Source organism: Desulfatiferula olefinivorans, assembly GCF_054657895.1.
The window spans coordinates 1-52,411 of the sequence record NZ_BAAHXV010000031.1 but is presented as its reverse complement, the minus strand read 5'-3'; the positions used below and the strand labels follow the sequence as shown (position 1 = coordinate 52,411).

Here is a 52,411-nt window from a genome sequence, read left to right as displayed (position 1 = left end):
TATTACCGAACCGACGGGATAAGCGTCATCAGGCGGACCGTCGATAACAGCAGCGGCAATCTGAACACCGTGACCCTTGCCGTGGGAGACCCGGCACGGCGTCTGACCTACCATGAGCTGATCCCCGAAGACGACCCCACCCACATGCGGGCCTGCGAAAGTCCCGAGGAAGCGTTTTTCCGGAATTACCAATGGGTTTACACGGAAAAGAAAATGGTCTTGATCATTCCCCAAAGTCTCGATCTTTCGATCCTGGGTTTTGGTTCGGTGTTCATGATTTTGGAAGCCCACGGCTGGTCCGGTCTGGCCAACATGAGAATCTTCGAGGACAATCATGTCTGGGCCAAAAAAGGAACCGACGGGGCGTCCGACATCCCCGGCGATTACCGGGTGGAAGTCAAGGTCGACATGACCGCCCTGGCGTCCGCAGCCGTAAATTCAGCCTCCGTCTACAACAGCACCCTTGGAAAGGGTCACGCCACCCCGGCCATCGTCGGCAAGAACCTTCCGGCCCTTTATCGCCTGGCCTTTCCCGTCAACAACGGCATCGGCGGGATCGATCTGGGCTCCCGGGAATTTGAGGTGGGCGACGCGGCCTGGCAGAACCGGAACGCCGTGGCCCCGATTTTCATCGCCCTGCTCCAGGCCATCGACACACACCGGGTCACCTGGCCGGACTACGACCGGAATTCCCTGAAAAACGGCATTGTCAGTATGACCAACAATCTGGCGCCCCTGCTCAAGCCCCTGATCTACTACAGCGACACGGCCGACGGCACCAATCCGAAACAATGCTGGAAATTGAGGGTCCAGACCGCTCCCAACGGCGAAACCTGGAACGGCGAGCCCTACCTGCGGCCCAGCATCGGGTTCGGCGGCACGGTCCGCTGGGACGGCACCGATGACGAATGGCTCCATTACCAGCCGCGTCAGATGAGGACCCTTTTCAATGTGCTGATCGACAGCGATATGACGGCCCCGCTTTCCGAGGGCAAACGCATGGACGGCATTCTTCCGGTACTGACCGGCACCCGAACCGTGACCAACCTGTTCAAGGTCCTGATGAGCGAGGCCAACGATTCCAACGACCTGTACAGCGCCCTGGAGCAGATCCTGGGGGCCGTGCGGTTCACCGAAGGCCGGATGACCGAAATCAACCGCGCCCCCGCCGCCACAAAACAGGTGCCCTTCCCCGACTGGATGTTCGCCGTGGGCACCGGGGCCGATGACCACGGCTTTTATACCGGTTTTACGGATGTTCGTGATGAAGACATCGTGCTGGATGTGGGGCTGGACCGGCTGATCGGCTTTGAAGGCGACGACGGCTACGGCCTGGTGAACTACGTGGCCGAACAGGAGTTGGAGAACTGGGCGGATTTCCACGACACCATGGACCTGCTTGAAGACCTGCTGCATCCGTCGAGCGACTACAGCCTGGTGGAGTCGTTCATCGGCATGCAGGACGACATCTTCGCCCGCGAGACCCGCTACAGTGAGGCGCAGGTGAAAGGTCTGGTTTACACCCTGGGCAAGCTGTTCACCCGCTACGACACGGACGCCGGGCGCTGGCAGGTTCAGGGCGAAACCGGATTTGACGATCTCTTCACCATCTTCAAAGTCCGTCTGCCCGCCATCCATGACCTGATCAAAGACGATACCGGCGAAAACTACCGCGCGGCCCTTTCCGTCAATGCAGACATGCTCGCCGAAACCAACGCCTGCGGCACCAACGGCATGATCCCCTACCTGCTGGACGCCATGAGCACCAATGAAGGCGCCGAAGGGATTATGAGCGATCTGCACGCCTTCCTGACCGATGACATTGTTACGGAACCGCGCCCCCTCTGGTCGACGCTGGCCAGCCTGCTTCAGGACATGGCCACGGCCGTGGATGCGTCGAAGGACGGACGGCTGATCGAGGAGGTGTTCAGGGATTACGGATTCCAGAACAACGGCCCGTATTGATAGGTGTGGACGCTGTGGACAGAGTGGACGGAGGCCGATTCGTTGCCCGAGGCTTCCGTAAAAACCTGAAACCCGTTTGTCCGCCTTTTCAAAAGGCGGGCCCCCGGCAGGGCCGCCGGAGGCATTTTTTTAAAACGCAAACACTCCGTGTTCATGAAGAATATTGAGCCCGATGGCCAGAAGGACCAGGCCGCCCAGGACTTCGGTCCAGCGGCTCAGGGCGCTCAGGCTGCCCAGCCGGGCGCCCAGGTGCATGCCAAGGGCGGTGAACACCGCCGCCACGATGCCGATAACCAGGGCGGGAAGGACGATGGACACGTTCAGGACCGACAGGGTGAAGCCGATGGCCAGGGCGTCGATGCTGGTGGCCACGGACAGCACGACCAGCTTGACCGACCGGGTGGGGTCTTTGGGGGGCGGGCCGGCGTCATCGTCGCCTGCAAAAGCCTCCACCAGCATCTTTCCCCCCACCAGGGCCAGCAGGCCGAAGGCCACCCAGTGATCGAAGGCTTCGATCCACACCAGCACGTGAATGCCCAGGCTCCAACCGATGACCGGCATCATGGCCTGAAACAGGCCGAAATGCCAGGACAGCCGGAAGGTCTGCCGCAAACTGACTTTTTTGAGCTGAATGCCGCCGGCCACGGCCACCGCAAAGGCATCCATGGCCAGGGCCACGGCCAGGGCCAGAATATTCAAAAAACTCATGATCGTTCCTGATTCCGGTTATTAAAGGCGGGATTATAAAACGAGTGACGGTGATTTGCAATAACGGCGCTCCGCCTCCCCAGGCCCATCGCATGTCCTATTCGTTCACGTGTTGCCTTCCTGCATCGTGAACGTGCTCGTGACCGTAAACGTGAACGGCATGCGCCGGATGTCGATGAGCGGGGCCGTGTGGCAGGCTAAGGCTTTTCTCCGTGTCTCTGTGCCTCTGTGAGCGATTAAACCTTCGAGGGTGTCCTGTGCTCACGCGGTGTACTTCCTGCCCGCACGGATGACGTCTTTAAGTCGACAGGATTGGTCTGAGATCACTCCGCTGAAATTCCCACGACGGCCGTTTTTTGCTTTTCTTCAAGGATATGAACCATACGATTACCCTGTCCACCCCGTCCCCTTTTATTTCGACGTCACCGCCACATCCGGGCCGGTCGTCACGTTGCCCGACCGGTCGTAGGCCGTGATCCGATAAACGTAAGCCGTGCGGGGATTCACGTATTTGTCGAGATACTCGGGCATCTTATGATTGGAGGCGATGGTCCGGAACGTCCCCTGGTCCGGACGCCTGCGCCGGATGGTCATGGCGCTGAAATCCGGGGCTGCGGGGTTCAGGGCGATCCTGATCCCCTCTTCCGTGGCCGTGACGGTCAGACCCTTCAGGGACACGGGGACGCGATCGGCGTGTTTGACCTCAAGGCCGGAGGACAGCTCGGATTCGTTGCCGCCGGTATCCACGGCGCTCAGAAAATACCAGGCCGTTTCACCGGCCGACACCTGATCGGTATAAGTCAGCCCCTCTTTGGGCAGATCCGCCACCTTGACCCGCGTGTTTCCACGGCCCCTGTACAGGCGATACCCCTTGATATCCCGGGTGGGTGAGGCCTGCCATGTCAGAATCACCGCGTTTTTTCCGGAGCTGCCCCCGATCCAGGCCGGAGGCACGGGCGGGGTGACATCGGGGAGGGTGATTTCTATGATGTCTGAAAACGCGCTTCGGTTGGCCAGGTTGTCCTTGGCCAGCACTTTGTAATAAAAGGGCGTTTTGTCGAGAAGGGCGCTCATGGTATCGGTAAAGCGCGGCTCCGTCTGCCCGTCCTTCGTCAGCATGGCCCAGTCCGGTGCGTCCGGCGATGAGGCCCGGTAAACTTCATAGGCTGAAAAATCCGAATCGGTGACAGGCAGCCAGGACAGATGAACCGCCCCTTTTTCCGCCACGGCATTCAGAGATCGTGGGACGGAGGGCGGGGTCCGGTCCCGAAGGACGGCCAGTTGGGGCAGGGACATGACGCTTTCCATGCCGTTTGCATCGACGGCCGTATGGCAGTAAAAGTAATTCACGTCGTATGAGGCGGTCTGATCCATATAGGATGGCGACGTGATCGGAGCTTGATTGAGTTTTTCGTACCGGCCGTTGTAAAGGGATGATCGGTAGACGTTGACCCCGGTGATGCCGCTTGCCGAATCGATGGAAAAGGAGACCCGGATAAAGGGTTCGATGATATCAAGGCCCACCGGCATCTGGGGGGCCGGTCTTAAGGAGGCGTCCCGTATGGCAAAGGCAGCCGCCGACAGGGGCGACTCATCGCCAAAGGAATCGATGCCCGTGACCTTATAATAATAGGCGGTCTTACTTTTTTCCGTGGTGGTGTCCGAATAGAAAAACGGGGGCGTTTCCACCAGGCCGCTGTCTTTTCGGATGGCGTTGACGCTGACCGGTGATGGCGTGATCTTTACAAAGTCCTGATGCTCTGCGGTTCCCCGGTAGACATGGAAGGCGGTGAAGGCGTCGTACCGGGTCCAGCGCAGGGCACATCCCCAGTCGTAACGCCGGGCGGTGACGGTGGGCGGATGAATCTCAGCCGGTTTCATCGTTGACACCGATACGGTTTGTGAGGCCTTTTCCTTGCCGTTTTCATAGGCCCGGAGCACATAGCCATACGTCTTCCCGGCCTGGACAGAGGTGTCTTCGGCCCAGAGGCCAAGGACCCTGGCCACGTCAGGTTTCAGTTCGGCCAGATAAAAGGCCATGCCTTTCTGGTTGTCTTTCTGACTCAGGGCTTCGAGCTTTTCGGTGTCCGTTTTGTAAAGGGACTGGGGATACAACAGCGCGGTGATCAGGGTCGCCGTTTCCTTCGGGTAATCCCCGGCAATCTGTTCGAGGGCCACCTTCCCATAGGTGCCGACGGGTGTTTCCTTGCCGTCTGCGAGCGCAAACAGTGTGTAGGTGTAATGGGTATTCATGTCCGACGGCGCCCAGCGAAACAGAATGCGCGAACCGTCGTATTTGGCCTTGAGCCTTAAGGATACGGCGTGGTCTTTGGCCGTGGCCGGGCTTGAGAACGCCAGCATCGTGACGGCGAGAACAACCGTTGCAAGCCGGGCCGGAAACCGGCGGCGATCGGACATAAACTCTATATATGCAGGTTTTCGTGTCATTCTTTTTTCCCTGGCTCCTTAGTGGTGTGAATTTCCGAGAACGAAATGGGGATCGGTTCGGGTATAACAGATTGTGTCCGTACAATAGGATGCCCCATACCCATAGTACTGACAGCTCTGGCAGGGATATCCTTCCCCGGTGTTCCCTTTCTTCAGAGTGAATTCCCAGGTGTTCAGATTGGTTGCGGCACGGGTTGAAATGGACCCGTTTGCGGCCTGGTAGGACTCCACGGACCAGAGGGACACCGTGGCCGACCCCATGGACTGGTCATTGCCGCGGCCGTTTTCGTTGACAAATCCGATATATTGCTGCGCCTTGTCCGCCGGCATCATGGAGGCGATGGGAAGCCGGATAATATGGTTGAGGCTCTCGGGCTGGCTTAAAATAGCATAGTCTCCCCGGTTGAATGTATAGGTTCCGATGTTTAACCATCGCTGGTTGGTGTAACTGTATATCTCGCCGAAACGGATCTCGAATTTCATATCGAGGGCGTCCCAGTTGAGGGGCTGTTCGGTGTCGAAATAGAACATGATGTCTTCCGGCGCCCCAAAGGCGCTGTAATCCCTGGGCTGAGGATGATTCATCAGCCAGAGCTCGTATTCCCGCAAGAAGGTCGGGCAGGCCAGCATTTCATCAAAATACGGCAGGCTGTTTTCCGGCGGCGGGGCATAGCCGTAATCATAGGTGTATCCGGCCGGATAGCAGTGGGTGCAGGTTCCCCCGTAACCGCATCCGCCCGTAACGCAGGTCTGCTGGGGATGGGCGTGATCCGCACTGTCTTCGTCGTAATAGTGGGCGCTTTCCGGGGGCAGGTCGCCGCCCTGGGCCATGCAGTCGGGGCCGCCCGCGATGAACTCCCGGCGCATGAACCGGGCAAAGAGATCGTCTTTAAACTCCGCCAGCCGCTGCTCATAATCCTCACGGGCCCGTGTGTCTTCCCCGTACAAGGAGTTGATGATCATCACGATGTTGAAGGGGTCGTTGCCTTCACTGGAATTGTCCTGGGCCATGGTGCCGATGATGGTTGAATTGCCGCCCCCGCCGGACTGGGCCGTGACTTCAAATTTATTCTGGTAGACAATGTCTTGATCACCGGGATCTTTGATTTGAATATAATAGGACGACAGCTCTTTGCGTTCATACCTCTCATCAAGGTGATGATACCCTCCGCCGGACAGAGCGGCACCCGAGGTTCCCGTATACGTCGGAGACGGGGCCATGCCCGGAGTGTTCTGGATCAGGCTTCCGGCATTGGCGTTGACCATACCCGAGCCGGTCGTGGTGTTCAGGGCCAGGGGGCTGCCTGTGACGGTAAAGGGATTGACCTCGGTCCCGTTGAGGATAACGGGTTCCCGTTGCTCGCCCGTTTGCCGGTCGATCCATACCGCCACCGGGTTCAGGGGCTGTTGGGGTTTCACGAATTTGACCCATTGCTCGGTGGCCATGATGTCGTCGGTGGTGCCCAGCCCCTGTTTCCATGCGGACGGTGAGACGGCCACGCGTTTCAAAGGATCCAGAACATAATGTTTGTTGGTCAGTGACAGGGCCTGGCCCCCGGCCGGAACCCGGTAGGTGACCCGCACCTCGGTGTCCGGATAAATGACCGAGCTTGCATAATTCGGATAAACCGATTCGATGATTTCCCTGGCCGTGGCAAGATCCGCCGCATCCGCTGTCCTGAAGGTGTTGATGATGGGCGGCTCTTCGTATTCGATCCGGGCGATGACCGTTTTCAGATCCGTGGACGAGAAATCGATTTTTCCGGGCCGGGCCTTGTCGTTCAGTTGAATCAGATGGGCCTGGGCCTTGAGGGTGTACGTATGGTTTCGTTTGAGCTGATCAAAGGACTGGATTTTGATGGTATCCACGTCCAGCACCCCGCCCACGACCCGGGGCAGGCGCGCCCCGTTCGCATCGGTCACGGCCAGGGCGTTGTACACGTTGGCATTGTCATGGATATTGATGTATTTGTAGAGTTTCAAGGGTCCAAAGGTGCTTTGGCCCGGCTCCACGGAATCGACGATGCGCAGAACGTATTTGTTCCCGTTGTCCAGGCGGACCACCTCGTCGATGGGCAGGGAGGTGTTCAGTTCAAATTTGGTGATGCGGGAAATGTCCGATCCGTTGTTTTCCGGTGATAAAAAGCTGATCAGCGGAAAGGAAAGCCGGTCGGATTTGGCTTCTTCGGGTTTTTCCGGAAGCCAGAAGGTCATTTTATAAGTACCCGAGACCCATCCGTCCAGAAAGGAATATTTGAATTTGGCCTTGACCCGGACATAGGTGGGATCGGGGCAGCGGATCTTCATGTCCAGGGATCCGTAGGCGTTGATGATCTCGAATTTTTCCCCGAAAGCCTTGACCCCGGCTTCGATGCCCACCCAGATCTTGCCTTCGGCGTCGATGAAAAAGGGCCGGACACTAGCCATCAGATCCAGGGACGCACCGCCGTAGAGCCTGCCGTAAAAACAGGCAATGGAGTCGCTGACATCGAATTCCTTGCTCACCCCCAGCATCAGGCCCGACGAATCGATCATCACGTAGCCGCTGCCGCTGAAGATATGGTTGATGGCGGACACGGACAGCTTGTTCTCCTTGGTGCCTACATGGATATGCCAGTCATTTTGTGAAAAAAGAATGTCGAACATGCCCGCCACGCTGAACAGTTCCACGGACCCCCGTTTTTCGCTCAAGACGGCTGCGGCGCTCAGATGAAAGAGCATGGGCGAGGCGCCCAGTTCGATCTGGGCGGAAAGTTTCCGGTTGGCCGGGGATTCTTCCCGGGTGCACATCACATAGGAATCCCCCTTGAACAGGATATGGAAATTGGAGGGATCCACCAGCAGTTTGAAATCCCCGTGCCAGGAGAACCCGTTGTCCACGGTGGTGCCGAGCTGGGTGTTGGCCACAAAGGTGAAGTTGGTGTTTGCATCGGGCCGGAAGGAGACGGGGCTCGATGCCGCCTCCCCGGTCACGGCCTTCATGTGATAGGCAAGACCGCCCCCTGCTTTGTAAATGGAAAGGGGCAGGGGGGCAAGAGGAATGGCCGCCGGGAAATTGATATCCACCCGCCAGTAGGAAAAGGCGGTGGTGTCTGTTTTTTCACGGCCGATGGTGATGTCTCCGTCAAAATTGAACGCCTCGGCCACGGCCATGTTCACGGCGGATCGGAACCGTCCGTCGGACCATTCGAGGAGCCCGCCCAGATTGATGCCGGGTTTTTGATAAGCAAGCTCGATGCCTTCGAGGCTGAGACCGGATTTGTTGAGGGTGATATCGGCACCGGCGGTGCACAGATCCGCCAGTTTGATGTTGCCGCCGATCGAAAATTCAAGATCCCGGTCCGAGATGGACAGCCCCACCCGTTTGAGGGCCACCTGGGCCGGACCCAGGTCGAAATTCATATTGTCCAGGCTCTGGGAGATGGAGGCCCCGCCGGTTTCAATCCGGTTTTTGAAGACCTTGACGTTGTCCATGGTAAAGGCGTCGAGGGAGCCCAGGGCATCGTAGGTGATGTCGATGACCGGCTCCAGGTTCAAAAACACCCCGCTGCCCTCCACATAGCCGATGTTCAGGGAATTCAGGGAAATATCGGCAATCCCGTAGGCGTTGACCGTGGGAATGGCCGAGGCGTCCATGCCCAGACGGATATCGCTGATGCCGTCCATGGACAGCCTGCCGGACACGTCAAAGGCCAGGGCAAAGAAGGAATCGACCGTAAGGCCCAGATCGAAAGAGCCGCTTGAGATCATGGAATTCGAAAATTCGATGGACAGGGATTTCAGATTGGCATTGAAGCCGAAACTGGAAAGCGCCATGGCCCCGTTCAGGGTGTTCATGGCAAAGACCCCGGACAGGCCCGAGGTATCGATTTTAAGCCCGCTGCCCGCGATGGTCAGGACCTCGTCATAAAAGGGCAGGTTCAGGCTGGCCGTATCAAAACTGATTGTGGGCAGACTGCCGGACATATCGATTTTTGCGGTCAGCGATTTCAGGGAAAGATCGGTGCCGGGGAGTGTGAGCTCCGGGATGTCCACGGCAAGGGCGTTGTTCACAAAGCGCATGGCCTGGTTTCTCAAGGCATCGGTTTCCGCAAACAGGGTGCCGAAGTCAAGGTAACCGGAAATCCCGGCAAAGGAGACTTTTTCAAGCCCCGGTTTGTCCCAGTTGATGGCGATGCCCAGGGAACTCAGTTTCAGCGCGATCCCCAGGTTGTCGATGATCGGAACATGAAGGGGCGTCTCCCAGGTGGTGGACAGGGTGCTGATGCCGGAAAACCCGTTCAAACCCAGTTTCAGGTTTTTAAAATTGAAATTCGGGACAGAGACCATGGACCCGATGGTGGGGAGATCCATCACCCCGTCCAGGCTGATGCCCTCGGTTGAAAAGCCCAGTTTGGCGATGTCCATGCGGAGAATGTCGTCCACCGACATCGTGAAGTGCTGTTCCAGGGCGATCAGCCCGCCTGAAATCGTCTTTTCCGCTTCGCTGACGGCAAGATTCTGAAAGGATACCAGGGCGTTTAAGGTTTTGGTTTTGGGATCGATCAGCATATCGGGCAGATAGCCGATCGCCTCATCGGAGAGGGCTGTTTCGGTAATCAGATTTCCCGAGCCGGACAGTTTTCCGCCTGACACGGAGGCGTTGGTCAGCAGCTTGAAGGGACCGAAGGTGAACACGCCCGCGACATCGAAGTCAAGGACCCGGACACTGCCGTCGGTGAAAAACTGGGCCGTGACCGTGGCCTCGGCGCTCGCACCGGTTTTGCCGCCGCCGGTAGAACCGCCCGCGCTGCCTTTCACGCCCACCCACAGGCGGTCGCCTTCGGTGCCTGCGCCCCATTGTTCGAGGGCAAGATTCACCCCCTGAATGGACCCGGAGACGGCCGGAGTCAGATCGTGCCAGCCTTTGACGGCATCGGGCAGGGTAATGAAATCCTTGTAGATGCTGACGTTTTCAAGGACGAGCTTCCTGGCCTGGGAGCCGGCCTGACTGACCGTCGTAGTGGCGGTGTCCCGTCCGTTCTGGATCACATTCTGGGCCTGTCCGGCAAGGCTTCCCGGTGTGACGCCCACAGCATCCGTGAACCCTGAAATCGCCGTGTTGGTGATGCGGATATCCGAATCAAACGTAAAATAAAACCCGTCTTCGCCATACCCGGCACTGAGTTTCTTAAGCTCAATGTCGGCAAAGCCGTCAATTGCGGTTTTGAGTGAGGGAAGTTTCGAATCGAGGGAGATGCGCCGGATGCCCTGGTTGCCGAGAACCCCTTGAATCCCCAGGGCAATGCCGCCGAATTTTTCAAGGGTGATATCCGAGGCAAAGGAGGCCTCGACGATGTTTTTGGTGATGGTGAGGGAAAACGTTTTGAGGGCGGCTGGAAAGCCTTCAAAAGACATTTTTTGAGCCAGTTGATCGAGCACAATCTCGGCCTGGGTGCTGATGCCGCTTTTTGAGATGGACAGCGGGGTGGCATCGGGAATGGTGATCGAGAAATCATCAAAACCCGGAATCACAATTTTTCCGGTGATGTCGACACTCACGGCATCCTGGAGTGACAGATAGCCTCCGGGATTTTCGATGAAAAACAGGCCGCCGGGGATTCGGAGCCGGGCCTGCTGAACGGCCTCACCCGCCTGATGCGTCGCCGCACTTCCCCAGGCAAAGAGCTTGTCTTTGACGCCAAGGTCAAAGCGGTTGGAATCAAAGGCCTCCCCGGTTTCCAGGTAGGCATCGAGCCGGGTGATGTTGAAGCTCATATCCGCCGTGCTGAAGGAAAGATCCAATCCTTTGAACACCGCCGTCAGAGTGTAGGGGGCATCAAAAAAGGTATATACCAGCGGGTTTCTCGGTCTGTATGATACCGAGGCACCGAAACCCTCGGAAGACAAGGCCACGTTGGACAGGGCAAACCCTTCGATGCCCGGCATGCCCTTTAAAAACACACGGGCATCGGCCAGGGCGGATTGGGGTGAAAAGGTCAGTTTTGAAAACTGAATGTCCGCCATGTCAAAGGGCAGGGTAAACGCCACCGGGACCTCGATGGAACCGGCCAGTACCGACAGGGTCGAGGGGTTGACCTCAAGATCCGAGAAACGCACATCCAGACTCAATCGACCCTGACTGTCCTTGAGCGCAGCCGGCAGGGAGGGCAGTTCAAAGGTCGACACGATCCGTCCGCTGCCCGATACCGACCCGCCGGACAGGGCTACATCGGTGTACAGCATGAACTCGCCGATGGTAAGGGTGGTATTGGCCTGAAAATCAAGGAGGTTGTACGAGCCGTCCGTATAGAATTTAACACTGGCCGCACCGCTCGACGCCACCGTGCCCGAGGTCGATACCGACCCTTTGATGCCGGCCCACAAGCCTTTGGCATCGGTGCCTATTCCCCATCCATCCGCCGAAAGCTTCAGGGCCTCCAGATTGGCGGTCAAGGGCGTGGCCAGGGTTCGCCATCCGGAGAGATTGTCGGGCAGCCGGATGGAATCTTTGCTTATTGTAAGCTGACGAAACACAAAATCCGCACCGGTGGCTGCGGCGTCTTTCCCTTTGGCCAGGGCTGCGGAGGCCTTGCCTTTTGCGCTTTTCACTGCTGAATCCGCTTTGCCGTGAAGACCGCCCACCGCAGTTGACACGGTGGTTTTTCCGAGGCTTGCATAGTAATCGCGATCTTTTTGAAAAGCCGTGCCGCTTAAATCCTTTCGAAGGGAGGACAGGGCCGGGTTGGTGAGGGTGAGGTCCCCATCGAGGGAGACGGACAGGCCGCCCCGGGCAGAGTAACCGATGGCGGCCGAGGCCAGGGTCAGATCGGCAAACGAGGGAATGGACAGGGTTTTTTTGGCGTCCGTGATATCCGCTTTGATGTTTTCAAGGCCCCGGCCGCCGATGTCCGCCAGAACATTCAGCCGGGCATTGGCCAGGTGTTTGAGGCCCATCTGTCCGGTCAGCCTTCCGGACACCGCGTTGTTTCTGATTTCCAGAGCCAGGCTGTTCACCCCGGCCTCGAAACCTCCCAGGGAAAAGGACTGCTTCAGGTTTCGGACGGCGATGGGTTTGAGGGTGGAGATGCCGCCGTGATCGAGTTTAAGGGCGGTGAGTTTGGCCAGATCGATGGCAAGGGTATTCCCGTCGTACGAGGGGATCGATAGTTTTCCTGTCAGTGTCAGGCCGCTGAAGCCGTTTTCGATGGTCCCGCCGATGTCTTGAACCGTGATCCCCGTGCCGGGGATGGTCAGGGTGGCTGCGGGGTTTCCCGCGACTTTACTGCCCCACTGATAGGCCCCATTGAGAAAGGACACGGCCTGGGATGTCACGTCTCCGAAACTGCCCCCAAAAGACAGGGACAGATCCATGTCCCGAAGGGCTACGGCCATGGCGGCGGTGTCCACATCCAGGGAGATGTGTTTAAGATTCAAGGTGGTCAGATAAGGACCGTTGATCAGGGGAATGCTGACGGGTCGCCGGGGCCGATAGGTCAGGGTGTCCTTGATGCCCGACAACGTGAAACCCAGATTATTGATCGGAATGGCGGGCAGAGAAATATCGCCCGAATAGGTGAGCCGGCCCGAGACGCCGGCACCTGCGGGGGTCAGTTTCAGGGAACGAATGTTCAGGACGGAACGGTTGAGCAATTCCAAATCAAAGGCCACGTCCTTGATGATTTCACCTTCAATGATGCTGACTTTTTTCTTGTCCAGCTTCAAACCGGTGAACGAGACCGGAAGCCCCTGGCCCAGGTCGAGGGTACTTTTACCGGATGGGGATGTGACGGGAACGGTGTATCCGTCAAAATGAGTTTGGGATTTCAGGTCTTCGGGCAGATAGCTGTTCAAAAAGCCCAGGTTGATCACGCCGGTTCCGGAAAGACGGCCGTCTTTCAGCTCGGCCCTGGCGATGAGGGTGAACTGGCCGATGGCCAGTCGGAACAACTCCTCGCCCGGAGCGGGCGCGGGTTTTTCCGGCGCGGCCTGAACCACCCGAACGGCAAAGGCGTATTCCCGTTCGAGTTCGGGTCTGAACCGGACGGTCCAGCTGGCGTGACCGTCGGCTTTCTGCCAGGACCGGCCCCCGTCGAAGGTCACCTCCACGGCCAGGGAATCCACCGGGACCGTCTTTTTCTCCTGCTCGAGCAGGCCCCGGATCACCACCTCGCCATTGACCAGATCTTCGGGATAGAACACGATCTGGTGCTCATCCAGATCCTCGAAGTGACGCCCGTTGACGGTGACGGCATCGATGTAACCCAGGTCCTCGCCGTCGTAGGCAAAAACCTTTTTCCCGCCGGACAGAAGCAAAAGACACGAAAGAAAAAAAAGAAGGCCCCAACGGTTGCATCGGTCGTTCATACCATCCCCCGATATAGGTTTTTAAGACACCTAAAACGAAAAAATATAGGCCAGCCTGGCGGTTTCCTCGGGGGTGCCCGAATCCGTGTCGCGCCGTGAGGCGTTCAGGCGAATGGCCCTGGACCGGTCCCCGCCGGGGTGATAGCTCCCGCTGATTTCATAGGCCGTGTAGTCGCTGTCGTCCGCCGCGTCGCGGTAGGTGTCCCGTGTGGTGGCCGACAGGTCGGCGGACCAGAAGGCCCCGGCGTCGTAGCCCAGATCGATTTTGCCGCCCAGGGTGTTCTGGTCGCCCGAATCCCGCCTGATGTTGTTGGTGTCGATGCGAAGGGTGGAACGGAACTGATGGTCGTTTGCAAAGGTCCGGGTCCATCCGAGGGTGTTTCTGAGGGTCAGGATCTCCTGGTCTTCCATGCCGGCGGTGTCGTCATCGATATCCGTGTAAATAAAGCCCAGGCCGTATTTCCAGCCGCTTTTCGGCCGGATGGAAAAATCGATCTGGGAGATGGCAAGGGACTGGTCCGTCCCGCGGCCGTCGGTGTGCTTCAGCTGCTGCCTGAGAGAACAGTCTCCGCGTTTCAGCCAGTCGGGCCGAAGGGTCAGTTCCGTCACGCCGTCTTTGACGGTCTGGGTGCCCCCCAGCGATCCGTCGAGGTTATCCCGGCTGTGCTTCAGGCTCAAACGGATCCTGGCCTTGCGGCTGATCATCAGGGTCGAATCGTTTTCGAATTTTTCCCGGTCTGCGGCGGCCGATGCGGTGAAGGGGGTGAAGTCCGTGTCGATGCGCTCATAGTAGAAATCGCTTTTCAGGTATTTGGGATTGGGCGCGGTCAAAAGCTTGAGTCTCACGGCCCCGGCGTTGTCATGGGATCCGCTGTCGTCGGTGTTGTCGTCGCAGCGGGTCAGGGCCGCTTCGCCTCGGGTTTTGAGGTAGCGGTTGAACCGCCAGTCCCAGGACGTGCCCAGGGTCAGGGCTTCCGCAGGGCCGGCAGATACCGCAAGGGGATCGCCGCTGTCTTTGTAATCGGCGTCCTTGATGAACGCGGTGGAAAACGACAGCTGCCGTCCGGTTCCGAAAAACCGCTCGGTGTTGGCGCCGATGATGTACCGGTCGTAGGGTTCGGTGTCGCTTTCGTTGAACAGATCGCTCCAGGAGGCCTTCTGGATGCCGCCGATCAGGCCGGCGTTCCAGCCGGTTTCCGTGTCTCCGGACTGATGGCTGAGCTTGGTCCCTTTGAGGGAGGCGCTGATGACCAGGGGGTTGAACGAGGCCGCCACATCGCCGAGTTCGGCCTGATTCTGTGCGGATTTATAATATCCCTGAAAATAAAGGAGACGGGCGTCCCTCTCGTCCACCGTCTCGTTGTTCGTGGCCCGGCCCCGGATATCCAGTCCCATGGACACGTTGTTTTCGTTTTTCCCGATGCCCAGAGACAGTTCCTGCCGCCAGGTGGTGTCGTTGTCGTTTGCGCTGTCGTCCTTCCATTCCACAATGGTTTCGGACCGCCCCCGGATGCGCCAGGGATTGGGTGTTTCCGGTTTGGTTTGAACGGCCTGAACCGTTGTGTCAAGCGATTCGGAAGGTAAAGGCTCTTCCGCCGAAATGGCCGCCGCCAAGCAAAAAAAGATCACCGCAGTCAGGACTGCCCAAGAAAAACGTGTCATGTCTTCCCCCCCTTGAAAATCAAAAACCAAAAACGCTATTCAATTCGGAACGGGCTCCCCGGAGCCTGCCCGTTCCATGAATGTCCGAACGCCCGCAGCCGTTAAAACGGCAATATTTTGAACGTATTGTTGTCTTCGTTGCTTTCCTCGATCTGCCGGTCCGAATCGATTTCCGCCGTTCCGCCCTGGAGGGGCGCATACGAACTCAGCACCTCCTGGGTATAGGTCTGTCCTGCTGCGAGGACGGGAATTTCTTCGGATCCCGGAGGCCCGGAATCAGACGGCCAGATCAGGTAGGTGGTCATGGTGGTCGGCGCGGTACCGATGTTGGAGACGGAATAATTGATCTGGTAATTATCGGGGGACAGGACGGAATAACTCAAATCCACGATCCGAAGATCCGGCAGGCCGCCGGCCTGGGGTGTCGCGTTGCAGCGGTTGTCGTACCAGTAGCCTCCGTTCAGCGCACAGTCGGCCGCCGTGCATCCGCCAAGGGAGCCGGGGGCACAGGGTGATCCGTCGGGTGACGGCGCCGACGCCACGGCGCCCGGAATCCGGGGCAGCTCGTCGTTCCATTCCCTCAGGCTGCCGCCGAACAGGGAGTTCCCGGCCATTTCGACCAGAAGGTACTTGCCGTTGACCTCGTCGAACAGAAAGCGCGAGTACCCCTGGCCGGTGTTCTGCCTGCCGGTGTCGAGGGATTCGTAGCGTTTTTCCCATTTGACGTAGAGAAAGTGTTTGACGTTATCCGGAACGATCCGGTCGATCCAGTAGTCGACCCGATGGATGTCGTAGGTCCTGAAATCGTTGTAAAGGGCGTCGGTAAAGGTGATGTAGTCCTGCCGGAACCTCTCGTCGGAGACCCGGTCGAGAAAGCTCCGGGCGTCTTCGTCCTCATAGGCTTTGATCAGTTCCTTGAAAACCGACTCCACTTTCATGGACCGGGTCTGGTCTTTGACGACCAGCTCCCGTTCGAAACTGTTTTCGGCAGGGCACAGCGGGGCTGAGCCCAGCATCCAGACAAACATCACGGCAATGATTGAGGCGGTTCTGTTCATAATCCTCCAGTCGGTGATCACGGTCGTGAGAGGATGACGCCGCCCAGAATGCTGCGCGCCCGGGGATCCGCCGGAAAACCGACGCATTCGAAGCTGCCGTTCGCAGGATGCCCCCTCCCCCCTGTTGAATATCATTCTTTTGATACAGGATGACTCCCGTAAAAACAACGCTAAAATGCAGGCGCTCCTCGTACGTGCGTTAAAAAGCTTCAACATTCCGGCCTGTTCGAATCGATGATCCCGTTAAACGGATGGCCACGCGACCATTCGCCGTATTCCCTGTCAAAGAATTGTTTGATGTTTTTTTTATTGATTCCTGAAGGGAAGTATGGGATGGTCTGCCTGAATGAGGGGGGGGGGCCCGGATTTCGGCGAAGTACTGATTTAATGGTCTGTTTTCATGGGGAGAAAACGACAATGAACACACCGGTTCAATCCGAACGGCGTCAGTTCAAACGGTTCCGCGTTGACGGACCGGCCTATGCGGCCGTGGGTCCGGAGTTGGCCTGCATGGGACACATCATCAACATCAGCCGCGGCGGCGTGGCCTTCAGTTATGTCCGGCACACGGGCCGTCCGACGAACATCGGTGAAACCCTCATCCGGCTGAGCGACAACCAGACATCCCTGTGTGACATGCCCTTCGTTTCCATCAGCGATCAGGCCGCCGATCCCGTGGACCCCTTCAGTTCCGTGGAAATCCGTCTTCATCGCGGTTGCTTCGGAACACTGTCCCGGGAACAGCTTGACGACCTCATCGTTTTTCTCGAAGAAAAAACCCCGTTCGAGCCGGTTCGCAATTAAGAGCCGCGAAAAGCCGCCTTGATTTGACATCCTGTAAAAAATTCTGACAGGCCGGCAGGCCGCCTCTGTTCATCCCCATACCCCGGAATGCGACGCCAATGCCCTGTGACGGGCTGCCGTCATGCAACGTTCGATCCTCTGCCGTGGCACTTCTTTTGCTCATGATGTGACGTAGGGATTCACCTGCCCCGTCCCTCCCGGATCGGGCATCCGGTTCAACCATTCAACGATTTTGGCCGACGGTATCCAAAGGAGGCGCCATGACGGAACACAACGATTTATCCGATTACAAACCAGGGGATTACGGTAAGCCGAGGGTGACGCCGACGGACTGGATCAACGCCCACATCCGGCAATGGACCAGCGAGCATCCGCCGCACAAAAAGACGTCCGGCGCCATGCCGCCCACGGTCTGCATTTCTCGAAAAATCGGCGTGGGGGCCCTGGCGGTGGCGGACCACCTGTCTACCCGGATCAACTACAAGGTGGTGGACCGACAGGTTCTGGAGCACATGGTGGCCGATGGGCATTTGTCCGAAAAGACGGTCAATATCTTTGACGAGCGCTACCCCGGAAAGATGCGGGAATTCGCGGCCCTCCTGTTTGCCGAAAAATCCTTTATCAAAAGCGATTACGCCCGGCAGCTGGCCAAATCGGTCATGGCCCTGGCCCATCTTGAGCCCACTATCTTCGTGGGGCGGGGGGCCCATCTGGTCCTTCCCCGGGACAATGTGCTCGCCGTGCGCCTGATCGGCAGCGAAGCATACCGGATCCGTCGTCTGGCAGACATCATGAACGTCACGGAAGACGAGGCGAAAAAACGCATGGTCCTCATCGACAAGGAACAGCGGGAATTCTTCAAGATCATGTACGACAAGAAAGATGCCGTGGCCTATGAATTCGACCTCGTGCTCAACATGGATCACATCAAAAATCCGGCCGGGGCGGCGGACATCATCGCCTGCGCCTTCGAGCGGAAGTTTTCGATGTGATCAGGGCGTGACGGCGTCAGAGGCCTTGTCCACCTTGGCGGCAAACACCACGTCGTTTTCCGTGAGGCCCTGGACGTCATGGGTGGTGAGGGAAACGTCCAGACGGCCCCAGGTGATGAACAGGTCCGGGTGGTGGTTTTCGGATTCGGCCAGATCGCCGATTATCACCGCCAGGGCCATGGCCTGCTTGAAATTCCTGAACCGGAACCGCCGGATCAGTCGTGTTCCGTTGTCCACCAGGTCCCAGTCCGGGTGAAGATGAACTTTCAAAATCAGGGCCTGGCCCGGCGTGAGCGGCGCATCCCCTTTCTGAACGGGTTTTAAGGATTGCTCGGCAAGATCCATGGGTGCCTCCTTCTTGGATTTTTTACTTATTATAGGGAGAGTTACCGGCAAAGGCAAGCACGGCAGACCCGGCGCATGGAACGGCGGTGTTCCGCTTCGGACCATATTTTCCTTGCCTTCGGGCCGTCCGGACTGATATCTGGAAATCGACTCAAGCCAAAGGACGATCACGCCATGCCGGATTTCAACCTGCATCTGACATCGGGAATCATCACCGGGGCCGCCGTGGCCGCGGCGGGGGTTGTTGCCGGGGATCTTTCCCCGGTTCAGGCCGGTGCCGCGGCGGTTCTGGGCACCACCGGCGGCCTGCTGCCGGATCTCGACAGCGATTCGGGCAAACCCCTGGCCCTGCTGTTCCAGCTTCTTTCGGTGCTGCTTCCCATTCTGGCCTTTTCCCACCTGCCGGAGGCCTGGCGATCGGACATCGCCTTTCAGCTGTGTTATTTTCCGTCGGCCTACCTGGCCGTTCATTACCTGGCCTGCCCCCTTATCAAACGCATGACCCGGCATCGGGGCATGATGCACAGCCTTCCCTTCGCCCTGGTGGCCGCCGAATGCGCTTATCTTCTGCTGGCCTCCTCGGGCGTCCTCATGGCCTTTTACGGAACCCTGGCCGTTTTTTCCGGATGCCTGGTCCATCTTGTCCTCGACGAACTTCATGCCATGGAGCTGAAATTCGGCATGATCCTGGTGGTCAAGCGGTCCTCGGGAAGCGCCCTCAAACTGGCAAGCAACGATCTTGCGGGCACGATGTTCATGTATCTTCTGCTTCTTTTCGGCACCGCGGCCCTGGCGATCCGGCTCTTTCCGGAGCTGGGCCGGAGTCTTCCGGCCGGATTCCCCGTTCCCCTGCTTTAAAATCAACGGCTTGCACTCTATTTTCCAGGGCTTGTTTTTTTTCGTTGATTGTGCGTGACGGTTTGACAATTCAGGGCATTGCCTCTATATTCGGGTATACTTTCGTACGCGTTGGCCAATCCGGGGCATAACACTCTTTCACTCAGGTACATCATGACGAATGCCGTTTTAATGGAAAAAATCATTACGATTCTTGGGGCCATGGTGGCGGCCGTGAACAATATCCGCCTGTATCCGCCCACAAGTGCCCTGATATCCAATTCCATCGACAAAGCCTACGCCGCCGTCCAGGGCGCCCTGTCATCCAACGCGTCCCTGCTCGTGGCCGAATCTGAAAACAACCTCTTGATCTCCGGCGAACCCCTGGGCTACCGGTACCAGCAGTACCCCCAGGTGGTCACGTTCCGGGGCCTCCTGTCCGGGCTTCGAATCAAGAGCATCATTCTCAAAAAAGAGATGGGCCCCACCGAATTCCGGAACGTCATGTTCATGCTCAGCAAAAGCCCCGAGGATGTGGACCTTGCAGGCGGCATCCAGCATGTCATCGCCCAGGCCGGCCTGAGCACCATTTCAGTCACCCCCAGCCTTTACGCGCCAGAGGTCCGGACGATCCAGACCACCCACCTGGACAAGGCGGACATCGACCTGATCAAATCCTTTCTCGGTGAGCGCAGGATCATGGAGGCCGACTACATGCGACTGGGCGACAAGGCCGCGGACTCAAAGTGGGTGGCCGAATTTTTCAAGACGGCCATCGACCTGATCACGGGCCAGGGCATCACCCTGGCCGACGACCTTCTGCCCGAAACCGTCAGCAAAATGATTCAGGCGTTCAGCCGCTCCACCCCCCGCGAAAACTGGAGTCGGGTCTCGGCCTGCATCACCCGGGCCCTGGCCGACAACGACAAGGAACTGCTCACGGTGGTCATGGCCAAAAACCAGACGAAAAATATTTTCGACACCCTGGTCAAAACCCTGTCCGACGAACATTATGTGGAGTTTTTTTCGGAGATCAACCGCATCAATGAAAGCCGGTCCTACGCCCAGAAAACCCTCTCCGACGAAGAGAGCAGCCAGTTCTCCTCGGTGCTCAGCCTGCTCAAGAAAAACGAAAAGACCCGGAAGCTCCGGGAGGAAATCAAAGAGAAAATCCTGAGTGAAAAAAAACGGATCGCCCTGGACCGGGTCCATCAGCAGAAAGGAATCAACCGGATTCTCCAGGGTGACCACGAGCCGCTTGGCGATCCCCTGGTCGCGGAGGCCGTTAACGAACGAATTTCCCAATGGCAGCGATCGGGCAAGGACGATCAGGCCCGGAACCTCATCGACAAAATCGCCGACGGCCTGCTCGACGGGTCCCTGAAAACACGATCCCTTGCGTCCTCATCCCTGCTTTCCATCGGCGAGATGTTTCTTTCGGACAACAGAACCGACGACCTGATCCGGCTGGCCCAGCGGCTGAATCTGTGGATCAAGTTCGAAACCGAGGTGACCTTCAACTTCAAATCGGCCTGTCAGATGCTCCAGGACCTGACGCGCCGCCTGCTGGGCGCCTATCGCTTTGCCGAAGCCAACGCCGTACTGGAAACCTTCAGCTTCATCGCCTACGGCAAGCTGAAAAAAAGCGATGAAATCAGGGACATGGCGGCGGGGATCCTGCGCAGTATCGCCTCGGAAAAAACATTCAAGATTATCTTCGACGAGTTCCGGGACAACGCCAACGATCAGGGCAAGAACGCCTTCTACACGCTGATCCGCCTGGGCGAGATCGCCGTGGTGCCCCTTTTGGACCTGCTGCGGACCAGCGAGGCCATGTCCCAGCGGGTGCGCATCATCAACGCCCTGACGGAAATCGGCAAGCCCTGCCTGCCTCACATTGTCGAGCGGCTGAAACTGGGGCATTCCTGGTTTTACGTGCGCAACCTGATCAAGCTGCTCAGCGACCTGGGCTCACCGGAGCACCTGGACATTCTCAAGCCCCTCCTGTCCCACACCAATGACAAAATTCCCCGGGCGGCCCTCAATTGCGCCTTCGACATCGGCGGCGACGAACGGGCGAAATTTTTTATCCAGGCCCTGTCCCTGCCCGACAGCAGTCTGAGGCGGCTGGCGGCGGATCTTCTGGGAAAAACGGGCAGCGAGGACGGGGTGTTTCCCCTGACCCAGCTGCTCAAGAGCAAGGGCGAATCCTCGGAGGCAAAACACGAACTGGACCTGACCATCTGTGACGCCCTCAAACGCATCGGATCCAAAAAGGCCATCCCGGTTCTCAAATCCATCGTCACCCAGAAGGGACTTCTGGGCATCAGCGCCTATGGATCGGAACTGCGCCAGGTCGCCGAAGCCACCCTCAAATACCTTCAAAGCCTGCCCAGCCGCAGTGAAAAGGAAGAGATCAGGCCGCCCGCGCCCCCCGAGGAAACCCCGAACAGGCCCCGGAAAAAAAAGACCGACGATTTTCTCAAAGCCGACCCGGCCCGCCTCGAAGCTCTGGTCGACGAGTATGTCCGCCAGAAAAACATTTCCGAAGCGGTCCGGCTGCTGTACAACATGACCGTCCGCTTTGCCCGTGAAAAAGACTTCGTCAAGGCCGAAGCCCTTCGTGAAAAGCTGTTCGAGGTGGACCCCATGGCCCTCAGTGAGATTGTCCGGACCGGGGACATCATCGAGCAGGAAAAGGCCAACGCCCTGATCAACGACTACATGAACATCTGGGGAAATCTTTACGACCGGCTGACCGGCGAGGAGGCCAACGACCTGTTCTACACGGTCAAGGCCGTGGATTACCCGCCCGATGAGACCATCGTCGCCCAGCATCAGATGAACAACAGGCTTTACTTCATCAACCGGGGACAGCTGAAACTCGTCCATACCCGGGACGACAACGAGTTTTTCCTGAAAATGCTGGGGGCCGGAGACATCGCCGGTGACGATACCTTTTTCTCAGCCACGGTATCCACCGTGTCGTTGATCACCCTGTCCCAGGTCAAGGTCGGCGTTCTGGACCGCGAAGCCCTGAAAGCCCTGAGCCTTAAGCATCCCGGCCTGGAAAACAAACTCCGGGAATTCTGTGCCCTGGGCGACGGGGTCAACACCCTGGTCGCCAAGCTCGGACTGGAGCGGCGTCGGCAGGAACGGTTCCATGTTACGGGAAAAACCCTGGTCCAGCTGCTGGATACCTCGGGCAAACCCATGGGCAAGCCGTTCAAGGGGAATCTGATGGATCTGTCCGTCGGGGGGCTGGCCTTCATGATCAAGGCGAACCGGAAGGAAACGACCCGGCTGCTGCTGGGCCGGAAACTCAACATGGCCATCGGCATCCAACTCGGCGGCGCACCCATCCAGGTCTCGGGCGTGGGCACCATCATGAGTGCACGGGAACGGGACGACGCCGAGGTCTCCCTGCATCTGAAGTTCGACAAAACCCTGGACGAACAGACCATGGCGGATATCAGCGCACGGACATCCCGAAGCTGACCGTCATCAGGCACAGACCGAACGGATGGTCTCGATCAGGGACTGGGGATCGATGGGTTTGGACACATAGCTGTTCATGCCCGCGTCCAGGCAGCGTTTCCGGTCTCCGCTCATGGCGTGGGCCGTCATGGCGATGATCGTCACCCGATGATTGATCACCGGGGTTTGGGGATCACGGATCATCCGCGTGGCTTCAAAGCCGTCCATTTCCGGCATCTGGACGTCCATCAGCACCAGATCGTAGTCGACGGTTTTCAGGGCCTCCACCGCCTCCCGCCCGTTTTGAACCGCATCCGCATTGAAGCCGAACTTGCGCAAAAGGGTCAGGGCCAGCTTCTGATTGACCGGATTGTCTTCGGCCAGAAGAATCCTCATTTTCCGGAACGGCCCGTCGCTGATCAGGGCTCCCGTTTGACCGGCGGCCCCTTCGTCCTCGGAACCGGACGCCTGGACCACGCCCAGAAGAAGGGTCAGACACTCCAGAAGCTGATTCTGTCGGACGGGCTTGGTCAGCACCCGATCGAACCCGGCCCGGCGCAGGGCGTCCGTATCGCCACGAAGCCCCCGCGATCCCAGAATCACCAGCCGAACACCTGAAAAGGAGCGATCGGACCGGATGCGTTCACCCAGCACCTGGCCGTCCATGCCGGGCATCAGGTGGGCGATCAGTGCCAGGTCATAGGGATCGTCGGAGCCTGCGGCTTCGGCCATCATGGCCAGGGCCTCTTCGCCGCTTGAGGCCAGGCCGAACCGGCAGCCCCAGGTTTTCAGATATCCCGCCATCACCCGGCGCTGGGTGTCGTTGTGCTCGACGGCCAGTATCTTCTTGCCGACCAGCGACGACGGAAGCACCGGCCGGTGGGCGGCATCCTGTTTCTGCTTGTCGAACACGGCGGTAAACCAGAAGGTCGCCCCGGGACCGCTGTGATGCGCCACCCCGATCCGCCCCCCCATCATTTCCGCCAGTTCCTTGGAAATGGCCAGACCCAGACCGGTTCCCCCGTATTTCCGGGTGGTGGATTCATCGACCTGGGAAAAGGATTTGAACAGCCGGTGCATCCGGTTCTCCGGAATGCCGATGCCCGTATCGGACACGGAAAAGCGCAGAGTGCCCCGGTGTTGGTCCTGCGCGTCCACGGTGACCCGGATGACGACCTCCCCGCGCTCGGTGAATTTGACGGCGTTGCCCGAGAGGTTGAACAGAATCTGCCGCAGACGCACGGGATCACCGACCAGAAAACAGGGTACGTCCCGGTCCATATCCAGAATCAGCTCCAGCTTTTTGTCCTGGGCGTGAACCGACACCAGTTCGATGACATCCTCCAGGCACTGCCGGAGGTCGAACTCGGTCATCTCCAGTTCCAGCTTCCGGGCCTCGATTTTGGAAAAATCCAGAATGTCGTTGATGATGGTCAACAGGGAATCGGCGCTCACCTGAATGGTCCGTGCGTAATCGTTCTGTTCCCGGTTGAGAGGCGTGTCGAGCAGCAGGGAGGTCATACCGATGATGCCGTTCATCGGCGTCCGAATTTCATGACTCATGTTGGCCAGAAAACTGCTCTTGGACCGGTTGGCCGATTCCGCCGCCTCCCGGGCCAGTTTGACCTCCTCGATGACCTCGTTGAGTTTTTTCTGCTGGATATCGTTGATCTTGATAAGTTTTTTATGATTTCTGAAAATGCGCCTGTACTGGCTGAGCAGCTTCTCGTACGCAGACGAAAGCGGCGATCCGGCGGACCTCAGCTCCCTGAGCACCCCGTCGGCCTCCCGGATCATCGTTTCTTCGAGATTGAACAGAAAATCGTCAGTCATGGTTCCATGTTGACCAGGGCTTTGAGTGAAAAGAAACTGTGCTGATCATCGATGGGTTTAAACTGGTATTCCAAGGGCTTGCTGGCCTTTCGGGCCATTTCGATGAATCCCAGCCCCGCACCCCGGCTCCGTTCGTCGGGTTCTGTTTTGCGCATGGCCTTGTAATGATCTTTCAGGGCATCCTGATCCATGGCGATGATCGTGTCCAGACGATGTTTGATCCGGTCGATATCCCTGTTTTCGATCACGTTGCCGCTGATCACCGAATAATGATCGCCCTCGACCCCCACGGCGATCAGGCCGGAACTGAGGATAAACAGATCATCGCCTTTGCCGCCGGTGGTCCGCTGGACCGAATACTTGATGATGTTCTGCATCTGTTCGACCAGGATGGCAAAAATCCGGTTGATCATCTTCCGGTCCTTCGATTCGTCGATGCTCTTTTTGATGATATCGCCGATTTCGACGACAAGAACCTGGGACAAGGGACCGTTGTACCAGAACACCAGCTCATGTTCCTTAAAGGATTCGACCATTCCATAGAGTTTATCAAGCATCGCTTTCGCCCTCCGTACAGACCTCGTCGTAGAGTTTCACACGGTTACGCCCCGTTCGCTTGGCCAGATACAATGCATCGTCGGCCTGTTTGATCAGCCGCTCCGGATCACTTTCCGCATCGGGTACCCGTGAGGCCACGCCGGCGCTGACGGTGACGTTGATGGTTGTTTCGTCGTAGAAAAACCCGATTCGCGCGATTTCCTTGCGAATGCCTTCGGCGATTTTAAACGCGGCAGCCGACGGGGTATCGGGCAGAAGCAGCACAAACTCCTCGCCCCCGAGCCGGGCCGCGATATCCCCCACCCGCCGGGCAGCCTTGTCGAGGGTGGCCGCGATAATCCGAAGAATTTCATCCCCGGCCGGATGACCGTAAACATCGTTGACTCTCTTGAAATGATCGATGTCGAGCATCACGATGGATATCATGTGGCCGTAGCGGATGCAGCGTCGCCATTCCCGATCGTACATCTCGTTGAACATGCGCCGGTTACAGATCCCGGTCAGTTCATCGTACTTGGAATGTTTTTCAAGCACGGTGTTGGCCTGGGACAACCGGCTCTGCTGCCTGTCGTTGATCTTGATCAGGCGGGAGAGCTGTTTGTACATTTTTTTGTAGTGCTTCAGCAGTTCGGCGTATTCATTCTTCCACAGATTGTCGGTCGTCGCATCCTTGTCCAGGATGCGTTCACCATGGCGAATGATCTTCTCCTCGAGGCTGAACATCTCGTCAAAGGACATGTCTCTCCTTCCCGCATTGATCGGCCCGCCCGTGGCGACCGATCGCCTGAAGCCTGCCCGCCCGGACCCGGCAGAGGAAAGGGCGCGTCTGTTTGATCATGTTGGAAATAAAACAGGAAACAACCCGCACTGTATGGATCATGGTTCCTAAAATACATGATAAGGCCTGAAATTGAAAGATATTTTCGTTTTGGGTCACGATTTCGATGCCGATGACGAACGGTTCGCGCGCGCTGTGCCCGCCCCATCGCACAAATAACTATCTCTTTGAAAACACTCTTTTTTCACTATCATCACCCGGCGAAACCCCACCGCCCGGGGCTGATCTTTCCGATTGACAGTGCTGTTGATAAAACGTTATAGTTTTTTGAACGATTCAAAACCGTTGGACAAAACATGACCGATCAATCCGGTTTCGCTAAGCTGCCCGGCGGGGCGGTAAAAAAAGAAAGGAACCATGTTGAACGATAACGACAAGGACAACACGTTCAAGGAAGAACTGGAAAAAGAACTGGAAACCGGACTGGCCGGCACCCCCGACGAAGACAGAACCGATGATTTCACGGTGCGTGTGCGTCGTGAGGATTATATTGTCAAACGCCGGTTCTACGACAAGGACAAGGCCCTTGAAACCGCCGAGTCCCTGAGGCGCGACAAACGAAATCTGGTGGAAGACAACCTGGAGGGCCAGGCCCTGTCCTCATCCGACGACGACGATGAAAAAGTCGACTGGGACAAGCTGGTCGATGCCGGCCTCGTATTTGATCCGCCCATCGCCGAAGCGGCGGAAAAAAAACCCGGCGAAGAACCGGTGGGGCTGGCGGATCACACCCCCAAACCCCAGGCGGATGACAAACTCCTCGAAAAAACCCTGCTGGTCAAACGCCCCCGGCCCGTTCCGACGGATGACGACCTCGACGAGGACGCGGCCTTTGAGGATGAAGACGAAGGCGCCGTTACCGACGCCGCTGACCGGCCCTCGGAGCCCGTGCCCCCCAAACGGAAAAAAGGCCTTCTGATTCCGGTGCTTCTGATCGGACTTGTTGCTGCTGCGGTCGTCGCGGCGGTTCAATTCTTTTCCGGAACCCCGACACCCCTGTCCCCCGTGACGATGCCCGAACCGGCCAGGGAACCCGTCGCCCGACCAGGTGCCGCACCCGAACCGGCGGCTCAGGCCGTTGTGCCGGTTCCGCCCGGCGCAAATCCACCGCCGATCCCCGCTCCCCGACCTGAACCCGCACCGGTTCCTGTGCCTGTGCCGGCCCCTGCGGCGGCTCCCGAGCCTCCCGCGATGACGCAGGCCGTGTTGCCTCCGCCCGAGCCTGTCAAACCGCCGCCTGCGATCACCGATCATTTCACCCACACCGTGCATGTGAGCTCCTATCGGGAGAGGGATCGGGCCAACCAGGCGGTGGCCCTGCTCCGGAAAAAAGGCCACGACGCCTTTACCGGTGTGGTTCGCATTCCCGGCAAGGGAGACTGGTTCCGGGTCTATGTGGGCTATCTGAAGAGCCTCGACGAGGCCAAAGCCCTGGCCGACACCATCAAATCCCAGACACGGGAAGACACGGTGCCTCGAAAGATGCCCTGGGCCGTCCAGGTGGGCGACACCGCCCTTAGGGGCACCCTGGCGCCCCTGCTCCAGACCCTGCGCGACAAAGGGTATGCCGTGAATACCGTACCGGTTGAACCCGGCAGCGACACGGTTCGCATTCTGACCGGCGCATTCCCCTCGGAAACGGAGGCGATGCCCATGATTTCCCTGCTTGAAGGCGACGGGTTCGCGGTGCGCGCGGTCGAGCGCTGACACCCGGTCGTTGTGATGTCCGAACACCCGGTCCGGCGGACCGGGTGTTTTTTTTGCCTATGTTTTTGACAGGCGTAGATTTTTTGGTTATGACACATCCGGCAAAACGAATCGACCCCTCCGGTCACCCGGATCAAACAACCCACAAGGATCTTCGACATGACCGACAACCCGACGCGCCCCCTGTTTATCCAGTTTGCCGGCCAGGGTGTGAAATACATGGAGGACCTGCGGCGGATGTATGCCGCCTGCCCGGCGATCCGCCCGTTCATCGCGGATGCCGAGAGGGTGATCAAGGAACAGGCCGCGCTCTACGACGATTCCCGGACCGGCTTTTTCAACCGCGGCCTGGACGTCACCGCCTGGATCACCCGCCCGGAGACCACGCCGGATCTGGGGTACCTTCTGTCATCACCCCTGTCCCATCCCCTGATCTTTCTTACCCAGATGAGCACCTACCTGTCCGTCCTGGCCGACGGCGTCGACCCGGGCCGCCTGCTGGACCTGACCCACAGCGCCACAGGCTTTTCCACAGGCATTGTGGCCGCGATTCTGGTGTCCATGGGCAGGCGTTTTGAAGCGGTTTATGAGGATGCCCTCAAGGCCCAGGCCATGTTTTTCCGACAGGGGGTGCGCTGTCAGGAGGCCATGCTCACCGTCGGATCGCGTCCGGTTCTCGATGCCTCCCTCTATGATTCCGCGGAAGGATGCCCCAGCTGCATGGCCGGCATCACCCATCTGATGCGCGGCAAACTCGACCAGGCCATCTTGGCCTTCGCGGACCGGGGCGCCGTGTATCCGGCCTATGACCTGTTTCCGGGGCGCTTTATCGTCTCGGGTCTGCCCGACCATCTCTCGGCGTTTCACGACATGCTCAAGGCCCTGGAACCCCAGGCCGTCTGGCGTTACATCCCGTCGACCATCGGCGCCCACTCCCCGCTTCTGGCCCATGCTTACGAGACGTCTCCCCGGGACGCCGAACGTCTGGGACTGTCCTTTGACAACGCGGCCATGGCCGTTCCGGTCTGGTCCAACGATACGGGTGAGGATCTGCGGGCCTCCGGCAACATCATCGATGACGTGATGCGGGCCTATTTTCTCTGTCCGGCCGTCTGGCGCAAACAAATCAAACCCCTGCTTCCGCCCACATCGATCCGCTATGTCCTGGACTTCGGACCGGGAACCGGCGTGGCCAGCCTCAGCGAAAACCATTGTGCGGGAACCGGAATCCAGGTGATCCGCTGCGCCGTCCCCCTGGGACGAAAAAAACTGTTCGAGGAGGTGCTGCCCGAACTGGGCCTGTGCTGAGGCCGTTCGCCTCCCTTTAAACCCCGGCGGCTGTCGTTATATCGCATCCTGTCCGCCGCCAAGTGTTTAAATATCGTCATCGTCGCCCCGCATCGATTGGTCGACCCACGACGCCGACCACCTCGCCGACGCCCAGGATTCCGTAAGCACCCGTAATTCAATGCCTTCACTACACAACAAGCGCTCCGGCACGATTGTTGTATCTCATTACCGTCGTTCAGATCGCACCTCGGACAACCCCTAACAAAACGGAGTTTCCATGAACCATCATACGGATCTCAGCCGGCCGGTTTCCACCGGGATGACCATGACCCCGAACGATCCCTCCGGGCACGCCTTCGGCTGCGGACCGGTCTTCGAATTTCTGGGCTGCTGGTTCGATCTCTACAAAAACATGACGATTGAGGAGCTTTCGGTGTTCAACACGATTCGAAGAACCCGGGAGTATGAGGCCGGAGAGCCGTTGCTCAGCCAGGGCATGCCCAATGACCGATTGTATTTCATCAATCGGGGCCGGGCGAGCGCCGTGTGGATGCACCGAGGGAGCCGGATGCAGGGAGCCGCCCTCGGGGTGGGCCGGATTATCGGAACGGAAACGTTTTTCAGGGGCGGCCCCAGCCGGCTGTCGATGCTCGCCGATCAGCATCTGGCCGTGGATTATCTGGAAAAGGACGATGTTCTCGACATGTTTGGCTGTGTTCCCGGGCTTCTCGATAAATTGAAATCATTTTGTCTGAAAAAGGAACGTGAGATGCAGGCCGTTTTCATGGACCCCACGGAAAAACGACGCCAGAGACGGTACGCGGTCTCGGGCCTGACCGCAGCGAAACTTTTGGACGAGGAGGGCCTCCCCATGGGGAAACCCTTCCGGGGCGAGCTTCTGGATATTTCCGAAGGCGGCTTCTCGTTCAGCCTCCGTCTTGCCGAAGAAGACATGGCCCGGCGGCTTCAGGGCCGAAGCGTCGTTTCCCTGATCAAGGTCCAGCCGTCACGCCCCGGCGAGGATGTGTTCTGGGGGGGCCGCATCGTTCAGGTAAGAAAACGCCATGGGGCCCATTATTCGGTTCACCTCAAAGGCGATGCCGCCTCCAGCAGACTGACCGGCATGATCCGCAGTCTGACCGATTGAAGCCGGCCGCAACGGCAGGGCGCCCCGGCTATACGGACGCCGCGCCGCCCAGCCTGAGCCGATGATCAGGCGGCGCTTTCAAGCGCCAGGTCAATTTCTCCACGGACCGGATGGTCCACCGTAAAGCGGGACGTAAAACGGGTCAGGGCGTCAACGGCGTCCGGCCCGCCCAGTTTGCCCAAAGCCCAGGCGATCATCCCCAGCACCCGATCATCCGTGTTTTCGTCGAAGGCCCGGATCAGGTCAGGCAGATAGGCCCGGTCACGGCTGTTTCCCATCACCCGTGCCACGTTCATCTTCCACCGCCAGATATCCTCATAGGACATATAGAACATATGGGGCCAGATCCTGGCCTCGAAATACGCCTTGTCCATGTGAAGCAGCAGAGGCAGGTCAAAGGCGTCGGCCTTGGCCGCCACCTTTTCGTTGACGGGAAGGTCGCAGGCCAGCCAGGCCTGGTTGCGCGGGCACACGTTCTGGCAGCGATCGCAGCCGTAGACGTACATGCCCATGGGCTCCCGAAGTTCCATCGGGGTGATGCCCCGGCCGAAATAGGTCAGGTAGGAAATGCAACGCCGAGGGTCGATCCGGCTGTTTCCTTTCAAGGCCCGGGTGGGACAGGCGGCGATGCAGGCATTGCGGCACCAGTCCGGACAGTTGGTTTCGATGGTGGGCACGCCGGGTTCAAAGGGATGGTCGACGACCACGGCGATGGGCAGGGTCCAGGAACTCCCGCGGGCGGCGGTGTGGGAGTAGAACAGACAGTTCTTGCCAAAGCCGCCCATGCCGGCCCGCGCCGCAGCCACCCGGTGGGGCAGATTGAACGGGACCTTGGATGCGATGCCCTGCTCGCGAAGGTAGGATCGAAACGCCTTGATCCGAAGACTGAGACCGTCGCCGGTTACCCGGTCGTCGTCCAGATAGCACCGCCCGAAAACCCCTTCCAGGTGACGGGGATAGGCCTTGCTGAAGTAGAGCTCGAGCAGAACGATGATCGATTGGGCTTCCGGCAGGATGGTCCGGGGATTTGTCCCGTTGATCAGGTCCAGGCCCACGGTCTGGGCCCAGCCGTATTCGTCCTGCATGGCATCGAGCAGATGCTTGTGTTCGTCAAACGGGTCGGCCGTGGTGAAACCCGCGTCCACAAAGCCCAGCGCGCGGGCCTTTTCGATGATGTCCGAATTGGTGATCATGTCATTCTCCCGTAAAGGTCAAAAATACGACGCCATGGTGGTGGTTATACCCCTTGCATCCACCCCTGAAAAGTGGCATAAAGGACATTCATCATAGGCGATCGGGCAATTATTTCAGGAAAGGGGGAATCAGATGGTCCGGGTCATCATTCTGGCGTTAAGCCATTCGTTTCCCGCAGGAATTCTGGTGATGCACGATCTGTTTCGCATGGCCGACCTGTCCCGAAAACGAGGGGGCGATCCCCTGTTCGACCTGACCCTGGTCTCGGAAACGGGACAGGATCTCGACGCATCAAGCTGGTGCCGCCTCCGGCCCCAGGCCTCGGTGACCACCGCCGGCCCCGCGGATCTGATCGTCGTCCCGTCCGGAGGCTACCTTACAGATAAACTCACGCACTATTCCGGCGCTCTGACCGATTTTGTCATGGACCGTTACCGAAACGGGGCCAATGTGGCCGGAATCTGCACCGGCGTTTTCCTTCTGGCGGCGTCGGGCATTTTATCCGGTAAACGGGCCACCACCCATTGGGCTTATGAGTCCCTGTTTCGCCGGCGTTTTCCCGATGTGAACCTCACGCCCCAGTCTCTCATGACCCATGACGGCCGGGTGTTCTGTTCAGGCGGAGGCAGTGCCGGCGTGGACCTCGGGCTGTATTTGATCGAAAAATACCACGGCCCCGAACCGGCCCGACGATGTGCCGCCATGATGCTGCTCGACCGGGGCCGCGAGGCCCAGACCCCCTATCGGGACCTTCCCCGCCCCAAACGCCATACCGATGCCGCTGTTTTAAAAGCCCAGGCCTTCATCGAGCGGCACCTGTCCGGCACTATCCTGATGGACGAGGTGGCCGCCCATGTGAACATGAGCCTGAGAAATTTCAAACGCCGCTTCAAGCTCGCCACCGGCGAATCTCCCCTGTCCTACCTCCAGCGCCTGAGAATGGAAACGGCCCGGCGGGTCCTCGAACGGGATGACACCCGCATCGAAGACCTGGCCCTTTCGGTGGGCTATGAGGACCTGGGCTTTTTCCGCAAGCTGTTCATCCGGCACACCGGTGTGAGTCCCAGCGATTACCGGCAACGGTTTCGAAGCCGTATCGGCCGGTCCGGGGAGGACACCGGACCGGGTCACGCCGATGCTTCCACAAACAGGAAACGGATTACCCTGCACGCCTAAACACTTTACTTGTGTAAACATCGAACCTTCATTAAAAACAGCGGGATACCCCTGATGCAAGAAAGTGTTGGCTTTTGCACGTTTTTTGCTATAGAATACCCGAAATTGGGGGATTTCATGTGCATACGACAAGGGGGAGGATATCCATGAACATCACGTTGACAGACAACGGGGGACGGCGACAGGAAGGAGACCGGCGCCTGCTGGTCAATGAACATTACAGCCCGGAGCGGCGGTCAGGCATCGATCGCAGGCAGAGCGGCGATCGACGGAAAGACAACGAAGCGCTTGACTCAAACCGTGAGCGTCGCGTCATTTTCGAACTTTTAAGCGCCTGACCCATGAGACCCGGTGTTCCGGTCCGAAACGGGCCGGAACATTACCACATGTGCGAATGAAATGTCGCTCACCTCAGACGAGGTCCCGACGGTGATTTCCTGAGGCGAGGCATACCTGGTCCTCTCCGGACCTTTGCGTAACAGGTGTTTTCGGACGTCAGGCGTCGGGCAGTGAGGCTTCGATCAGGCTCAGAACCTGCTCAAGGGGGATGCGTTCCACGGTTTTGGCCACGAAACCGGTTTTGTGGGCAAACTTGATTTCCGACCGACCTTCCAGCTTTGAAAAATTCACGTCCGCCGCATTGTCAAAGCGGCACATTTTCCATCCCTTTCCACGGCTGTCATGGGTAACCAGCACCGCCGCCGGCTCAGGCAGGGTGTCATTGTATTCCTGGGAGCCGTCCGAATCATCGGTATGACCAATAACCACCAGACGGTCTCTGAGCCTGATTTTTTTGCATTTATCCCAGAACGCGAAGCGGGCGGCCATGCCCGAGGCCTTTTTGATCATGCTGATGCCGAAGGCCCTCATCAGATCCATGGATGCGTTGGGGTCGGCGGCAAACCGGTCCAGATACCATTCCTCGAACGGACTGTAGGTGATCCGGAGCTTTCCGGTGCCCAGCTCCGCCCCGGTCCGGGCCGGACCGAAACGATCGATTTTGTCCTTGAAATCGAACCAGGGCAGGGTCTGAAGCGTGGGGGTCAGGCCCAGATGATCGGCCACCAGAACGAAACTGGCCCGGTGGGTGATGTCCTGATGGTGATCGAAATTTTTGAGATGGGGCTCCAGCCTCTCGCCGATATCCACCACCCAGATATCCGGATGATCAAGTTCGGCGCGGGACGGTTCCCGGCGGTCAATGGTGAACGGAACCCCCGGCGATGTGGCGAGGATCAGGGCAATGGCGAAAAATTCGTCAAAATGCGCGGACCCCGGATGCGTGATGATCAAGTGACTCAACAAAACCTCCCCCAATGGATTTTTTGGAATCAATGGTTTGTTCTGTCTCGGGCAACAACGCGCACACCCGATCCCAAAGAAAACTGTACTTCTATCAAAACCCGGCGTCCGATTCAACCGGAATTTTGATTTTTCCGCCACAGACCCGAAATTGGCGCCCCACTCCCGACCGCCGTCGACGGGTTTGACTTTGATCCGGGTTTAAGGTATGTAAGCGTTTCTTTTAAATCAACCATGCAGGGGATGATCCATGGGGCTTCTTTCAACCTTGTTCACCAGTCGCAAAAAACGCTTGCACCGCAAGCTCGATCTGGCCATCGACCAGGTCAAGCACGGGACCTACAACATTCTTTACATGCGGTATCTGTCGCGTTTTGACGCCGATTATTCAGCCAAACTCGCCGCAGCGGTCACCAACGCCCTGTTTACGGAAAAACCCGTGGGAGAGACGGCCCGGGCGTTCCTCGACGCGAACCGAAAAACCGTCGGGGCGGAAACCCTGGCCCTCAAGGGGGATACCGAGATCGGCTTTCTGGTGGCCGATGCCGTCCAGATTCGGGCACAGATTGTTTTTTCATCTCAAAAATCAGGTTCTTATGACATGAATTTCGGCAAGGCCCATGAGGTGCTTCGAACGCTGGATTTTCTAAAACGGCAGGAAGACGTGACCAAACCCGGCCTGTTCGTGGTCAAGGCGGACAAATATTTCGCGCAGACACTGAAAAAAGTCAAATACCTCTAAGCGGGAAAAAGGGTTCCCGGCATGGACATCGCGCCCGACAAGGCGGCGCGATCCCCATACCGGGCCTGGGAAGGGGATGGGGCGATCAGGAATGGATTCGCCGCCTCAGGCCGAAGGCCATTCCAAGGATGCCCGCCCCGAGAAGAAAGAGGGTGCCGGGTTCGGGAACAGGCATCTGACCGGTATCGTTGGGGGAGGTCGTCTCTTGGCCTTCAATGAATGACGGCCCCTGATCGGCGCGTTCATCAAAAACGATCATGACGTCCGGATCATCGGCCGTGACGACACTCGGCAGCGGCGCCGGAAAACGGTTTGCGTCCGTGATGCTCAGCCGTCCGCTCAGAAAATCCAATGCAGCCAACGCGAAGCCCCTGTGGTGCCTTGCCGTGGCCCGCAGAGTGTAATACCCCCCGGCGTCAACCAGCACGCTGATGCCGATGTCCATCGCCGGACCAGGCAACGGTCTCTGCCAGGACATCATCGGGTCGGAAAACGCCATGAACGTGGCCGAGGCCGGGACAGACAGACCCAGAAACGCGGCCAACGTTATCCCTAACAACAGATATTTTTTCATACACGCCTCCTTTCAACCTGAAAATGGATCGGTTCATGCCGGATGCAATCATCGCCATTGGAGCCGTGGTCGTGGAAAACGTGAGGGAAAAGGAACATCAAAAACATCGAGGATCGGAATCAGCCGGAATCAACCGCGGAGTGTTTCAAAAAAGACTCACCCATGACGGTGATGGGTTGTGTAAACTATAAGCAAGAACGATGCCCCGCCCAAGTCTTGTGAAATAAAATGTTTGGCTTTAAAATCGAAATGTTATAGCTTAACTTTGTTTTGTCTCACGACGAAATTGTGAACCATATTACACAATGTGTATTTCATTTCACACTGGTGTGTCCGTTACTTCCCAGGAAACCATCATTCGACGATGAACCAGGGATTGAGGAGATCAGGCTTGTTGTAGACCAGGGCGCGCCCCGTTTCCGAACAGCTGACGCGGCGGCCGGCGGCTTCGGCAATGGCCTGGCCGGCGGCGGTGTCCCACTCCATGGTGGGCCCCAGACGGGGATAGATGTCGGCCCGGCCTTCGGCCACCAGGCAAAGTTTCAGGGAACTGCCCGCCGAGATAAAAGTAACGCGCGGATGCTCGTTTTTTTTCTGCTCGACAAAGGCGGTCAGGGCTTCGGTGGCATGGGACCGGCTTCCGACGATCACGTAGGCGTCGCCGTCCTCCCTATCGTCCTCCAGAGGCAGGGAGCGGGACGCCGCCACCAGATCGGACAGATCCATGCCTTCCGAAAGACCCGCCTCTGGTACCGTAAACACATAGGCCCCCCGGTTCGGAAAGGAAAAATACAGGGCCCCGGTCACGGGAACGAAGATCACGCCCATCACGGGCCGAGCCTGGTCGATCAGGGCGATATTCACGGTGAATTCACCGTTTTTCTTGATGAATTCCTTGGTGCCGTCCAGGGGGTCCACCAGCCAGAACCGGGTCCAGGTTTTGCGGACCTCATAGGGAATCGCCCGGCCTTCTTCGCTGAGAATGGGCAGGCCTAAAGGGGCGAGGGCTTGCCGGATCAGCGCGTGGGATTCCGTGTCGGCCAGCGTCAGCGGAGACTGATCCGTTTTGGACGATACGGAAAAATCCGTGCGGTAGATCTCACGGATCCGCCGACCGGCGTCGATGGCCGAACCGATGGCCGTCCACAGGTATGATGGGTTCATGGCGTGCAGCCCTTTTTTTAAGATGTTCGGATTGATGGTCTCGTAAAAAGTCGAATTTCAGACGGCTTCGTAAGGGGACACTATCAGCCCGTCTCCCAAAGGTAAACGTCTTTTTACGAAGCCGTCAAACCGTGAAGCCCACCACGGTGACGTCGTCGGTATAGGCCTGGGTCCCCCTGTGACGGTTCAGGGCCCTCAGCAGCTCGTCCTTCTGCTCGTCAAAGGGTTTGGCATGGTGGGCGACAAGGCATTCTTTGAATCGCCGGGTTCCAAACCGGCGGCGCTCGGCGCCCCCCAGCTGATCGACAAACCCGTCGCTGAACAGGTAGCAGGCCAGGGGCTCTGACGAGGCCTCGACGGTATGCCGGGTGAAGTCGAAACGGATATCCGACGAGGCATAACCCAGGCTCTGGTGATCCCCCCTGATATCCTCGAATCGGCCGTTCCGGATCAGGTAAAGGGGCATGTGGGCCCCGGCGAAGGTCAGCTGCCTGGACGCGCTGTTGATGAAACAGACCGCAGCGTCCATGCCGTCGTCGGCGTTTCCCGGAGACCTGTTGGGGCCCAGGGCGTTTTTGACGAAACCGTTCAGGTGTTTGAGAATCCGCGCCGGATCGGTTTCGTGGTCTTCGTGGATGATCCGCCGAAGGCCCGTGACGGCGAGGATCGTCATGAAAGCCCCGGGAACCCCGTGACCCGTGCAGTCGACGACCACCAGCACAACACCCGATGCGACGGGCTCCACATAATAGATGTCCCCGCCGATGATATCCCGGGGCTGCCAGATGAAAAAGCTCCGGGGCAGGCTGTGTCTCACCGAGGCCATATCCGGCAGCATGGCCTTCTGAATCAGGGCGGAATAACGGATCCCGTCCAGAATTCTCCGGTTGGCCTCTTCCACGTCGGCCAGGCTCTGATGGAGTTCCCGGGTCCGCACCCGGACGTTGTCCTCCAGATGCTCATACAGTCGGGCGTTGTCGATGGCGATGGCCGCCTGGGACGCCAGGATGGTCAGCAGTTCGATCCGCTCTTCCCTGAACACGTTGGGAGCCAGGTTGTTTTCGAAATAAAGCACGGCCGTCACCTGACCCTGATTAAGCACCGGCAGACAGAGAACGGATTTGGGCTGGTGCCGGATCACATAGGGATCACGGGTAAAGGGTCCGATTTTGGCGGCATGGCCCAGAATCTGGGGGGTTCGGGCCTGAATCGTGTAATTGACGATACCCGGGCTGAGACCGTCGTGGTCGGAAAGGGGAATCGATTGACGCACGCTGATGTCGGGGCTGTCCGAGGTGCCCGAGGCTTCGACCCGCAGCCGGCCGTTTTGGACGAGAATCAGGAATCCCTTTTGCGCCCCGGCATTCTCCATGGTGATCCGAAGCAGGGTTTTCAGCAGATTCTCCAGGACGATTTCACCGGAAATGGCCTGGGAGGCCTTGGTGACCGTGGTCAGGTCCAGGGACGTCGACGGCTTTTCACGGCTCGGATGCAACCGCTCGATCAGATCCCCGGGAATCAGCCGGGGATAGGTGGCCATCAGATGGGCGACAAGGGCCGGGGCCTGGAGCCTTTGGTAGCACCGGCAGGCTTCCGTCAGGTAAAAGCCCGCCACATCCTGCTGTCCGATCTCCAGATAGTAACGGGCAAAGCATTCCCGGGCCACGGCTTCGTGATTCAGATAGCCGGATGACGCGGCCAGATCGATGGCGTCGCGGTAGGCCCGGACCGCTTTGGAATGCTGCCCCTTGATCCTGTGGATCTCCGCCCGGATCAGGCAGGCTGCGTGCGTGAAATTTTCCGGGGCGTGGCGGGCCCAGGAGGCCATCCGGATCAGGTTGAGCCGGAGGCGGGCCCGGTAGCGGATTTTATCCAATGCCGAGGCCTTGGCATAGAGGGCCGAAAGGGTCAAAGACTGGAAAAGCACCCGTTCCGCGTTGATCAGGCAGCCCATCCCCACCTTGTTTCGGATCATAAGGTCCAGCCGGCAGGACAGATCAAAGGCCTCCCCGTAATGGCCGAACAGATACCGCAGGCGCAGAAGCGGGCACAACAGGAAAAACTCGCCCAGGGGATTATTGATCCGGATATAACCGTCAAGGGCGGCCTGTTCGTCGAAGCCCTCGCCGTTCAAGCGGCCCCGGACGGGTGTTTCATCCTTCATGCAGAGCAGAACGCGGAGGTGCTCCTCGAAAAAACTCCTGACAAAGGGATCTGTGCCGGCGACGATGAACTCCTGATAACCGAGATACTCCTCCAGGATCGCATTGATCGGATCGCCCAGAATCAGACGATGCATGACGATCAGGTTGATGCTGTGGCTGCTGAACAGCAGATCGCCGCACTCCTGGCCCAGGTGATAGGCCTTGCGGAAATAGTCCACCGAGCCGCGGGCATGGGCGGTCCAGGGCTGGATCATCATGGCGTAAAGAAAATGAATGCGGCAGCGGTTCGTCGTTCCGGGCTTGCGCTCACTGAGAACAAGGGCCGTTCGCCCCATGCGTTCGCCCAGCTCATAGAACCCCAGGGCGGACCCGACGATGCAGCCCAGGGCGTTGAGACCGAAGTCCGCGTGCTCCCAGATCCCGTGACTGAGGGTGATGCGATTACCTTCGAAAACGGTCAGGGCGAACAGATCGGGGTTGCTGTAATAGATCACGGTGCCGATGCCGGCGATCAGATCGGCGTAGGTGAGCAGGGCCGGGTCCCGCAGCTCGGGCAGATCGGGAATGCGTTCGATGGGGATTTTCCGGAAGGCGACCCAGAGTCGAATCAAAAACGCCGCCTGCCGGAGGACCCCGGTGTGCTCGGGCAGGGGGTGCCCCAGGGCCCGGGCCCCCTGGTACCCGATGGCCCGGGCCTGTTGATAATCACCCCGGCTTATGTAGAGAATGACCATCAGGGCGCAGAGCCTGGCCGTGTCGAGACCGGTCCGGGACCGGGATACCATCTGCTGGAACAGGCGCTCTGCCTCATCATACCGGCCGACCAGGTACAGGCATTCCAGCCGGTCCCGGTGCAGGTCGAAGGCGGTTTCATATCGGGTGGTCCATGCATCGGGGGGGAGCAGGCTTATGCCGGTATCCATATACCGGATGGCCGGTTCGTAGGCCACGGACTGCTTGGCTTTTCGACCGGCCAGCAGGCAGAGCCCGATCATGTCGTCTTGCTCCTTCTCGTCCCGGATCAGAGAAAGGCCCCGTTTCAGCTGGTCCACAATGTAAAACACCTTGTTCTGAAGGTCCTGCGGGGCGGTCCGTGCATATTCCAGCCGTCCCAGCGTATGATGCAGAACGATTTTTTCCTGGTCGGAAATCAGAGAGTAGGCGGCCTCCTGAATCCTGTCATGAACAAACACGTACATCCGGGCCGTTTTGCCGATCAGCCCCTCCCGCACGGCTTCGGAAACGAACGGCAGAATCTCTCCGATGGACCGGTTGCGCATGGCAGCGATCATGTCCAGGTCGAACCGGTTGCCGATACAGGCGCAGATTTTCAGCATCTCCCGGGTGTCGAACGAGAGGCCGTTGATTTTTTCCACCAGAAGATCCACCAGGTTGTCGGTGACCTGAAGCTCCATCAGCCCGGCATTATCCCAGTGCCATCCCTCTTCCGGATCAAAGGCGATGTGTTTTTTCTCAAACAGGTTTTTCAGAAACTGACTGACGAAAAACGGGTTGCCTCCGGTTTTCCGGTAAACGAGCCCGGCCAGAAGGGCCCCTTTCTCGTGGGAGGTTTTCAAAAAATTCACGATCAGATTCCGGACATCGAATTCCATAAGCGGCCGCAGTTTCAGGAAAAACAACTGGGTCGGGCTTTTGTCGATATTCGAAAGAATCGTCGTCAGGGGATGGCCGGCGCTCATCTGCGTGTCCCGATAGGCGCCGATGACCAGAAGATGGCGAATCTCGGGGGCGGCGGCCAGCCGCTCGAGCAGCGTCAGGCTGGGCAGATCGGCCCACTGGAGGTCGTCGAGAAAGAGCACCATGGGCTGCTCCAGCCGGGCGAAGGCATCGATACAGCGGACAAACACCTGGTTGAACCGGTTTTTCGATTCCTCCGGCTCCAGTTCCGGCACCTCGGGCTGATCGCCGATGATCAGGGCCAGATCGGGCAACACATCGGTCATCACCCGGCCGTTGGGGGCGATGGCGGCGAGAATGGCGTCTTTCCACCGGTCGATGATCCGCCGTTCCTGGCTGAGGATGTCCCGGCACAGGCCCATCAGGGCCTGAATGATACCGCTGTAGGGAACATCCCGGCGAAAGGGCTCGTACTTGCCTGAAATGAAATAGCCCTTCTTTTCGACGATGGCCTTGTCCAGCTCGCGGATCAGCGCGGTTTTTCCGACGCCGGGAGAACCGGTGACCACCATCATCACCTTCTCGCCCCGGCAGATTTTTTCGTAACAGGACAGAAGCTGGACCGTTTCCGATTCCCGCCCGTAGAGCTTCTGGGGAATGTTGAACCGCCGGGACACATCCTTGCGGCCGATCTCGAAAAAGGGGACGGCGCCGGTTTTCCGGAAGGCGTCCCGGCAGGCCTGAAGGTCGGCGGCCAGGCCGAAGCTGTTCTGGTATCGGTCTTCCGGGGCCTTTTCCAGCAGGCGCATGATAAGGTCGGACAGCACGATGGGAATCTCCGGATCATGTTCCGCGGGAGACAGGGGGCGCCGGGCGATGTGGGCGTGATAGACCTCCATGACGTCGCCTGCGGCAAAGGGCATCTGACCGGTGAGCATTTGGTAGAAACAGACGCCCAGGGAATACAGATCCGTGCGGTAGTCGATGGGGCGGTTCATGCGCCCGGTCTGTTCCGGCGAAATATAGGCCAGGATGTCCCGGATCACCGCGGGGTCATGGAGCGTGTCGTTTTCCCCGGTCAGCAGGGCGACGGCTCCGAAGCCGGTCAGCCGGACCTCCCCGCTGTCCATGTTGATCAGGATATGATCGGGTGTCACGGCCTTGTGAGTCAGATCCTCCTGGTGAAGGTGTCCCAGGGTGTCGGAAAGGGTGTGGGCGACATCGAGAAAAACATCCAGGGACAGCGGCCCCCCGGCCAGAAGGCCGGCAAGGGGCACCCCGGGGAAATCATCCATCACCAGGGCCAGGCGGCCTCCGGTTTCAATCAGCTCCCGGCAGCGGACCAGGCCCTGGCCCCCGAAGCCCATGACGGCCGTGATTTCCTGACGAAACAGGGCCAGCTCCGTGGCCGAGGGCCTTCGGACCTTCAGGATATGAACTTGAACCGGAAGGGTAAGATCGGGATGGATGCTCCGGTAAACGGCGGCGCCCCGCGTTTCCCTGATCAGTTCAAGAAGGGGGTACCCGGCCAGGTACTCGGTCTGTGTCATGGCGGAAGTCCTCGGGGTTCATGGGGTCAACACGGTCGAACCAAAGGTCCCGAAAGAAGCGACGCGGTCGGTCTGTCCAAGGCCTTAAGAATACCACGCCGAACCCGCCCTGTCACCACAAAAAACCCGGCCCGCCGGGGCCCGAGCCGGTGCCGGGGCACGCCTTCATTTTCGCTATGGGTATCGCTACCTCTTATTCCTGGTGTCGGACAGGAACGCGTCATAGACGGCCGCGGTCTTTTTCGGGTCTTCGAGCATGGGAAGGTGGCCGATGTTTTTGAGGATCGTCAGCCGGCTGCCCCCGATTTTTTCATGGAACACCGAGGCGTTGTCCACATGGAGGACCCGGTCATGGTCGCCCCAGACAATCAGGGTGGGAAGCGAAAGGTCCGAAAGCCTGTTTTCCATGGTGAGAATGTCGGCCTGCATGTCCGTGAAAATTTTTTCATCCTTGTCCTTCCGTGCAATTTTCTTTTCGGCCAGCACGTCGAAAATCGGTCCCGGAATATAGGGCTTTTTTTCCATGACCAGGTTCATCAGCCGTTTGAAATCCTCCTCGCTGGATACCACCAGGGGGTTCACGCCCTGCTTGACCATCTGAATGAATTCGCTTTCCGTCCTGAACACCCCGGCGCTGTCCAGAAGGGTCAGGGTTCGGACCGTGTCCGGATGATCCAGGGCCAGGCGGATGCCGATGGCCCCGCCCATGGAATTGCCGACCAGGTGCACCGTGTCCACGTTAAGGGCGGCCAAAAACTCGGCCAGCCACCGGGCCTGGTTTTCGATGGTGTAGGTATTGGACAGGTCGGAGGCGCTTTCCCCGTGCCCCGGCAGGTCCGGCACGAGAAACCGGTAACCCGCCGGCATCTTGTCACAGAGCCTGATCCAGTTGTCCTTGTCGCCGCCGAAGCCGTGGATCATCAGGATGACGTCCCGGTCTTTACCGTCATCCCCGTCCCCTGCATTGTCCAGATAAACCACGTCACCGATGGAGACGGCGGCTTTTTTCAGGGTAAGATCGGCCTGACTCCGCCCGCTGTCGATGGCCATGCGGTACATCGTGTATTTGGAACAGCCGGACAGCACAAGGGCCGTGACCATGACGGCCGCAACGGCCAGGTGTTTGAAACGGATCATGATTATTCTCCTTTTGCGTGAACGACGGCCTCCGGATGGTTGGGAAACGCCGTCTGGATAGGGGGCGGAACCGCACCGGACACCGGAAAATCCGGGCCCGGCGCGGCACGATCGTGTTCCAAGCTCTACAATCATTCCCGGGGTGGGTCAAGATTGACGGCGTCGTAAAACGTCCGATTTCTGCGTTGCGCGTCATCCCTCGTCACTGCGGCGTACCCTAAGTACGCCTCATTCCTCGGGATTCGCGGCGCCTTGAACTCGAACGTTTTTCTTTGCCGGCCGTTGATGACGTTTGACGAGTTCATCAAGATTGAAATGGCCGGCGTCCCGATGCGGGATCAGTCCTTGAGAATGCCCGCCAGGCGCTTGGCGTGTTTTTGTTTGTCGGCCATGTTCACCTGACGGGCGATCATGATCCGCTGGGCCTGGGGGGATCCGGCGCCATGCATGGATTCGGTCAGGTAGCCCACGGCGGCGGTGCCCAGGGTCAGGTTTTCGATGAGCCGAAGAATGCGCATGCGATTCTCCGTGGACACAGAGGCGTTGCCCTTGAAATATTTTTCAACCCATTTGCCGGTGACCGGCGAGCGGAAATCGGTCTCCGAGGGCAGGGTGACCATCAGGCCCCCGGCGACATCCTGGGCCAGACGGGCCATGTCGTAGGGAAACCGTGTGACGTTCTGCTTGCAGACATTGGCCAGAAGGGTGTTGACGCAATAGGTGCCGCAGGCCTCCCGGTGCCCTTCGGCGGCGCAGGCCAGGGAGCCGCAGAACAGGGTTTCGTTCAGATGGTTCATCTCGATGATTTTGTCTTTGATATGGGACGCCCGGTCGGCGCCGTTGTATTCGGCGACGGTCTGGGCCGCCCCGATCAGCACGTCGCCCACGCCCACCTTGCAGGCGTAGCTCTGGCGGTGATAGGAGGCGAAGGTCTCCACCAGCTTTCCGGCGAATTCGTATTCCTTGTACATAAACACCCGGTCCCAGGGGACGAACACATCCTCGAATACCACCAGGGCTTCGTGGCCGCCGAAGAAGCGGTTGCCCATATCCATGGTGCCCCCTTCGAGCTTACGGGTGTCGCAGGACTGGCGGCCCATGATGTAGGTGATGCCCGGTGCGTCGCTGGGCAGGGCAAAGGATACGGCGTAGTCCCGGTCTTCCTCGCGCATCGAAATGGTGGGCATGACGATGATTTCATGGGAGTTGACCGCCCCGGTCTGGTGGGCCTTGGCCCCCCGGACCACGATGCCGCCTGCTTTTTCCTCAACCACCCGGAGAAACATGTCCGGATCGGGCTGTTTGTGGGGCGGCAGACCCCGGTCGCCCTTGGGATCGGTCATGGCGCCGTCGCAGACCAGGTCCCGTTCCTGAACCATGATCAGATAGTCGACAAAACGCGTGTAGTATGATGTGCCGTGGGCCTGGTCGATGTCAAAGGTCACGATGGACAGGGCGTTTAAGGCGTCCATACCCACACAGCGCTGAAAGCAGCAGCCGGTGTGGGAACCGAGCAGACGGCCCATCTTGGTTTTTTTGACCAGATCGTCGGTGCTCTGATGGATGTGGGTGAAGCGGTTGATCCGTTTGCCGCTGAGGTGGCTGACGGCGGTCATGATGTCCCGGTACGCGGGATCGGCGGCCAGGGTGTAGGTGTAGGCCACGGCGTTCATCGAAGGCCGGATGATCGGATCGTCAACCACGTTTTCCACACGCTTTCCGAACATGTAAACCTGAAGGTCGAGCTTTCGCAAACTGTCTTCGTATTCTTTGGGGGTCATCATGGCTGACGTCTCCTTGGCGTTGGGGTAAAGGATCAGGGGCGATGGGATTTACCCGGCGTCCCACTGAGTAAGATTCGATTATAGAAAAGGCAAAAGCCGGCGTCAACCGTTTTTATCCCCGGCCGATCAAACGGGCCCCACGGTCCGTCAAATGCCTTTATTTTCGATACAAAACACGGTATAGTCGATCAAACAGCCGGCAGATCCGGATGAGACCCGTGGCGCATTGTGTGTCGAATACCGCTCAACGCGGATGATCGCGTAACGCAGATATCGGACGTTTTACGAAGCCGTCAACCCTTAACAGACGCACCGGTGATTTATGACCGATATATCCAGAAAAGACGCTATTCTTCAAGCCGCCGTGGCCTGTTTCAGGGAACACGGCCGAAAAACCACCATCGCCGAAATCGGCCGACGGGCCGGGGTGGCCGATTCGATCATCTACCATTACTTTAAAAACAAGGAGGATCTGCTGTTCCATGCGGCGGGCGAGCAGGTTAAGGCCATGGCGGCCGACCTTGCAGTCCATCTTTCGCGGTTTGACGCCCCCCTTGACCGATTCCGGGAATTTCTCCGGTTCCAGCTTCATTACCACGACACCCATCCCAACTACACCAACCTGACGATTTTCGAATGCCGGTCCAAGCTCTCCTTTTTCAGGCACGACGCCTTCCGGCATTTCAGGGCCTGGACCCGGGTGATGACGGGCATTTTGAACGACGGCACGGCCGACGGCGTCGTGCGCCCCGATCTGCCCCTGGCCCTTTTCCGGGACGCCGTGTTCGGGCTGCTCGACATGGCGTCCATCCAGAGCCTTGCCGACGGAGACGGGCATCCGGCCCATCGGGATGTGCCGGCCATGATGACCCTGGTCGCGCCCATGCTCGCGCCAACACCCGGCGGCAGGGAAACCCCCGACGACAAGGCCCGACGGATTCTCGACGCGGCCCGACACCTGTTCGCGGACAAGGGCTACGATCGCACCGCCACCGCCGATATCGCAAAACGAGCCGGCGTGGCCGAAGGAACCCTGTACGAGTATTTCAAAAACAAGGAGGATCTTCTGTTTTCATGCATCGGAGACCGGCTTTGCGCCCACGCCGCCCAGGTCCGGGACCTTGGGGCCCCCTCCGCCCGCGTGCTTCTGGAGCAGATGCTCCGGCATCATTTTCTTGGGGTTTTTTCCGAGCCGGACTTCATGAAACTTCTGGTATTCGAGGGTATGTTCAACAAGCGGTTTTACCGGTCCTCCGCCCAGGCGGCCTACCGGTCCTATGCCGCGGCCTTTGATCCGGTACTGGCCCGGGGACGGGACGAGGGCGTGATTCGTCCGGACATCGACAGCCGGATCTTCCGAAACCTGTTTCTGGGGCTGACGGGCCACATGACCCTGCGCTGGTCGTTCACCGAGAACCCTGTGCCCATCGACAAGGCCGCCGACATCCGTCAGGCCATCGACCTGCTGATGCGGGCCGTCTGTGTTCAGGCGTCCTGATCTTCACCCCAGGCCTTGCGGCTGAGCCGGATCTTCTTTTTCACCGCCCCCCAGGGTTTTTTCATAAGAAAGGATTCGCCCCAGCGGGCCGTCATCTGCTCGAACATGGCCATGGGCACGGTCAGGGTGATCTCGTCACCCTTGTAGAAGGGACGGGCCGAAATGTCCCAGCCCCCCAAAACGGCCCGATTTTCTCCCCGGGCTTCGAAATACATGGGCCAGGCCACCAGGCTGCCGCAGCCCGCGCTCCAGGGGGAGGCCACGCACAGGGGATCGCCGGTGACGAAGGTCGCCAGTTGATGCATCCCGCAGAGGACCTCGGGCCGCTCGAAAAAAATCACGAACCGGGGCGTTTCATCGTCGGCAAACTGATCGAGGGGCTTGAACACGCAGTAGGGTTTGGGGGCCGGAACCGGGTCCAGGTCCTCGAAGATCCGCCGCAGATGATCCGGCGAATCGCAATAGCATTCGCCCTCCATGCGGCCGGGAATGCCCGTGGACACATAATGGATGATGGCTTCGAGCTGGGGCTTGTTGAACCCCATCCAAAAGGCACAGCCCAGGCAGCCGAAGCGCTCGGCGGAAAAACAGGCAACGCCCCTGTTTTTTCTCGCCCGCCGGATGTGCCCGACGGCACAGGAAAAATGTCCGAACACCGCCTGAAAATCCACCTGTTGGTCGATTTCCATCTGTCGGGTGGGCAGCGTCATGGGTCCGGGTCCGTATGAGGATTCCGGCTCCCTGTCCGTAAAAAACATCCCCATGGGCACGTCGGAAAGCCCCGCCGTTTCCATAAAATCCGCCAGTGTTTCTCGCCATGATCGGTTCATGTCTGCCTCCTTGGTTATCGTTTCATTTTCTGCCCGTGGCCAGAAACAGGCTGTACCTGCGAACATCACCGGTTGCGGCTTTTTTTTCCACGATGTGGGCGGTTTCGATGGTGCAGTCGGAAAAGCCGGCAGTTTCGAGGGCCGTGATCATGGCGCCGCGGGTGAAGCCCAGGTGCGCAACGCCGGTCATGTCCTCGTGGAAGCTGCCGTCTTCGCGGTCCAGGTCCGAAACGGCCACCCGCCCGCCGGGGGCCAGGACGGCGTGGATTTTTTCGAGCACCGCGTCGATGCCGTTCATGTGATGAAAGGTCATGTTGCTGAAAACCAGATCGTAGGGACCGCCGGGGACGGGCTCGTGCTCCAGGTCCGCCAAGAGGGGACGGATGTTGTCAAGGCCCAGGCTTTGGCTTTTCGCCCTGAGCTGGGCCAGCATGTTGTCCGAGCTGTCCAGGGCCCGGACCGACCGGAGGAACGAGGCCAGCTGCACGGTAACAAGGCCGGTGCCGCAGCCGATTTCAAGGGCCTCCATGGAAGGGGTCGGCGCCAGGCGTTCGATCATTTTTTCGGATACGGCCCGGGCCATCAGAAGCCGTCTCGGGTTTTCATCCCAGGTGGCGGCGGCCCGATCGAAGCGGCTTTGTACAAAGGTCGGTTCCTTCTCGTTCATGGTAATCGGCTCCCTGTCGGATCAGTCAGCGGTAATGTTTGTAGTCCACCCCGTGGGCGGTGGCCTTGTAGGAAAATTTCCGGACCGTGGTTCCCAGAAGATCCGCCGCCGCCGTGATGTTGCCCCGGGTGTTTTTCAGGGCGTCGATGATCATTTCCTTTTCCAGGTTGGCCACGGCCTCCTCCAGAGTGGTGGCCGGGAGGGTGCCCGATTCGATGCCGGTCTGGAGGGTCGGCGGCAGGTGATAACTGTGGATCACACCTTCGTCGCAGAGCAAAACGGCCCGCTCGATGCAGTTTTCAAGCTCCCGCACGTTGCCCGGAAAGTGGTAAGCCATCAGCATGTCGATGCCCGGCGTGGAAATCCGCTTGATGTCCTTGTTGTTTTCGGCCGCGTATTTTTCGAGAAAGTAGTCGGCCAGAAGCAGGATGTCGGTCTTGCGCTCCCGAAGGGGCGGGAGGTAGATGGGAAAAACGTTGAGCCGGTAGTACAGGTCCCCCCGGAAGGTTTCCTCTTCCACGGCCTTTTCAAGGTTCTTGTTGGTGGCCGCCACGATGCGCACGTCGACCTTGATGGTCTTGTGCCCGCCCACCCGTTCGAACTCCCGTTCCTGAAGCACCCGAAGCAGCTTGACCTGGACATCGAGATCGATGGAGCCGATTTCGTCAAGAAAGATCGTCCCCTTGTGGGCCAGTTCGAACTTGCCGATTTTCTGGTTGATGGCCCCGGTGAACGAGCCCTTTTCATGACCGAAGAACTCGCTTTCGATCAGGTTGGCCGGCAGGGCCGCGCAGTTGACCTTGACAAACGGCTGTTTGGCCCGGAGGCTGTTGTAGTGAATGGAGCTGGCCACCAATTCCTTGCCCGTGCCGCTTTCGCCCCGGACCAGCACCGTGGCGTTGCTTTTGGACACGTGGGAGATCATCTGGTACACGTCCCGCATCTTGTTGCTGTTGCCGATGATGTTGGAAAAGCGGTACTTGTTTTCCAGCTCGGTTTTGAGGCGCAGGTTTTCTTCCCTGAGGCGGTCCTTTTCCTGATTGAGTTTTTCCAGGTTGATCACCTGGGTGGCGATCATGGTGGCCACCACCGACAGGATCTGGGTGGCCTTGGCCAGGGAGAATGCCGGATCGAACACCCGATCCACGGACAGAGCCCCGATCACCTGATTGCTTTTCTTGACGGGCACGCAGATAAAGGAATACTCGTTTTTATCCTGGCCCTTGCGTGTGGCGGTGCGGTTCAGGAACAAGGGCTCTTCGCTGATTTTCGGAATGGACACGGGATTGCCCGTTTCGATGACCGAGCCGGTGATGCCTTCGCCGACTTTGTACCGGCCTTTTTTGATGGCGCTCTGGGTCAGCCCCTGGCCCACTTCCACGTTGATTTCGTTGCGCAGGGGATTGAGGATGGTGACGGTCCCCCGCACCGTGTGCATGATGTCCGACAGGATATCAAGCACCTTGTACAGCGACTGTTTCAGGTCCTGCTGTTCGTTGAGTGCGATGCTGATGTCGTAAAACAGCTTGATTTCGTCGATTTTGTGCATGGTTAACCCCCGTCATGCCTGTCTCGAAGATGCGCCTTTGGCACCTTCCGCGATGCGTATTGACCTAACATGTATGGAAAGTCGGCCCACAAATCAACAAAAATGTTGTTTTTCCCCAAACAACAAATCCCATCATCGGTAAGTCCGAAAGTCCACCCCGTAGCGCTTGGCCTTGTAGGCGAATTTGCGGACCGTGGTCCCCAAAAGGTCGGCGGCGGTGGTGACGTTTCCCCGTGTGTTCTTCAGGGCGTCGATGATCATTTCCGTTTCCAGCCCGGCCACGGCCTCGTCCAGGGTCGCGGCCGGCAGGGTATCCGATTCAATGCCGGTCTGGAGGGTGGGCGGCAGATGATAGCTGTGGATCACGCCTTCGTCGCAGAGCAGAACGGCCCGCTCGATGCAGTTTTCAAGCTCCCGCACGTTGCCCGGAAAGTGGTAGGCCATCAGCATGTCGATGCCCGGCGTGGAAATCCGCTTGATGTCTTTGCCGTGCTCCCGGGCATATTTTTCCAGAAAGAAATCGGCCAAAAGGAGGATGTCGGTTTTGCGCTCCTTGAGGGGCGGCAGGTAGATGGGAAAAACGTTCAGACGATAGTACAGATCCCCCCGGAAGCTTTCATCCTCCACGGCCTTTTCAAGGTTCTTGTTGGTGGCCGCCACGATGCGCACGTCGACCTTGATGGTCTTGTGCCCGCCCACCCGTTCGAACTCCTTCTCCTGAAGTACCCGGAGCAGCTTGGACTGAACGTCCGGGCTGACGGATCCGATTTCGTCAAGAAAGATCGTCCCCTTGTGGGCCAGTTCGAATTTGCCGATTTTCTGGTTGACGGCCCCGGTGAACGAGCCCTTTTCATGGCCGAAAAATTCGCTTTCAATCAGATTGACGGGCAGGGCCGCACAATTGACCTTGATAAAAGGCTGTTTGGCCCGAAGGCTGTTGTAGTGAATCGAGGCGGCCACCAGCTCCTTGCCGGTGCCGCTTTCGCCACGGACCAGCACCGTGGCGTTGCTTTTGGACACATGGGCGATCATCTGATAAACGTCGCGCATCTTGTTGCTGTTGCCGATGAGGTTGGAAAAACGGTACCGGCTTTCCAGCTCGTGCTTGAGCCGTGAATTTTCCTCCCGGAGCCGTTCCTTTTCCAAGCCGATCCGCTCGAGGTGGATCACCTGGGTGGCGATCATGGTGGCCACCACCGACAGAACAGCTATCCCGTCTTTCATGGAAAAATCGGGGTCGTAGACGCGATCGGCCGACAGGGCTCCGATCACCTGGTTCCCGTTTTTCACCGGGACGCAAAAAAACGAATGCTCCGTCCCGTCACCCCGCTTGCGTGACTTGGTGCGGTCAAGAAAACGGGGTTCCTCACTGATCCGGGGAACAGCCAGGGGCAGACCCTGTTCGATGACGCTCCCGGTCACTCCCTCCCCGACCTTGTACTTGCCCTTCTCCACGGCACCGGCCGACAGCCCGTGGGCCACCTCGATGCTGATTTCGTTGCGCAGGGCGTTCAGGATGGTGACGGTGCCCCGGACCATGCCCAGATCCCGGTCAAGAATATCCAGAACCGTCAGAAGCGAGGACTTGAGATCCCGATGCTCGTTCAAGGCGGTGCTGATATCGTAAAACAATCTGACTTCGTCGATTTTTTTCATTGAAACATTCTACCGTCTGTTACATCATGGACACAAAATCGATAAAATTTCATCAAGCCAACACATTTATGCAAGAATACTACAAATGGCAACATAAATGTAATTAAAATTCATTTTGTGCCGTTTTTATGTGCCGGCAGCCCCGGGCCGGCGTGCGGCGACAAGCCGTTTCACCGTCGGCCCCGATCCGCCGGCCGGGGTGAATGTTACGCCGGTCCCGTCGGTTGAAACAACTTTTACATCCATCCACATACTTTGTTTACACCCGCTTGATATACCGTGGATCAATCCGGAAGCGACGGTCCGGACGGGGCATGGGGCCCCGGATGATCCGGACCGAATGATAACGGTTTGGCACACAAGGAGAACGTCGCGTGAAACGATGGATACGACCCCTGTTGCCGGCGGTCCTCGGACTGATGATCCTGGGATGCGCCGGCAAAACCAACAAGGAGAACGGCATGAACGATCAAAGGGTATTTGAACGCCTCGGCGGATTGACGGTAAAAACCATGGACGGGCAGGACATCGTGATGACCTCGCTGTGGGCCGAGCGCCGCGTGGCGCTGGTCTTTTTGCGGCATTACGGCTGAATGTTCGCCCGGCAGCAGGCTGCTGCCCTGATGAACATCCTGGATGACCTGAACGCCGAAGGCGTGACGCTGGTGGGGATCGGCACCGGAACCCCGGAACAGGCGCGGGAATTTGTGGAACAATTCAATTTCACCGGCGAAATGTACGTGGATCCCGAACGCAAGACCTATGAGGCCTTCGACCTGGAATCCGGTTTTTTCAAAACCCTGGGACCCGCCTCGATCAGCCGGGGATTTGCGGTCATGAAGCAGGGCTTTCACCAAGGCCGGTCGGCCGGAGCCCTCTGGCAGCAGGGGGGCCTGTTCGTCATCGGGCCGGGGAACCACATTCTCTTCGCCCACCGGGACCCCAAGGCCGGGTACCACGCCGACCCCGACGAGGTCGTGGGTGTCTGCCGTCTGTCAAACACCCACGAATGATGTCCGATCCAACTAAAAAGGGTCCGTGCGCCGCGCACGGACCCTTTTGATGTTCAGGTGGCTGGGGGACAGGGATTCGAACCCCGATAGGCAGAATCAGAATCTGCAGTCCTACCCTTAGACGATCCCCCAGCATGTCAAGCTGATCCGACCCTTTTATAAAAAAATTCCATCCCCGTCAAGAGGATTTATCAGACGTTTTTCCGGGATGAACTCGCATTTCAACGATACGGAAAAAAACGTCATAACGAACGGAACGTAAAGGAAAACGAGGCGGACGCCCTGGCCCGGGACGCCATGATTCCGACTGACCAATGGAAAGACGTTTATTCAAAACTCGCTGTGAATGTTACAAAAAACCAGGATGCTTTTATTTCTCAGATCTGCCACCGCTTTTTCGTCAATATCAATCTTACCTGACGCGGCAATAAACTTGTTCTTGGTTTTGGATTTCACATTTTTTTCGGGGATTTCAAGAAGAATGATCTCTACATTTTTTCCCATGAATTTTTTCAATTGCGGGATATGAATCGTATCAGAATTTATTCGTTTTCTAATTTTAATGGCTTCCATGTCACACGCTCCGGTTTATCAAAGTTGCAGGACGATTCATGGTACCAGATTGATAGGTGTAAAAAAAGGAATCTGGTTATGCACTTGGTTCCAGTGACTCTTCAACTGCGTAATCAATGCCATTAACTTAAACATATTATCGTTGTCCAGTTGATGGGCAAAGCAAAGCGTGCCCATCATGGTC

Annotated in this window: 34 protein-coding genes and 1 tRNA gene; 13 read left to right on the top strand and 22 right to left on the bottom strand. The window is 58.4% G+C overall.

The window, feature by feature from the left end:
* On the top strand, positions 1–1,965 hold a 1,965-nt coding region (locus tag ACYQ11_RS17535), incomplete at its 5' end, for a hypothetical protein (RefSeq protein ID WP_459925110.1).
* Positions 1,966–2,094: 129 nt separating this feature from the next.
* On the opposite strand, the gene ACYQ11_RS17530 is transcribed toward ACYQ11_RS17535, so the two are convergent.
* From ACYQ11_RS17530 to ACYQ11_RS17510, 5 genes are all read right to left on the bottom strand, one after another.
* Positions 2,095–2,673 (bottom strand): manganese efflux pump MntP, encoded by a 579-nt coding sequence (locus ACYQ11_RS17530; RefSeq protein ID WP_459925109.1) that lies wholly within the window; start codon positions 2,671–2,673, stop codon positions 2,095–2,097.
* A gap of 411 nt (positions 2,674–3,084) precedes the next feature.
* Positions 3,085–5,121: a fibronectin type III domain-containing protein gene (locus ACYQ11_RS17525; RefSeq protein WP_459925108.1), complete on the bottom strand. Its 2,037-nt coding sequence runs from the start codon at positions 5,119–5,121 to the stop codon at positions 3,085–3,087.
* An 18-nt stretch (positions 5,122–5,139) separates the two neighbouring features.
* On the bottom strand, positions 5,140–13,467 hold the full coding sequence (locus ACYQ11_RS17520) for a translocation/assembly module TamB domain-containing protein (RefSeq protein WP_459925107.1): 8,328 nt from the start codon (positions 13,465–13,467) through the stop codon (positions 5,140–5,142).
* Positions 13,468–13,497: 30 nt separating this feature from the next.
* The gene (locus ACYQ11_RS17515; RefSeq protein WP_459925106.1) at positions 13,498–15,129 is read right to left on the bottom strand and encodes a hypothetical protein; all 1,632 of its coding nucleotides are present in this window, start codon (positions 15,127–15,129) and stop codon (positions 13,498–13,500) included.
* Positions 15,130–15,230: 101 nt separating this feature from the next.
* Positions 15,231–16,187, bottom strand: a complete 957-nt coding sequence (locus ACYQ11_RS17510) for a CARDB domain-containing protein (protein ID WP_459925105.1) — start codon at positions 16,185–16,187, stop codon at positions 15,231–15,233.
* Between the two features lie 417 nt (positions 16,188–16,604).
* Between ACYQ11_RS17510 and ACYQ11_RS17505 the strand changes: the two genes are divergently transcribed.
* Together ACYQ11_RS17505 and ACYQ11_RS17500 are read left to right on the top strand one after the other, a co-directional pair.
* Positions 16,605–16,991 (top strand): PilZ domain-containing protein, encoded by a 387-nt coding sequence (locus tag ACYQ11_RS17505; protein ID WP_459925104.1) that lies wholly within the window; start codon positions 16,605–16,607, stop codon positions 16,989–16,991.
* 260 nt (positions 16,992–17,251) lie between these two features.
* A complete protein-coding gene (locus tag ACYQ11_RS17500; protein WP_459925103.1) occupies positions 17,252–17,983 on the top strand; it encodes a cytidylate kinase-like family protein in 732 nt (243 codons plus the stop codon).
* Here ACYQ11_RS17500 and ACYQ11_RS17495 read toward each other — a convergent pair whose 3' ends face one another.
* Positions 17,984–18,328, bottom strand: coding sequence for a 4a-hydroxytetrahydrobiopterin dehydratase (locus tag ACYQ11_RS17495; protein WP_459925102.1), 345 nt, complete (start codon positions 18,326–18,328; stop codon positions 17,984–17,986).
* Between the two features lie 174 nt (positions 18,329–18,502).
* Between ACYQ11_RS17495 and ACYQ11_RS17490 the strand changes: the two genes are divergently transcribed.
* Together ACYQ11_RS17490 and ACYQ11_RS17485 are read left to right on the top strand one after the other, a co-directional pair.
* A complete protein-coding gene (locus tag ACYQ11_RS17490) occupies positions 18,503–19,186 on the top strand; it encodes a metal-dependent hydrolase (RefSeq protein WP_459925101.1) in 684 nt (227 codons plus the stop codon).
* A 171-nt stretch (positions 19,187–19,357) separates the two neighbouring features.
* Complete coding sequence (locus ACYQ11_RS17485; RefSeq protein WP_459925100.1) at positions 19,358–22,663, top strand: cyclic nucleotide-binding domain-containing protein; 3,306 nt, start codon at positions 19,358–19,360, stop codon at positions 22,661–22,663.
* Positions 22,664–22,669: 6 nt separating this feature from the next.
* Here ACYQ11_RS17485 and ACYQ11_RS17480 read toward each other — a convergent pair whose 3' ends face one another.
* From ACYQ11_RS17480 to ACYQ11_RS17470, 3 genes are read right to left on the bottom strand one after another with little or no spacing between them, the layout of a single operon-like run.
* The gene (locus ACYQ11_RS17480; RefSeq protein WP_459925099.1) at positions 22,670–24,475 is read right to left on the bottom strand and encodes a response regulator; all 1,806 of its coding nucleotides are present in this window, start codon (positions 24,473–24,475) and stop codon (positions 22,670–22,672) included.
* Positions 24,472–25,032, bottom strand: coding sequence for a SiaB family protein kinase (locus ACYQ11_RS17475; RefSeq protein WP_459925098.1), 561 nt, complete (start codon positions 25,030–25,032; stop codon positions 24,472–24,474). Before ACYQ11_RS17475 ends, ACYQ11_RS17480 begins: the two co-directional genes overlap by 4 nt.
* Complete coding sequence (locus ACYQ11_RS17470; protein ID WP_459925097.1) at positions 25,025–25,771, bottom strand: GGDEF domain-containing protein; 747 nt, start codon at positions 25,769–25,771, stop codon at positions 25,025–25,027. Before ACYQ11_RS17470 ends, ACYQ11_RS17475 begins: the two co-directional genes overlap by 8 nt.
* Positions 25,772–26,228: 457 nt before the next feature.
* Here ACYQ11_RS17470 and ACYQ11_RS17465 point away from each other — a divergent pair, with 457 nt between their 5' ends.
* From ACYQ11_RS17465 to ACYQ11_RS17455, 3 genes are all read left to right on the top strand, one after another.
* The gene (locus ACYQ11_RS17465) at positions 26,229–27,578 is read left to right on the top strand and encodes an SPOR domain-containing protein (RefSeq protein WP_459925096.1); all 1,350 of its coding nucleotides are present in this window, start codon (positions 26,229–26,231) and stop codon (positions 27,576–27,578) included.
* Between the two features lie 159 nt (positions 27,579–27,737).
* Complete coding sequence (locus ACYQ11_RS17460) at positions 27,738–28,886, top strand: hypothetical protein (protein WP_459925095.1); 1,149 nt, start codon at positions 27,738–27,740, stop codon at positions 28,884–28,886.
* A 259-nt stretch (positions 28,887–29,145) separates the two neighbouring features.
* A complete protein-coding gene (locus ACYQ11_RS17455) occupies positions 29,146–30,015 on the top strand; it encodes a cyclic nucleotide-binding domain-containing protein (protein ID WP_459925094.1) in 870 nt (289 codons plus the stop codon).
* 65 nt (positions 30,016–30,080) lie between these two features.
* Here ACYQ11_RS17455 and ACYQ11_RS17450 read toward each other — a convergent pair whose 3' ends face one another.
* A complete protein-coding gene (locus ACYQ11_RS17450; RefSeq protein WP_459925093.1) occupies positions 30,081–31,208 on the bottom strand; it encodes an epoxyqueuosine reductase in 1,128 nt (375 codons plus the stop codon).
* Between the two features lie 133 nt (positions 31,209–31,341).
* Here ACYQ11_RS17450 and ACYQ11_RS17445 point away from each other — a divergent pair, with 133 nt between their 5' ends.
* Together ACYQ11_RS17445 and ACYQ11_RS17440 are read left to right on the top strand one after the other, a co-directional pair.
* Positions 31,342–32,385: a GlxA family transcriptional regulator gene (locus tag ACYQ11_RS17445; protein WP_459925092.1), complete on the top strand. Its 1,044-nt coding sequence runs from the start codon at positions 31,342–31,344 to the stop codon at positions 32,383–32,385.
* A gap of 146 nt (positions 32,386–32,531) precedes the next feature.
* A complete protein-coding gene (locus ACYQ11_RS17440) occupies positions 32,532–32,723 on the top strand; it encodes a hypothetical protein (RefSeq protein ID WP_459925091.1) in 192 nt (63 codons plus the stop codon).
* A 157-nt stretch (positions 32,724–32,880) separates the two neighbouring features.
* Here ACYQ11_RS17440 and ACYQ11_RS17435 read toward each other — a convergent pair whose 3' ends face one another.
* Positions 32,881–33,687 carry an MYG1 family protein gene (locus ACYQ11_RS17435; protein WP_459925090.1) on the bottom strand — a complete coding sequence of 269 codons (807 nt, stop codon included), beginning with the start codon at positions 33,685–33,687 and terminating at the stop codon, positions 32,881–32,883.
* Between the two features lie 250 nt (positions 33,688–33,937).
* Here ACYQ11_RS17435 and ACYQ11_RS17430 point away from each other — a divergent pair, with 250 nt between their 5' ends.
* The gene (locus tag ACYQ11_RS17430) at positions 33,938–34,429 is read left to right on the top strand and encodes a hypothetical protein (RefSeq protein WP_459925089.1); all 492 of its coding nucleotides are present in this window, start codon (positions 33,938–33,940) and stop codon (positions 34,427–34,429) included.
* Positions 34,430–34,514: 85 nt separating this feature from the next.
* Here ACYQ11_RS17430 and ACYQ11_RS17425 read toward each other — a convergent pair whose 3' ends face one another.
* The 5 genes from ACYQ11_RS17425 to ACYQ11_RS17405 all read right to left on the bottom strand — a co-directional run bounded on the left by ACYQ11_RS17425 (position 34,515) and on the right by ACYQ11_RS17405 (position 44,441).
* Positions 34,515–35,003 carry a PEP-CTERM sorting domain-containing protein gene (locus ACYQ11_RS17425; RefSeq protein WP_459925088.1) on the bottom strand — a complete coding sequence of 163 codons (489 nt, stop codon included), beginning with the start codon at positions 35,001–35,003 and terminating at the stop codon, positions 34,515–34,517.
* A 354-nt stretch (positions 35,004–35,357) separates the two neighbouring features.
* Complete coding sequence (gene cysQ, locus ACYQ11_RS17420; RefSeq protein WP_459925087.1) at positions 35,358–36,167, bottom strand: 3'(2'),5'-bisphosphate nucleotidase CysQ; 810 nt, start codon at positions 36,165–36,167, stop codon at positions 35,358–35,360.
* Positions 36,168–36,291: 124 nt separating this feature from the next.
* Positions 36,292–41,520, bottom strand: a complete 5,229-nt coding sequence (locus tag ACYQ11_RS17415) for an AAA family ATPase (RefSeq protein WP_459925086.1) — start codon at positions 41,518–41,520, stop codon at positions 36,292–36,294.
* Positions 41,521–41,706: 186 nt separating this feature from the next.
* Positions 41,707–42,657 (bottom strand): alpha/beta fold hydrolase, encoded by a 951-nt coding sequence (locus tag ACYQ11_RS17410; RefSeq protein WP_459925085.1) that lies wholly within the window; start codon positions 42,655–42,657, stop codon positions 41,707–41,709.
* 338 nt (positions 42,658–42,995) lie between these two features.
* Complete coding sequence (locus ACYQ11_RS17405; protein ID WP_459925084.1) at positions 42,996–44,441, bottom strand: 4-hydroxyphenylacetate 3-hydroxylase family protein; 1,446 nt, start codon at positions 44,439–44,441, stop codon at positions 42,996–42,998.
* Between the two features lie 322 nt (positions 44,442–44,763).
* Between ACYQ11_RS17405 and ACYQ11_RS17400 the strand changes: the two genes are divergently transcribed.
* Positions 44,764–45,939: a TetR/AcrR family transcriptional regulator gene (locus ACYQ11_RS17400; protein WP_459925083.1), complete on the top strand. Its 1,176-nt coding sequence runs from the start codon at positions 44,764–44,766 to the stop codon at positions 45,937–45,939.
* On the opposite strand, the gene ACYQ11_RS17395 is transcribed toward ACYQ11_RS17400, so the two are convergent.
* From ACYQ11_RS17395 to ACYQ11_RS17380, 4 genes are all read right to left on the bottom strand, one after another.
* A complete protein-coding gene (locus ACYQ11_RS17395) occupies positions 45,927–46,769 on the bottom strand; it encodes a DUF169 domain-containing protein (protein WP_459925082.1) in 843 nt (280 codons plus the stop codon). The two genes, ACYQ11_RS17400 and ACYQ11_RS17395, sit on opposite strands and share 13 nt — an antisense overlap.
* 22 nt (positions 46,770–46,791) lie before the next feature.
* Entirely contained in the window at positions 46,792–47,436 is a 645-nt protein-coding gene (locus ACYQ11_RS17390) for a class I SAM-dependent methyltransferase (protein ID WP_459925081.1), read from the bottom strand.
* 25 nt (positions 47,437–47,461) lie between these two features.
* Positions 47,462–48,985 (bottom strand): sigma-54 interaction domain-containing protein, encoded by a 1,524-nt coding sequence (locus ACYQ11_RS17385; RefSeq protein ID WP_459925080.1) that lies wholly within the window; start codon positions 48,983–48,985, stop codon positions 47,462–47,464.
* Between the two features lie 132 nt (positions 48,986–49,117).
* On the bottom strand, positions 49,118–50,641 hold the full coding sequence (locus tag ACYQ11_RS17380; RefSeq protein WP_459925079.1) for a sigma-54-dependent Fis family transcriptional regulator: 1,524 nt from the start codon (positions 50,639–50,641) through the stop codon (positions 49,118–49,120).
* Positions 50,642–51,102: 461 nt separating this feature from the next.
* On the opposite strand from ACYQ11_RS17380, the gene ACYQ11_RS17375 reads away from it, so the two are divergent.
* On the top strand, positions 51,103–51,654 hold the full coding sequence (locus tag ACYQ11_RS17375) for a peroxiredoxin-like family protein (protein ID WP_487247217.1): 552 nt from the start codon (positions 51,103–51,105) through the stop codon (positions 51,652–51,654).
* Between the two features lie 58 nt (positions 51,655–51,712).
* Here ACYQ11_RS17375 and ACYQ11_RS17370 read toward each other — a convergent pair.
* Together ACYQ11_RS17370 and ACYQ11_RS17365 are read right to left on the bottom strand one after the other, a co-directional pair.
* Positions 51,713–51,786, bottom strand: a tRNA-Gln gene (locus tag ACYQ11_RS17370).
* A gap of 198 nt (positions 51,787–51,984) precedes the next feature.
* A complete protein-coding gene (locus tag ACYQ11_RS17365; protein ID WP_459925078.1) occupies positions 51,985–52,227 on the bottom strand; it encodes a hypothetical protein in 243 nt (80 codons plus the stop codon).
* Between the last annotated feature and the right edge of the window lie 184 nt (positions 52,228–52,411).

Bases quoted from the DNA above. Each gene is read 5' to 3' on its own strand.
- ACYQ11_RS17455 (WP_459925094.1), top strand. From the start codon at position 29,146: ATGAACCATCATACGGATCTCAGCCGGCCGGTTTCCACCGGGATGACC.
- ACYQ11_RS17400 (WP_459925083.1), top strand. From the start codon at position 44,764: ATGACCGATATATCCAGAAAAGACGCTATTCTTCAAGCCGCCGTGGCC.
- ACYQ11_RS17405 (WP_459925084.1), bottom strand. From the start codon at position 44,441: ATGATGACCCCCAAAGAATACGAAGACAGTTTGCGAAAGCTCGACCTT.
- ACYQ11_RS17445 (WP_459925092.1), top strand. From the start codon at position 31,342: ATGGTCCGGGTCATCATTCTGGCGTTAAGCCATTCGTTTCCCGCAGGA.
- ACYQ11_RS17430 (WP_459925089.1), top strand. From the start codon at position 33,938: ATGGGGCTTCTTTCAACCTTGTTCACCAGTCGCAAAAAACGCTTGCAC.
- ACYQ11_RS17495 (WP_459925102.1), bottom strand. From the start codon at position 18,328: ATGGATCTTGCCGAGCAATCCTTAAAACCCGTTCAGAAAGGGGATGCG.
- ACYQ11_RS17510 (WP_459925105.1), bottom strand. From the start codon at position 16,187: ATGAACAGAACCGCCTCAATCATTGCCGTGATGTTTGTCTGGATGCTG.
- ACYQ11_RS17520 (WP_459925107.1), bottom strand. From the start codon at position 13,467: ATGAACGACCGATGCAACCGTTGGGGCCTTCTTTTTTTTCTTTCGTGT.
- ACYQ11_RS17425 (WP_459925088.1), bottom strand. From the start codon at position 35,003: ATGAAAAAATATCTGTTGTTAGGGATAACGTTGGCCGCGTTTCTGGGT.
- ACYQ11_RS17465 (WP_459925096.1), top strand. From the start codon at position 26,229: ATGTTGAACGATAACGACAAGGACAACACGTTCAAGGAAGAACTGGAA.
- ACYQ11_RS17485 (WP_459925100.1), top strand. From the start codon at position 19,358: ATGGAAAAAATCATTACGATTCTTGGGGCCATGGTGGCGGCCGTGAAC.
- ACYQ11_RS17410 (WP_459925085.1), bottom strand. From the start codon at position 42,657: ATGATCCGTTTCAAACACCTGGCCGTTGCGGCCGTCATGGTCACGGCC.
- ACYQ11_RS17525 (WP_459925108.1), bottom strand. From the start codon at position 5,121: ATGACACGAAAACCTGCATATATAGAGTTTATGTCCGATCGCCGCCGG.
- ACYQ11_RS17505 (WP_459925104.1), top strand. From the start codon at position 16,605: ATGAACACACCGGTTCAATCCGAACGGCGTCAGTTCAAACGGTTCCGC.
- ACYQ11_RS17490 (WP_459925101.1), top strand. From the start codon at position 18,503: ATGCCGGATTTCAACCTGCATCTGACATCGGGAATCATCACCGGGGCC.
- ACYQ11_RS17480 (WP_459925099.1), bottom strand. From the start codon at position 24,475: ATGACTGACGATTTTCTGTTCAATCTCGAAGAAACGATGATCCGGGAG.
- ACYQ11_RS17390 (WP_459925081.1), bottom strand. From the start codon at position 47,436: ATGAACGAGAAGGAACCGACCTTTGTACAAAGCCGCTTCGATCGGGCC.
- cysQ (WP_459925087.1), bottom strand. From the start codon at position 36,167: ATGAACCCATCATACCTGTGGACGGCCATCGGTTCGGCCATCGACGCC.
- ACYQ11_RS17365 (WP_459925078.1), bottom strand. From the start codon at position 52,227: ATGGAAGCCATTAAAATTAGAAAACGAATAAATTCTGATACGATTCAT.
- ACYQ11_RS17470 (WP_459925097.1), bottom strand. From the start codon at position 25,771: ATGTCCTTTGACGAGATGTTCAGCCTCGAGGAGAAGATCATTCGCCAT.
- ACYQ11_RS17530 (WP_459925109.1), bottom strand. From the start codon at position 2,673: ATGAGTTTTTTGAATATTCTGGCCCTGGCCGTGGCCCTGGCCATGGAT.
- ACYQ11_RS17475 (WP_459925098.1), bottom strand. From the start codon at position 25,032: ATGCTTGATAAACTCTATGGAATGGTCGAATCCTTTAAGGAACATGAG.
- ACYQ11_RS17460 (WP_459925095.1), top strand. From the start codon at position 27,738: ATGACCGACAACCCGACGCGCCCCCTGTTTATCCAGTTTGCCGGCCAG.
- ACYQ11_RS17450 (WP_459925093.1), bottom strand. From the start codon at position 31,208: ATGATCACCAATTCGGACATCATCGAAAAGGCCCGCGCGCTGGGCTTT.
- ACYQ11_RS17380 (WP_459925079.1), bottom strand. From the start codon at position 50,641: ATGAAAAAAATCGACGAAGTCAGATTGTTTTACGATATCAGCACCGCC.
- ACYQ11_RS17515 (WP_459925106.1), bottom strand. From the start codon at position 15,129: ATGACACGTTTTTCTTGGGCAGTCCTGACTGCGGTGATCTTTTTTTGC.
- ACYQ11_RS17385 (WP_459925080.1), bottom strand. From the start codon at position 48,985: ATGCACAAAATCGACGAAATCAAGCTGTTTTACGACATCAGCATCGCA.
- ACYQ11_RS17395 (WP_459925082.1), bottom strand. From the start codon at position 46,769: ATGAACCGATCATGGCGAGAAACACTGGCGGATTTTATGGAAACGGCG.
- ACYQ11_RS17440 (WP_459925091.1), top strand. From the start codon at position 32,532: ATGAACATCACGTTGACAGACAACGGGGGACGGCGACAGGAAGGAGAC.
- ACYQ11_RS17415 (WP_459925086.1), bottom strand. From the start codon at position 41,520: ATGACACAGACCGAGTACCTGGCCGGGTACCCCCTTCTTGAACTGATC.
- ACYQ11_RS17500 (WP_459925103.1), top strand. From the start codon at position 17,252: ATGACGGAACACAACGATTTATCCGATTACAAACCAGGGGATTACGGT.